The 57671-nt window shown below is 51.6% G+C and carries 46 protein-coding genes, 1 rRNA gene, 1 other RNA gene and 2 riboswitches (1 of these 50 running past the window's edge); of the genes, 13 read left to right on the plus strand and 35 right to left on the minus strand.

Translation table 11 applies throughout. The features are described 5' to 3' along the window. From ACETK5_RS31780 to rpoE, 15 genes are all read right to left on the minus strand, one after another. Positions 1 to 401 (minus strand): 16S ribosomal RNA (locus ACETK5_RS31780); the annotation flags it as partial. A 331-nt stretch (positions 402 to 732) separates the two neighbouring features. After that, on the minus strand, positions 733 to 1002 hold the full coding sequence (locus ACETK5_RS31785; protein ID WP_100541579.1) for a pro-sigmaK processing inhibitor BofA family protein: 270 nt from the start codon (positions 1000 to 1002) through the stop codon (positions 733 to 735). Between the two features lie 39 nt (positions 1003 to 1041). Then, a complete protein-coding gene (locus tag ACETK5_RS31790) occupies positions 1042 to 1332 on the minus strand; it encodes a hypothetical protein (protein ID WP_100541580.1) in 291 nt (96 codons plus the stop codon). 230 nt (positions 1333 to 1562) lie between these two features. After that, positions 1563 to 2162 carry a recombination mediator RecR gene (gene recR, locus ACETK5_RS31795; protein ID WP_071222338.1) on the minus strand — a complete coding sequence of 200 codons (600 nt, stop codon included), beginning with the start codon at positions 2160 to 2162 and terminating at the stop codon, positions 1563 to 1565. Between the two features lie 25 nt (positions 2163 to 2187). Next, complete coding sequence (locus ACETK5_RS31800; protein WP_009595540.1) at positions 2188 to 2499, minus strand: YbaB/EbfC family nucleoid-associated protein; 312 nt, start codon at positions 2497 to 2499, stop codon at positions 2188 to 2190. Between the two features lie 41 nt (positions 2500 to 2540). Next, positions 2541 to 4256 (minus strand): DNA polymerase III subunit gamma/tau, encoded by a 1716-nt coding sequence (gene dnaX, locus ACETK5_RS31805; protein WP_394059666.1) that lies wholly within the window; start codon positions 4254 to 4256, stop codon positions 2541 to 2543. Positions 4257 to 4548: 292 nt separating this feature from the next. Next, positions 4549 to 4815: signal recognition particle sRNA large type (gene ffs, locus ACETK5_RS31810), an RNA gene on the minus strand. Between the two features lie 117 nt (positions 4816 to 4932). Then, positions 4933 to 5130, minus strand: coding sequence for a 50S ribosomal protein L31 (gene rpmE / locus ACETK5_RS31815; protein ID WP_006207505.1), 198 nt, complete (start codon positions 5128 to 5130; stop codon positions 4933 to 4935). Between the two features lie 177 nt (positions 5131 to 5307). Then, positions 5308 to 6585, minus strand: coding sequence for a radical SAM family protein (locus ACETK5_RS31820; RefSeq protein WP_100541582.1), 1278 nt, complete (start codon positions 6583 to 6585; stop codon positions 5308 to 5310). Positions 6586 to 6617: 32 nt separating this feature from the next. Continuing rightward, positions 6618 to 7946, minus strand: coding sequence for a transcription termination factor Rho (rho, locus tag ACETK5_RS31825; protein ID WP_100541583.1), 1329 nt, complete (start codon positions 7944 to 7946; stop codon positions 6618 to 6620). Between the two features lie 154 nt (positions 7947 to 8100). Beyond that, entirely contained in the window at positions 8101 to 9360 is a 1260-nt protein-coding gene (locus ACETK5_RS31830; RefSeq protein WP_071222334.1) for a UDP-N-acetylglucosamine 1-carboxyvinyltransferase, read from the minus strand. Positions 9361 to 9676: 316 nt separating this feature from the next. Then, entirely contained in the window at positions 9677 to 10531 is an 855-nt protein-coding gene (gene fba, locus ACETK5_RS31835; RefSeq protein ID WP_076326392.1) for a class II fructose-1,6-bisphosphate aldolase, read from the minus strand. Positions 10532 to 10705: 174 nt separating this feature from the next. After that, positions 10706 to 11098, minus strand: a complete 393-nt coding sequence (locus ACETK5_RS31840) for a response regulator (protein WP_076326391.1) — start codon at positions 11096 to 11098, stop codon at positions 10706 to 10708. A 274-nt stretch (positions 11099 to 11372) separates the two neighbouring features. Beyond that, positions 11373 to 12974: a CTP synthase gene (locus tag ACETK5_RS31845; protein ID WP_071221150.1), complete on the minus strand. Its 1602-nt coding sequence runs from the start codon at positions 12972 to 12974 to the stop codon at positions 11373 to 11375. A 695-nt stretch (positions 12975 to 13669) separates the two neighbouring features. Then, positions 13670 to 14236, minus strand: a complete 567-nt coding sequence (gene rpoE, locus ACETK5_RS31850) for a DNA-directed RNA polymerase subunit delta (RefSeq protein WP_100541585.1) — start codon at positions 14234 to 14236, stop codon at positions 13670 to 13672. Positions 14237 to 14603: 367 nt separating this feature from the next. Between rpoE and ACETK5_RS31855 the strand changes: the two genes are divergently transcribed. Beyond that, positions 14604 to 15752, plus strand: coding sequence for a S8 family peptidase (locus tag ACETK5_RS31855; RefSeq protein WP_326115670.1), 1149 nt, complete (start codon positions 14604 to 14606; stop codon positions 15750 to 15752). A 103-nt stretch (positions 15753 to 15855) separates the two neighbouring features. Here the strand turns inward: ACETK5_RS31855 and argS are convergent, their stop codons facing one another. The 5 genes from argS to ACETK5_RS31880 form a co-directional block, all read right to left on the minus strand. Beyond that, entirely contained in the window at positions 15856 to 17535 is a 1680-nt protein-coding gene (argS, locus tag ACETK5_RS31860; RefSeq protein WP_100541587.1) for an arginine--tRNA ligase, read from the minus strand. Continuing rightward, the gene (locus tag ACETK5_RS31865) at positions 17532 to 17957 is read right to left on the minus strand and encodes a YwiB family protein (protein WP_071221146.1); all 426 of its coding nucleotides are present in this window, start codon (positions 17955 to 17957) and stop codon (positions 17532 to 17534) included. The genes argS and ACETK5_RS31865 overlap by 4 nt, the downstream gene beginning before the upstream one ends. Before the next feature lie 353 nt (positions 17958 to 18310). Continuing rightward, positions 18311 to 18982 (minus strand): GNAT family N-acetyltransferase, encoded by a 672-nt coding sequence (locus ACETK5_RS31870; protein ID WP_326115668.1) that lies wholly within the window; start codon positions 18980 to 18982, stop codon positions 18311 to 18313. Between the two features lie 83 nt (positions 18983 to 19065). Beyond that, positions 19066 to 19737: a GNAT family N-acetyltransferase gene (locus tag ACETK5_RS31875; RefSeq protein WP_394059667.1), complete on the minus strand. Its 672-nt coding sequence runs from the start codon at positions 19735 to 19737 to the stop codon at positions 19066 to 19068. A gap of 49 nt (positions 19738 to 19786) precedes the next feature. Further along, positions 19787 to 20644: a carbon-nitrogen hydrolase family protein gene (locus ACETK5_RS31880; protein ID WP_326118197.1), complete on the minus strand. Its 858-nt coding sequence runs from the start codon at positions 20642 to 20644 to the stop codon at positions 19787 to 19789. A gap of 343 nt (positions 20645 to 20987) precedes the next feature. Here ACETK5_RS31880 and ACETK5_RS31885 point away from each other — a divergent pair, with 343 nt between their 5' ends. After that, positions 20988 to 21512, plus strand: coding sequence for a phosphatase PAP2 family protein (locus ACETK5_RS31885; protein ID WP_326115665.1), 525 nt, complete (start codon positions 20988 to 20990; stop codon positions 21510 to 21512). Between the two features lie 236 nt (positions 21513 to 21748). Next, positions 21749 to 23821, plus strand: a complete 2073-nt coding sequence (locus ACETK5_RS31890) for a serine hydrolase domain-containing protein (protein ID WP_394059668.1) — start codon at positions 21749 to 21751, stop codon at positions 23819 to 23821. A gap of 125 nt (positions 23822 to 23946) precedes the next feature. On the opposite strand, the gene ACETK5_RS31895 is transcribed toward ACETK5_RS31890, so the two are convergent. The 12 genes from ACETK5_RS31895 to speE form a co-directional block, all read right to left on the minus strand. Further along, positions 23947 to 26454, minus strand: coding sequence for a glycosyl hydrolase family 95 catalytic domain-containing protein (locus ACETK5_RS31895; RefSeq protein WP_394059669.1), 2508 nt, complete (start codon positions 26452 to 26454; stop codon positions 23947 to 23949). Then, positions 26451 to 27596: a glycoside hydrolase family 88/105 protein gene (locus tag ACETK5_RS31900; RefSeq protein ID WP_394059670.1), complete on the minus strand. Its 1146-nt coding sequence runs from the start codon at positions 27594 to 27596 to the stop codon at positions 26451 to 26453. Before ACETK5_RS31900 ends, ACETK5_RS31895 begins: the two co-directional genes overlap by 4 nt. Positions 27597 to 27622: 26 nt before the next feature. Further along, complete coding sequence (locus tag ACETK5_RS31905; protein WP_326115659.1) at positions 27623 to 28768, minus strand: oligogalacturonate lyase family protein; 1146 nt, start codon at positions 28766 to 28768, stop codon at positions 27623 to 27625. A 43-nt stretch (positions 28769 to 28811) separates the two neighbouring features. Then, positions 28812 to 30890, minus strand: a complete 2079-nt coding sequence (locus ACETK5_RS31910) for a glycoside hydrolase family 65 (RefSeq protein ID WP_394059671.1) — start codon at positions 30888 to 30890, stop codon at positions 28812 to 28814. A gap of 22 nt (positions 30891 to 30912) precedes the next feature. After that, positions 30913 to 33186: a helix-turn-helix domain-containing protein gene (locus ACETK5_RS31915; RefSeq protein WP_394059672.1), complete on the minus strand. Its 2274-nt coding sequence runs from the start codon at positions 33184 to 33186 to the stop codon at positions 30913 to 30915. Between the two features lie 69 nt (positions 33187 to 33255). Then, positions 33256 to 35451, minus strand: coding sequence for a glycoside hydrolase family 88/105 protein (locus ACETK5_RS31920; protein WP_394059673.1), 2196 nt, complete (start codon positions 35449 to 35451; stop codon positions 33256 to 33258). Beyond that, positions 35432 to 36733 (minus strand): Gfo/Idh/MocA family protein, encoded by a 1302-nt coding sequence (locus ACETK5_RS31925; protein ID WP_394059674.1) that lies wholly within the window; start codon positions 36731 to 36733, stop codon positions 35432 to 35434. Before ACETK5_RS31925 ends, ACETK5_RS31920 begins: the two co-directional genes overlap by 20 nt. 7 nt (positions 36734 to 36740) lie before the next feature. Continuing rightward, a complete protein-coding gene (locus ACETK5_RS31930; protein ID WP_394059675.1) occupies positions 36741 to 38282 on the minus strand; it encodes an extracellular solute-binding protein in 1542 nt (513 codons plus the stop codon). 84 nt (positions 38283 to 38366) lie between these two features. Then, complete coding sequence (locus ACETK5_RS31935; RefSeq protein WP_009595532.1) at positions 38367 to 39236, minus strand: carbohydrate ABC transporter permease; 870 nt, start codon at positions 39234 to 39236, stop codon at positions 38367 to 38369. After that, the gene (locus ACETK5_RS31940) at positions 39236 to 40201 is read right to left on the minus strand and encodes an ABC transporter permease (protein ID WP_394059676.1); all 966 of its coding nucleotides are present in this window, start codon (positions 40199 to 40201) and stop codon (positions 39236 to 39238) included. Before ACETK5_RS31940 ends, ACETK5_RS31935 begins: the two co-directional genes overlap by 1 nt. A gap of 1127 nt (positions 40202 to 41328) precedes the next feature. Beyond that, a complete protein-coding gene (speB, locus tag ACETK5_RS31945) occupies positions 41329 to 42198 on the minus strand; it encodes an agmatinase (protein WP_100541604.1) in 870 nt (289 codons plus the stop codon). Positions 42199 to 42216: 18 nt separating this feature from the next. Next, positions 42217 to 43044: a polyamine aminopropyltransferase gene (gene speE / locus ACETK5_RS31950; RefSeq protein WP_012818360.1), complete on the minus strand. Its 828-nt coding sequence runs from the start codon at positions 43042 to 43044 to the stop codon at positions 42217 to 42219. 332 nt (positions 43045 to 43376) lie between these two features. On the opposite strand from speE, the gene ACETK5_RS31955 reads away from it, so the two are divergent. Continuing rightward, positions 43377 to 45437: a transglycosylase domain-containing protein gene (locus ACETK5_RS31955; protein WP_394059677.1), complete on the plus strand. Its 2061-nt coding sequence runs from the start codon at positions 43377 to 43379 to the stop codon at positions 45435 to 45437. 112 nt (positions 45438 to 45549) lie between these two features. Here the strand turns inward: ACETK5_RS31955 and ACETK5_RS31960 are convergent, their stop codons facing one another. Then, on the minus strand, positions 45550 to 46428 hold the full coding sequence (locus ACETK5_RS31960) for a hypothetical protein (RefSeq protein WP_100541606.1): 879 nt from the start codon (positions 46426 to 46428) through the stop codon (positions 45550 to 45552). Between the two features lie 411 nt (positions 46429 to 46839). Between ACETK5_RS31960 and ACETK5_RS31965 the strand changes: the two genes are divergently transcribed. The 3 genes from ACETK5_RS31965 (at position 46840) to ACETK5_RS31975 (ending at position 50837) form a co-directional block, all read left to right on the plus strand. Continuing rightward, positions 46840 to 47223 carry an ArsR/SmtB family transcription factor gene (locus ACETK5_RS31965; RefSeq protein WP_100541607.1) on the plus strand — a complete coding sequence of 128 codons (384 nt, stop codon included), beginning with the start codon at positions 46840 to 46842 and terminating at the stop codon, positions 47221 to 47223. Beyond that, complete coding sequence (locus tag ACETK5_RS31970) at positions 47224 to 49485, plus strand: heavy metal translocating P-type ATPase (protein ID WP_394059678.1); 2262 nt, start codon at positions 47224 to 47226, stop codon at positions 49483 to 49485. A 182-nt stretch (positions 49486 to 49667) separates the two neighbouring features. Beyond that, positions 49668 to 50837: a copper amine oxidase N-terminal domain-containing protein gene (locus ACETK5_RS31975; protein WP_394059679.1), complete on the plus strand. Its 1170-nt coding sequence runs from the start codon at positions 49668 to 49670 to the stop codon at positions 50835 to 50837. 94 nt (positions 50838 to 50931) lie between these two features. On the opposite strand, the gene ACETK5_RS31980 is transcribed toward ACETK5_RS31975, so the two are convergent. Next, complete coding sequence (locus ACETK5_RS31980) at positions 50932 to 51450, minus strand: YwhD family protein (protein ID WP_100541610.1); 519 nt, start codon at positions 51448 to 51450, stop codon at positions 50932 to 50934. A gap of 148 nt (positions 51451 to 51598) precedes the next feature. Between ACETK5_RS31980 and ACETK5_RS31985 the strand changes: the two genes are divergently transcribed. The 6 genes from ACETK5_RS31985 (at position 51599) to ACETK5_RS32010 (ending at position 57561) form a co-directional block, all read left to right on the plus strand. Next, positions 51599 to 53590 carry a M1 family metallopeptidase gene (locus tag ACETK5_RS31985; protein ID WP_100541611.1) on the plus strand — a complete coding sequence of 664 codons (1992 nt, stop codon included), beginning with the start codon at positions 51599 to 51601 and terminating at the stop codon, positions 53588 to 53590. 11 nt (positions 53591 to 53601) lie between these two features. Continuing rightward, positions 53602 to 54429, plus strand: a complete 828-nt coding sequence (locus ACETK5_RS31990) for a hypothetical protein (protein ID WP_394059680.1) — start codon at positions 53602 to 53604, stop codon at positions 54427 to 54429. Positions 54430 to 54777: 348 nt separating this feature from the next. After that, positions 54778 to 54917, plus strand: a riboswitch (cyclic di-AMP (ydaO/yuaA leader). A gap of 3 nt (positions 54918 to 54920) precedes the next feature. Continuing rightward, on the plus strand, positions 54921 to 55394 hold the full coding sequence (locus ACETK5_RS31995; protein ID WP_100541613.1) for a C40 family peptidase: 474 nt from the start codon (positions 54921 to 54923) through the stop codon (positions 55392 to 55394). Positions 55395 to 55786: 392 nt separating this feature from the next. Then, a riboswitch (cyclic di-AMP (ydaO/yuaA leader) is annotated at positions 55787 to 55926 on the plus strand. A gap of 5 nt (positions 55927 to 55931) precedes the next feature. Next, complete coding sequence (locus ACETK5_RS32000; RefSeq protein WP_100541625.1) at positions 55932 to 56405, plus strand: C40 family peptidase; 474 nt, start codon at positions 55932 to 55934, stop codon at positions 56403 to 56405. A 137-nt stretch (positions 56406 to 56542) separates the two neighbouring features. Continuing rightward, on the plus strand, positions 56543 to 57043 hold the full coding sequence (locus ACETK5_RS32005) for a GNAT family N-acetyltransferase (protein ID WP_100541614.1): 501 nt from the start codon (positions 56543 to 56545) through the stop codon (positions 57041 to 57043). 161 nt (positions 57044 to 57204) lie between these two features. Next, complete coding sequence (locus ACETK5_RS32010; RefSeq protein WP_006207476.1) at positions 57205 to 57561, plus strand: c-type cytochrome; 357 nt, start codon at positions 57205 to 57207, stop codon at positions 57559 to 57561. 101 nt (positions 57562 to 57662) lie between these two features. Here ACETK5_RS32010 and ACETK5_RS32015 read toward each other — a convergent pair whose 3' ends face one another. Next, positions 57663 to 57671, minus strand: the final stretch of a protein-coding gene (locus ACETK5_RS32015; protein WP_009595556.1) for a 4a-hydroxytetrahydrobiopterin dehydratase. 306 nt of this gene lie beyond the right edge of the window; the window shows 9 of its 315 coding nt (coding positions 307-315); the start codon falls outside the window, past its right edge; the stop codon is at positions 57663 to 57665.

The raw sequence follows: 57671 nt of genomic DNA on the forward strand, positions 1-57671 counted from the left end.
CGTCAGGCTTTCGCCCATTGCGGAAGATTCCCTACTGCTGCCTCCCGTAGGAGTCTGGGCCGTGTCTCAGTCCCAGTGTGGCCGTTCACCCTCTCAGGTCGGCTACGCATCGTCGCCTTGGTGAGCCATTACCCCACCAACTAGCTAATGCGCCGCAGGCCCATCCCCAAGTGACAGATTGCTCCGTCTTTCATTATTCCACAATGCTGTGAAATAAATTATCCGGTATTAGCTACCGTTTCCGGTAGTTATCCCAGTCTTGAGGGCAGGTTGCCTACGTGTTACTCACCCGTCCGCCGCTAACCTTCAGGAGTGCAAGCACTCCATCAAGTCCGCTCGACTTGCATGTATTAGGCACGCCGCCAGCGTTCGTCCTGAGCCAGGATCAAACTCTCCAATAAAGTTTGACTTGCTCATTTCTTAACTGACGAGAATTTGTTCAATTCTCTTTATGATCCACCATCCAACAAACCAAGGCTTGTACATGATGGTTTCACAATGGATTTCACTAGTGAAATCCTCACTCACTCGTTGTTCAGTTTTCAAAGATCAATCATTTTCGTTTGTCATCCGCATCTCAGCGGCGACTTTTATAATATATCATACTAGCTTGCTGTTGGTCAAGAGGTTTTTTTGATTATTTTTTCAACCATTTTTCCACCTGACCAGTGAATCTCTATCACCCAGAATCAAACGGGCGAACATTAATGTATCATAGAATATAAGCTTGCGTCAACTACCTAATATCGTTATTTTCAGACCAACTAGTAGAGCCACGCCCGGCAAGCCCAGAACCATAACGGTTCCTATGGTCATCGGATTCAGAGGAATATACGTTTCAGCTGCTAAGCCCGTGAAATTCACAACATAGATAGCTACAGCCGAGAGGGCCAAATGCGCACCGAATACGGTTAACCATCCCAGCCCGAGCTTCTTTCTAAACACAACATAGATAAGCAGCAAAAGCGATATGCATAACACGCCCAGAACAATCATTTTCATAGATACTCCTCCTTCATTAGGAATCCTTGCAGCTCTCGTTTAACCGTTCTCCCTTTTTTGCTCGATATATTGCATCCTTGCTCCATCCAGGTTGAGCTGCTTGGCCTGTTTGAGGTTCATTTGGTATTTGCGCTCCGCTGCCTCCAGCATGTAGATCGCATAATCGATCTGATCCTGTCCCGTCGCCTCTTGAAACAGCAAATGCGCTCGCTCCCACTCCATTTGGGATCTCTGAACGTCCAGGAAGACATGCCACATCCGTTCCTGGTCCTCTGCCGTGATATACGTTTCCTCTTCTTTTTTCCTCGACTGCTTCCACCATATCTTCATTCCGTTCACTCCCTATGAATATGAATGTTAAGACACTGCCCTTAAATAAGACTGTCTGTAACATTCATATCGAGAGAGGGACAAACTTAGAACCAAAAGAGCTCTTCCAGCCTCTACTTTCTGCGCGATGTAGTAAATAAAGAAAAAACGAGCCCTCAGAATTGCTTCCGATGCTCGTTCTCGTATATATGCTTTCAATCTCAAACCGATGTTGCAGGAATCACAAAATATCAGTTCAGTTCTCGTCGGCCCTCTAGCGCCTTGGATAAAGTCACTTCATCTGCATACTCCAAGTCACCGCCAACAGGCAGTCCATGGGCAATTCGGGTCACCTTAATGTCAAAAGGACGGACCAGACGCGATATGTACATCGCCGTTGCCTCTCCTTCTATATTGGCATTCGTGGCCAGAATCAGCTCTTTCACTCTCTCGTCGCTAAGACGCGTCAGCAGCTCCTTCAGACGGATTTCATCCGGTCCGATCCCCTCCATTGGAGAGATGGCTCCATGGAGGACATGATAGTAGCCATCGAATTCCTTCGTACGCTCCATCGCCACGAGATCCTTGGCATCCTGAACAACGCAGATGGTCGAAGCATCCCGGGTTTTGTCCTGACATACCCGGCATGGATCCGTATCGGTGATGTTGCAGCAGACGGAGCAGTAGTGCAGATTCCTTTTGACACTGACTAGCGCTTTGGCAAAATCAATAACGTCATCTTCCTTCATGTTCAGAACATGAAAAGCCAGGCGGGCAGCCGTCTTCGGCCCCACACCCGGCAGTCGCGTAAAGGCGTCGATGAGCTTCGCGATCGGTTCAGGATAGTACAAATGTAACTACTCCTTCTAGGTTAGATTAGAACAAGCCCGGAATTTTCATGCCGCCTGTGAATTTGCCCATATCAGCATTTGCGATTTCTTCAGCCTTGGCAAGTGCATCGTTAACCGCAGTCAATACCAAATCCTGCAGCATTTCCACATCATCCGGGTCAACCGCCTCAGGTTTGATGTTGATGGACAGAATTTGTTTATGACCATTCGCTTCCACGGTAACCACGCCACCGCCGGAAGTTCCTTCAACGGTTTTCGTAGCGAGCTCTTCCTGAGCCTTAAGCATTTGCTCCTGCATCTTTTTCACTTGCTTCATCATTTGGTTCATATTATTCATTGATTCATCTCTCCTTATAATAGGGTGCACGTAGGGACGTGCTAGTCTTTTATGACAACGAGGTCTTCTCCAAACAATTGGATCGCCTCATCAATCCATGGTTTTTCCCCACCGGCATCCGCTTCTTCATGCTCCAGCTTAAGCTCTTCTGCCTGAGGCTTGCCCACTCCTTCTACCGCGTCACTCCAGTCACGAAGCATCATGGTAACCAGATGATACGGTTTGCCAAGCGTAGACTCAAGAACCCCTTCAATCACCTGTTTGTTGGCAGGTTTCTCCGTGGTTTCCCGGTGGATGTTGTTTTTAAAAGCGACAAGAACCTTGTCTTCCCATACGGACACGGGTTCTCCATCCATCAGCCATGCATGGACCGTTACCTTCTCCTCTTTTACATTCTGCAGAATTTGGGCCCACTGCCGATGAACAGAGATATAATCCTCCCCGGATCGGCAAGATACATACTGATCCATATGCTGCGGGATCTTAGCTGATGAAGCTGCTTTCGGTGCCGGCGTACGGGTAGACTTGGCCGGTTCACGTTGACTCGATGCAGGAACACCGTTTTGTATCAGTCGCTCCAGCTTTTTCTCAAGTGAGGCTACATGCTGCTTCAGCTGAGCGAGTTCCCCCGCATCGGCCGTACTATGGGCAGCTGTGGCCCCACCCGCAGATTGGGTTATACCGGAAAGCTTGAGCAATGCTACCTCAAACAAGGTTTGCGGCTGCGAGGCATATTTCATCTCACTCTGATACCGATTCAGCGTATCAATCATTTGAAATAATTCATCTCGACTGAAGGCATTCGCCATCTCCTGAAACTCTGCCGGATTCAAAACCCGATCGGTCAGCTTGTCGGCGCCAGGAACCATCTTGATCATTAGCAAATCGCGGAAATAATACAGGAGATTCTCCATGCATTTATCAGCACTTTTCCCCTCCTGCATGAACTGCTCCACGATCTGCAGCACAAGTCCGGCATCCCCTTGTTTCACGGCACTGGCCAGACGGCCAAACTGCTCCGAGGCAATACCGCCCGTCATGTCCATGACCTGCTGGTAAGATACCGTGCCTCTAGTGAAGGAAGCAATCTGATCCAAAATGCTCAATGCATCCCGCATACCGCCATCGGATAGACGTGCGATATACTGCAGCGCTTCATGCTCTGCCGTAATGCCTTCTTCTCCGCAAATCTGCTCCAGACGCCCGGTTTGTTCGTCCAAGGAAACCCTTCGGAAGTCAAACCGTTGACAGCGTGAGATGATTGTTGCCGGAAGCCTGTGCGGCTCTGTTGTCGCTAGTATAAACATCACGTGTGCCGGCGGTTCCTCCAGCGTTTTCAATAAGGCATTGAACGCTTCCGTCGTCAGCATGTGTACTTCATCGATAATATAAACCTTACGCCGCACCTCGGTCGGTGCGTATTTGACTTTCTCCCGCAAATCACGGATTTCTTCGACACCGCGGTTGGATGCAGCATCAATCTCCTGAACATCCATGACGGCGCCGGACGTAATACGCCGGCAGGCCTCGCATTCATTGCAGGGTTCCTCAGCCGGACCATGCTCGCAGTTCACGGCTTTGGCCAAAATTTTAGCGGCACTGGTCTTACCCGTACCCCGTGGACCGCTGAACAGGTAGGCATGGGAAACCCGCTGCTCGCGAATGGCATTCTGCAGGGTCTGGATAATATGCTGCTGGCCCACCATGTCGCCGAACGACTGTGGTCGCCAAGCACGATATAACGCGATATGTTCCACTGTGCTTTACCCTCTTTCAACTTCCACTTCACGAGATCGAGAAAACCAAAAGTTTATACTATGCCCGATTCTCGCGTGCTTTACTGTGCATTCATGGTCAACCCAGCCGAAAAGGCATGAGTTTAACGGTTATATTATACTACATTCTATACTACTTTCCCCTGCCTTAGCAAAACGTTTACTTGGAAAACTTTATCCAAAGTACACATGAAGGATTAGCTTGAATATATAGCCATCTCGACAAAAAACACCCTTGCCAATATGGCAAAGGTGTTATGTGCAGATATGTATACCGTGCACCTGTTATTGATAATTGCGATCCGAGCGGCAATCCTGAGCAACAACTCGGGCTAGGCACCCCTCCGGCACAAAAGCGATCTTGCTTATGGCTGCTTCCTTCCGGACCTGACCAGGTTCACAAGTGCTCATTGCGGAGGACCCAACCGTCAACGTTGAGCGCAGGGACCAGCCTCACATCGACAATACCTCTAACAGGAATTCAACCTCGCTACAGCGGATTGCGAGTTACAGGGCACCGCTACCTCCCCGTCTAGCACGGCGAACTTTAGTATATCGCATGGCTATCAAAAAAGCAACCGACGGAAGAAGTTGCATACTCCGCCAGCCTTATAAACAGACAAAAACCCTTCGACCACAAAGGGGAAGGGTTTGTTTATTAGATACCGTATTTCTTCTTGAATCTATCAACACGACCGCCAGCATCCAGGAATTTCTGTTTACCTGTGAAGAACGGATGACAGTTCGAGCAAATCTCTACACGAAGATCTGGTTTTACAGAACCTGTTTCAAACGTATTACCGCAAGCACAAGTAACTGTAGTAACGTGATATTTCGGTTGAATATCTTGTTTCATTGTAGCTTTCACCTCTTTCCGCCCTGAGCCTCATGCGGACCCAGAGTTATATGGACACATAAATGGAGTATATCACGAGCATATTGAATGCGCAATAGCCCATACACAAATCATCAGGCAAGACCACAATTGGAATTTCAACCTGTTTTTAACACATGCGATATCAGTACGGTTCTGTTAGATAATCGAAGGTCTCTTCTTCGGTCTTGCCTGTCCTGCAGGCGGCACATGCGTGTAGGAGCCAATCACCACATCCGGCAGCTCCTCCTGCATAATCTCAATAGCCTGCTTCATCCCCAGAATCTCGCCTTGCGCAGGCGGAATAAGCTCAAGATAGCTCTCAGGGTCAATATTGAGATTACGCAGCTGGATTAACTTAAGACCCGTGCGGCGGGCAAACTCAATCATGGCTTCCAGCTCTTCCTCGCGATCGGTCACGCCTGGGAAGATCAGATAATTGATGGATGTATACACCCCTTGATCGGTTGCATAACGAAGAGATTTCTCCACATTGGCCAGCGTATAGCCCCTTGGCTTGTAGTATGCGTTATAATGATCATCCAATGCACTGATGGTACTGACTCTCATCAGATCAAGACCCGCATCGACGATGCCGCGGATAAAATCGGTCAGTCCCGCATTGGTATTAATATTAATGTATCCCATATCGGTCTGTGCCCGGACTTCTCTCATGGCTTCTATAATGATCTTCGCCTGCGTGGAGGGTTCTCCCTCACAGCCTTGGCCAAAGCTGATGATCGACTCCGGTGTCTTCAGATGCTCCAGCATGACCTGCACCAGCTCATCCACTCTCGGACGGAAGTTCATGCGGGTCTGAGGCGAGACAAAGCCGCTGTCATCCGGCTGTTCCGAAATACAACCGAAGCATCCGGCATTGCAGGAGTAAGACACGGGAACGGCGCCCTCCCAGCGATTCAGGAAGGTGTTGGATGCCGTCAGGCATTCATATCCTAATGCACAGTTAGACAGATGTTCATAGAGCCGATTCTCCGGATACTTCTCCTTCAGCGTCTTGACTCCAAGCTCAAGATCGTTCAGATCGCAGTTCACAGGGTTCCACTTCTCAGGGTCATCGGATAAACGCGCCGTCGTATAGAAAGCGCCATCCTTCCATACGACCGCCGAGTAACCAAATAGCGGCAGCTTATATTCCTTGTCCGACTTCACGTACCCCGGCAAGCAGAGCCGGGTGTAGCCTTGCGGCAGAAGCGCTCCGACAGCGGTATACCCGTCTTCAAGCGGCATCATTTCACCGGTCTCCGGATCCATTCCGATCGCTCGGGTGCTTGGCAGTCCGACTAGTGTAGCTCCTTCCGGCAAAGGTATCAATTCATCATCCAATATCTCAACGATCATATCTCCGCTGCGGGCCAGCCCAAACAGTTCGGAATGATCGTATACGTTCCCTTGTTCATCTGCATAAACCAAATACATGTTGATCTCCTATTCTCCGGTTGATTCAGGGCTTAGCTCTGAGGGGCCGTCGCCGCAGATGCACGCGATGGACGTCTGGCTGTCTGGCCCTGAGCCCCGGTTCCGCTACCGTTATTGGCATTAACATCAAATGATGCCAAGAACTCCGCGTTATTCTTGCTGTCACGCATTTTTTTGAGGAAGCCTTCCACAAAGTCAGCAGAGTCATTCATATTTTTACGGATCGCCCAAATGGTATCCAATTCATCCTTATTCAGCAGCACCTCTTCACGCCGGGTGCCGGAGCGGCGAATGTCGATCGCCGGAAAAATACGGCGTTCCGCGAAGCGGCGGTCCAGATGCAGCTCCATGTTGCCCGTACCTTTAAATTCCTCATAAATAATATCATCCATCCGCGACCCGGTTTCAACCAAGGCCGTAGCCAGAATCGTCAAGCTTCCGCCTTCCTCCACGTTGCGCGCCGATCCAAAGAAACGCTTCGGACGATGGAATGCCGCAGGATCAATACCGCCGCTCAGCGTTCTCCCGGACGGAGGGATGACCAGGTTATACGCGCGGGCAAGACGGGTGATGCTGTCCAGCAATATAACAACGTCCTTCTTATGCTCCACCAGCCGCAAGGCACGGGACAATACCAGTTCCGCCACTTTAATATGGTTCTCCGGAAGCTCGTCAAAAGTAGAAGCAACCACCTCGCCCTTAACGGAACGCTGCATATCCGTCACTTCTTCAGGCCGTTCATCGATGAGTAAAACAAACAGTTCAATCTCTGGATTGTTGGTTGAGATGCTGTTGGCGATTTCTTTTAAGAGGAGCGTTTTCCCTGCTTTTGGCGGCGCTACGATCAAACCGCGTTGTCCTAAACCTACAGGTGCAAGCAGATCCATGATTCGGGTTGACAACTGATTAGGGGATGTTTCAAGAACAAGCTTTTCTTGCGGATAAAGAGGAGTCAAGGCTGGGAAGTGCAATCGTTCCGCTGCGACGGCAGGATTCTCACCATTCACGGCGTTAACCTGCAGCAGCCCGAAGTAACGTTCGTTCTCTTTAGGTGTCCGGCATTTGCCCGAAACCAAATCTCCGGTTCTTAAATCAAATTTGCGAATCTGGGAGGCCGAAATGTAGATGTCCTCCGTGCTCGGCAAATAGTTGATCGGCCTAAGAAAACCGTAACCCTCCGGCAAAATCTCGAGTACACCCTCCATGAACATCAAGCCGCTCTGTTCAGCCTGCGCCCGGAGAATGGCAAATATCAATTCTTTTTTCTTCAACTGGCCATAATAAGGAATCTGATACTTTTTGGCCAGCTTATACAGATCCGTCAGCTTCATGCCTTCCAAATCGGCTATTTGTAAATCCATTCAATAACCACCTATTCAATTATTTGTTTCTGTCACAGCAGATCCCTGCTGTCATGTAGTCTATTATTCTATGAGAGCTTTACTAGGAGCATTACCCAAATCAGAGGGAGATATGCAGTTTTAACTGCATATTTCCCTCATTTTGGTAAAAAAATCACTCTTCCTCCGTCTCACGCCATACGTCTGCACCCAGCATACGCAGATTGGATACCAGATGGTCATAGCCGCGATCAATGAATTCTACGCCGCTTACCTCTGTTACCCCTTCGGGTACGGTTAGTCCCGCAATGACAAGAGCCGCGCCTGCGCGCAGGTCAGTCGCTTTGACTTTAGCTGCGTTCAGCGGACCGCCTTCTATAATGGCAGAGCGTCCCTCCACGCGGATTTTGGCCCCCATGCGAACGAGCTCCGGGACATGTTTAAATCGGTTGCTATATACAAAATCACTAAGGACACTGACGCCTTCCGCTTGCGTAAGCAGGCTGGTCATCGGTGATTGCAAATCCGTTGCAAATCCAGGATATATAAGCGCCTTCACATCCACATGCTGGTACCGGTCCTTACCGATCACGCGAATGCTTTCGTCCAGCTCCTCAATACCAACACCCATCTCGATCAGCTTGGCCGTAAGGGCTTCAAGATGTTTCGGGATGACGTTGTCAATCAGAACATCGCCGCGTGTAGCTGCGGCAGCAATCATATATGTACCGGCCTGAATCCGGTCTGGAATAATGGAATGTCGGCAGCCATGCATCTCGGTTACGCCTTCAATCCGGATCGTTTCCGTTCCGGCGCCCTTAATGACAGCTCCCATGGAATTCAAAAGTGTTGCAACATCTATAATTTCAGGCTCTTTCGCCGCATTTTCAATAATTGTGGAGCCTTTGGCCTTAGCAGCCGCCAGCATAATATTAATCGTTGCACCCACACTGCTCACATCCAGATAGATCTTCGCGCCTCGCAGCTCTTTGGCATGCAGATGAATCGAACCGTGTTCATTGGTGACGGTTGCGCCGAGCGCTTCAAAACCCTTGATGTGCTGGTCGATGGGACGAGGTTCAAAATTACAGCCGCCCGGCAGGCCGATCACGGCTTCTTTAAATCTTCCAAGCATGGCGCCCATCATATAGTAGGACGCGCGCAGTTTCTTGACGGGTCCGTTAGGCATCGGAATAGATTTGATATCAGAAGGGTCAATTCTCATCTGATTGCCTTCCCATGAAACTTGCCCGCCCAATTCTTCCAAGATCTCAGCATAAACAGCCACATCGCTGAGAAGCGGCAAATTATCAAGTACGACTTCCGATTCCGCCAGGATTGCGGCGGGAATTAACGCAATGGCACTGTTCTTGGCACCACTGATGGTTACAGTGCCTCGCAGTGGGCGTCCACCGCTGATCATCAATTTTTCCATAAGCTTTCGGGTCCCCCTACATCACTTCGCAGCCGGAAATGGTTCTGATGGCCGTCATACAAGAAAAACGTCTTAGCGACGTTCCTTAGGATGACAGACCGCATTTAGCGTTCTTTTTTTGTTCTCGATTATCCGGTTGTGAAGCTCACAACCCGCTTGTTCTTTGATATCTTAATAAATGAAATGGAAAAACACCGGCTATGCGGTGTGCTTTCCATTTCATTGTATGCAGCATAAGACAGCCTAAAATCTTAGGTGATTCCAATCGTCATGTTGTGGCCACTAGGACTACGAGCGATTTAATTACAAGTAATGATTACGCTTGATTGTTGGAACCGAACTCACGGATTTTGCCAACAACCGTTTCCTTAATCGCCTCACGGCCCGGTTTCAGGAATGTGCGCGGATCGTAAGCTTCTGGTTTAGCAGCAAGCACTTCACGAACAACTTTGGAGAACGAGATTTGGTTCTCGGTGTTCACGTTGATTTTGGACGTACCCAAAGAGATTGCTTTCTTGATGTCATGCGTCGGGATGCCTGTACCACCATGAAGCACCAACGGAAGTTTCACAGCATTGCGAATCTCTTCCATCTCTTTGAAACCAAGATTTGGTTCGCCTTTGTAAGGACCATGAACAGAACCAAGCGCAGGTGCCAATGTGTCGATGCCTGTTTCGTTCACGATGCGAACGCAATCGTCAAGCTTCGCGTACATTACGTCACCGATGACGTCATCTTCTTGTCCGCCGACCATGCCGACTTCAGCTTCAACGGAAACGCCTTTGGCATGAGCATACTCAACGACTTGTTTCGTTGTTGCAATATTCGTCTCAATCGGGCTGTGGGAATCATCGATCATAACCGAAGTGAATCCAGCGTCGATTGCCTCTTTACATTTCTCAACACTTGAACCGTGGTCAAGGTGAATGGCAACAGGAACTGTAACTTTCAGGTCCTCCATCAAACCTTTTACCATGTGTACGACGGTGCTGAATCCACCCATATAACGAGCTGCGCCTTCGGAAACTCCGAGAATTACCGGGGATTTCTCTTGCTCAGCCGCTTCAAGAATCGCATATGTCCACTCCAGGTTGTTGATGTTGTATTGACCAACAGCATATTTACCTTCGAGTGCTTTGTTCAGCATGTCTGTCATTGATACTAATGGCATGGTTTCATCCTCCTATAGATGCTTAGTTTGTCTATGGTTTTTAGCCGATATAACATACGGACTTATTATACCACATCGCGTCATAAATACTAAACAAGCATTTCCTAAAATGCTGCGAAGGACCTCACATTCTGGCAAAAAAAAGAATTCCGCCCTTTGAGCAGAATTCATCATTCAACCGATATTATTGGCGGTCCCTTTCAGCTGCATATTGACGGCTTGCCGCATCTCATCAATATCAAAGGGTTTGGTAAAATGCATCAACGCACCAAGATCGGTTGCTTCCTTGATCATGTCAAGCTCTCCATAGGCTGTCATCATGATCACCTTAATGTCCGGATTCATCTGTTTAATATGCTTCAAAATCTCAAGCCCGTCCATTCCAGGAATTTTCATATCCAGCAGCACCAAATCCGGGGCATGCATCTTCACAATTTCAAGCGCTACCTTGCCGTTCGCCGCTTGAAACGTCTCATATCCTTCACTGCTGAACACTTCCACAAGCAGGATGCGGATACCATTCTGGTCATCCACAATCAGCACTTTGTGTTTGCTTTCTTTGCTCATCCTTCCAACCTCCCCGATACTTAAATCGTACAATGAGTATATGCAAACTCGAAAGTTCCTAACTTTCCCATAAACCGACCATTATTTGTATTCGCCTGTAGATGTCGAATTCCTTCCTATCCTAAAAAAAGTAAGAAAAAAAGATGTACAAATTTGTTGTATACGAAATCGACAGCTCCGGACATCCGATTTGAACGTTTAGCTTGTTCCCGTCCGTAGTGAGGACGACGGATTTGTACACAAAAAAGAGCCTCTTCAAAAGAGGCTCTTCTCATTATGCCTGATGCTGGATCGAGGCTTTTACAAATTCACGGAACAGCGGCTGCGGACGGTTCGGACGGGAAGTGAATTCCGGATGGAATTGCACGGCGAGGAACCAAGGGTGTCCTGGCAGCTCTACAATTTCAACCAGACGTCCATCCGGAGAAGTACCGGATATACGCAGGCCTGCTTTTTCAATATCTTCGCGGTATTGGTTGTTAAACTCATACCGGTGGCGATGTCTTTCATATACCAGCTCGTCCTGGTAGCAGGACTCGGCAAGCGATCCTGGAACCAGCTTGCATGGATACAGACCCAGGCGCATGGTTCCGCCAAGATCCTCAATATCCTTTTGCTCCGGCAGCAGATCGATGACTGGATATTCGGTAGCCGGATCGATCTCCGAGCTGTTCGCGCCGTTCAGACCGACAATCGAACGGGCATATTCAATAACGGACACTTGCATCCCAAGGCAAATGCCGAAGAACGGAATGTTGCGTTCGCGAGCATAGCGGATCGCGCTGATCTTGCCTTCGATACCCCGATCACCAAATCCACCCGGTACAAGAATACCGCCAATGCCACTCAACGCCTCTTCCACATTGTCTGCCGTAATTTCTTCGGCATTCACCCAGCGGATCTTCACGTCGGCATTAGCATCAAAGCCTGCATGAGACAAGGATTCAACAACACTGAGGTAGGCATCGTGCAGTGCGACATACTTACCGACGATCGCAATCTCAACGGTCTTCTCCAGCTTGGATACACGCTCCACCAGATCTTCCCACTCGCTCATATCAGGCGCAGGTGTGGTCAATTTCAAATGATTGACAACAATTTCATCAAGGCCTTCTTCACGCAGATTCAGCGGTACCTCATACAGCGAGGAGGCATCGCGACATTCTACAACCGCATTCGGGTCGATGTCGCAGAAGAGCGCGATTTTTGCTTTCATCTCGGTTGAAAGCTCATGCTCCGTACGGCACACGATAACATTCGGCTGAATGCCAATACTGCGGAGTTCTTTTACACTGTGCTGGGTCGGCTTTGTTTTCACTTCACCGGCTGCCTTAATATATGGAATGAGGGTTACATGAATATACATCACGTTCTCACGGCCAACGTCGCTCTTAATCTGACGGATCGCCTCAAGGAAAGGAAGACTTTCGATATCGCCAACCGTACCGCCGATTTCGGTAATGACCACATCCGATCCCGCTTCACGGCCTGCACGGAACACGCGCTCCTTGATTTCGTTCGTAATATGAGGGATCACCTGCACGGTACCGCCTAAATATTCGCCCCGACGTTCCTTGCTGATAACAGAAGAGTATACTTTCCCTGTTGTCACATTGCTGTTCTTCGACAGGTTAATATCGATGAAGCGCTCATAGTGTCCCAGGTCCAGGTCGGTTTCCGCACCGTCATCCGTAACGAATACTTCGCCATGCTGGTAAGGACTCATGGTGCCCGGATCTATATTAATGTACGGATCGAATTTCTGAATCGTTACCTTGAGCCCTCTGTTCTTAAGCAATCTACCGAGCGAAGCGGCGGTAATTCCCTTACCAAGAGATGACACGACCCCGCCTGTTACAAAAATATACTTTGTCACTGTTAAAAACCCTCCTATATAATCTCCATAACTTCAGGCGACATATGATGTTTATCCTAACCCGTTTTCCCCTGATTCATCAGAGGGACCAACAAAAAGCATCGCTCGCTTCCAAAAATGGTGAGCGAGCTGACCTCCGACCTATTACAAACCGCATATATTGACGCTTAAATGATCCTCATACCGAGCTGCTAAACACGGCATACGTTATGAGGCATCCAAACGAGCGGTTCCCATACCTCATCTTAAACAACTGCAAACCTAAGTCTTAGTCGACATAAGGTTTAAACAGAAGATCTCCCCCACCGGCGGAATAATCACTGCAAGAGACCATGGAAGTCCAGTCCCTACAGGAAGGATGCCTCCACAGCCCAAAGAAAAAATGTCTATCGACAAACTTCCAGAAGCAGACCGCTTTTGATAAGGTAGTTTCTCTTGCATTATTAGGTCCAGAAGCTAGCGTCGTTTACACTTTCTGAGCCTTATAAACAAAAAAAGTGACCCCGAATAAATAACGGGGCACTTTTATATTAAACATATTTAATCCACAATCATAAGCCCAAGCAATAGTTTACTCTGTGCCTTGTCTGCTTGTCAAGAGAAGAAGCAACCTCAAAATTCCCCAATGGCCTGACACTGTAAAACACAGTCATAATCAGCGTAGACAAGTCCTAAAGCCCCTGCTGCCTGACGGATTAATCCTTATCGTCTTCCTCAAATGCTTCATCTTCCAGATCGTCTTCCTCTTCGGATTCCGAATCCTCGTCATCCAATTCGTCATCATCCAGAACAACCTCTTCATCTACATCATCGTCGGCATCATCATCATCCGGGAAGAGATCGTCGTGATCATCATCTTCCTCATCGATGCTGTCGAAATCCTCCTCGGCATCGTCACCGCTATAAGTATCCTCTTCATCGGTGAAATCATCGTCATCATCATCTTCATCGTTGATGATCCGCGGACGCTTGGCGTTCGCAATCGGATCCTCGGACTTCTCCAGCGGATACCAGCGCTTCAGTCCCCACAGATTCGTTCCTACACATGCGAAACGTCCGTCTATATTGATCTCGGTATATAACTGGGCAATCGTTTCGTTAATTTCCTGTTCCGTAAAGCCGCGAAGCTTGGCCACCTCATTCATAAGGTCACGGTAATAATACGGCGTATTCGCCGCTTTCAGAACCATAAAAGCCAGGTCAACCATGGGGATTTCCTGAATCTTCTCCGGATCGATCTTTAAATTGAGCGGATTACTCACTAACGCACACTTCCTCTCACACAATCTTCACGTTATACCCTCAACATATCCATTATCAAAACTAAGTAAAACCTATTTGGAAATAAAAATCAAGTTTTTATGCACCATTACCCATCAGATACCAAAAGGAAAAAGACGGAGAGGATTCCTCTCCGTCTTCTGACTGTATCCGCCCCAAGGATCGACTCCTTACGGGATTAGATAAGAGAACCTTGATGTTCTCTCCATGTATCTTATGTTAGCCCTGCTGCTTTGACACGGTAAACAGGGCCTATTTCCCGGAAAAAGGGCAACATCCCATTCGGGCACTCTCCCCGGTTCATACAATACTGAAGCAACGGTTCATCGGGAAGGGAGATTGCCACACATGGATTACACCCGGATCATGCAATCACTACTTACAGAGACGAACCCTATGCGGAACGTCCGGGAAATGAACCGGCGGCTCCTTACGTTTCATGACCCTCAGCTGTACCAGGAATGTATCCGCGAATGGAATCGACTTGTCGGGAAAAGGCGTTTTCCGAGTTCGGTCAGCTATTCGCCGCTTACCCGCACCATCATCGCTCCAGCTCCCCAAACCGCGAAGTTTGAGTCGGAGTTTCGGAATGAACTGATGGTTGAAGAGGATGAACAGGTTCATATCCATGCCATACAGGGGACAATTGGAACGTTAACCGGGATCCCATGGGGTATCAAGCAAATCAAAGCCCCTCAAGCCTGGTCGGTCTCGACAGGACACCGCATGAAGATTGCCGTTATCGACACGGGGGTGGATTTCGCTCACCCCGATCTGAAGTATTCGCTGACTCGAGGTGTTAACCTTGTCCACCGGAACATCCCGCCATATGATGACAACGGACACGGAACACATATTTCGGGTACCATCGCTGCTGCCAACAGCACGCAGGGAATGATTGGCGTTGCTCCAAGATCTGTGGTGTATCCAGTCAAAGCCTTTGATCACAACGGATCCGCCTTTGTGTCGGATATCATTCTAGCCATCGACTGGTGCGTGCGGTCCGAGATCGATATCATCAATATGAGTTTCGGTATGCAAACCCGAAGTCGCACGCTGCTGGATATAGTAGGCAAGGCCAACCAAGCAGGTGTCATTATTGTTGCCTCCTCCGGTAACGACGGCAAACGCCGTACCGCGGACTATCCTGCCCGTTATCCTCAAACCATATCCGTCGGAGCTACCGACCGCAACCGGAAAATCCCTGCCTTTAGCAATCGCGGGCAATTTGTCGATATTTATGCACCTGGAGATAAAATCGTGTCCGCGTGGCTGCAAGGAAAATACCACGAGATGAGCGGCACCTCCATGGCGACTTCACACGTTAGCGGAGCGATTGCCCTACTGCTTGCACAAAAGCCTGACCTAAAAAAAACGGCTACCATTAAGGCCCTGCTGCGACGCACCTCCTCTCCCCTTAAGCTCAAAAAAGGATACAGCGTCTCCGATGGAGAGGTAAATGCCTTGAAATTTTTGCGCGAGGGCATGAAATTATAAACTGATTCTTCATCAACAATAAAAGAAAGTCCGTTTATCAATTAAAAACAGCCGCCTTTCCACGGAAAGACGGCTGTTGTCACATAGTAAAAGGCAAAATCCCTTACATCCGTTCCGGAGCCGATACGCCCATCAGGCGAAGCACGTTAGCGATGACCGTGCGAACTGCTCGAAGCAAAGCAAGGCGAGCCTGCGTTTGATCCGCATCCTCGGTGATCACGCGTTCGGCTCGATAGTAGCTGTGGAACAAGGAAGCCAGCTCATATACATACCGGATGAGTCGGTGCGGAGCATAGTTCTCTGCGGCAAGCGACACTTCCTGCGGAAGCTCTCCTATTTTGCGCAAAATGTCGTATTCATGCTCGGTTGTAAGAACGCTCAGGTTCACTTCGGAAAGCGGCAGGAGGTTAACACCCTGCTCCTCAGCTTGGCGGAATACGCTGCATATACGTGCGTGAGCATACTGCACATAGAAGACAGGATTCTCATTGGACGTAGACACCGCCAGATCCATATCGAAATCCAGATGCGAATCCATACTGCGCATGGTGAAGAAATAGCGAATCGCGTCCACGCCGACTTCATCCATCAGATCTTCCATCGTGACCGCTTTACCGGTACGCTTGGACATCTTCACTTTCTCGCCATCCTGGAACAAGCTGACCATCTGGGCGATCAATACAATCAGTTTGTCCGGATCATTGCCGAGCGCCTCCATGGCAGCCCTCATCCGCGGAATATAGCCATGGTGATCGGCTCCCCAAATATTAAGGATCTTGTCATAGCCGCGCTCGTATTTATTACGGTGGTACGCAATATCCGGCGTCAGGTAAGTATAGGTTCCGTCATTCTTCACGAGGACGCGGTCTTTGTCATCCCCATAGTCGGTTGTGCGAAGCCAGGTTGCCCCATCCTTCTCATAAGCTTCGCCCTTCGATTTCAGCTCTTCCAGGGATTTCTCCACGAGTCCGTTCTCATACAGGGATGTCTCACTAAACCATTCGTCAAAATGAACGCGGAATCGATTCAAATCGCGTTTGATTTTATCCAGTTCCTTCTCAAGTCCGAACTGACGAAGGAATGCCGTTCTCTCGCCTGGATCCATGGATAGCAAAGAGTCGCCCTTCTCGGCTACAAGCTCTTTGGCAAACCCTTTGATATCTTCGCCATGGTATCCATCTTCCGGCATTTCGGCATCCTGTCCGAGCTCCTGCAAGTAACGGGCTTCGAGGGATTTAATCAGGTTGACCACTTGGTTGCCCGCATCATTGATGTAGTATTCGCGCGTAACTTCGTAGCCTGCAAAATCAAGCACATTGCAGAGGGCATCGCCTACCGCCGCTCCGCGGGCATGTCCCAGATGCAGACTTCCGGTGGGGTTAGCGCTGACAAACTCCATCTGAACCTTTTGCCCCTTACCCGCAGCAATCCGCCCGTAGTTGTCGCCCTGTTCTTCTACCAATGCAACGATCGGATAGAGATACCCCTTGTCCAAGGTAAAGTTAATGAATCCAGGCCCGGCTATTTCCGCCTTTTCAATGGAAGCTTTCGCCATGTCCAAATGCTCCAAGATAGCCTCCGCAATTTGCCGCGGGTTCTTCTTGGCGATTCGTGTCAACTGCATCGCTACGTTCGTAGCCAAGTCGCCATGCGACTTATCCTTGGGAACTTCCAGCGTAATGCCCGGCAGTTCCTCACGGGAAACCAGCCCTGCAGCTACGGCAGCGTCCGCCACCGCTTCAGCAACCAGCCCGTTAATGTGATCTAATGGATTCATTGTCATGATTCATGTGCCTCCTGAATAGTCAAACTGATCGAAAAGTGTCCCGAAAACTCGTCAAACACATATAAATCATACGCCCAAGCCGCTCGTCCGGACACGCCTTCAAGCGCTAGCTCCAGACGCTGGGTGTGCGTAGACAGATTAAATGAAGTGAACGGGGAGCGGTAATACCCCGGCAATCGCTGACCCAGCTTAAATGCCTGCTCGGACTCCACCTCGCCGTGACGGATCAGCTTCAGCTCGTCCTCCGTCAGCTTGAGCATCGCCCGGGTTTCCCCTTGATGCGGTCCAAGCGCTGGTTCTGTATAGCGAACATACAGGACATTCCCTTTGATAAACGCCTCTGCCGGAAGCTCCTGTATCGTATTCTCCCCTTCGTGAAGGCTTTGAAGACGGATGCTCACTTGTTTTCGGTCGTTCATGTACGTTCCTCTTTTCCTTACCTATTGTATTACTATATCCAGTATAGCCTTGCAATTCAAATGAGGATTTTAGCAAATGTGAAGAAAAAGTTGATCCACGTGCTTACACGAAAGACCAACCGCATCCTCAATCTCCGTATTTCACGGCCCATTAATTTGCCACTCACTATAACCTACACCTGTGATTTCCTTGCCAAAATGGGCTGCCGGATCATGGCTCTGCACGCTCCATCTCTGAATATAAGGGGGACCGTCATTCTACGAATAGAATACCAAATTAGCACATGCTATAGGCATAACCAGAAAAAAATATGCCTGATCCATAACGAATCAGGCATGATCCACACTATAGATTACAACGGCAGCAGAGATACCTTCTCCCGCGCTTCCAGCTTGGCGACCATGTCGTTCCAGGCCTGCGGCTTCTCAGGCAGTACCGAATAGTATCGTTTCAGGAAGCTCACGATCAGCTCTGCAGGCAATTCATTGACAGCATCATCGCCCGGCATGAAGCAGAAGTCGAGCCCGCTCACGGCTTCGCCATCATTATTCCAGGATGGATGCACGTAGGCGATATCCGTGCGTTTGTAGCCAAGATGCGACAGCACCTCGCGGCGAACGAACGGATCCATCGGCTTTACCCCGCCGAACGCATAGTCCTGTACCCGATATGGATCGTAGATCTCGGCGAACATGCCGAACAGCTCCTTGCCGTTCGCTGCCGCCAGTTGATTCAGATCCTTCAAGCGATGCTGTGCCAGAAATCGGCCGATGCCAAGCCCTTCGCGGCCAATAATGGTGAAATCGGTCATCGCGACGTTCCAATCCTCGTAATAGCGGTATTCCGTCGTACCCACCACTTCATCCTCATGCAGGGCAACAAACACCCGAATACCCGGATCCTCCAATGGTTCTTTCCATAGACTGAATTCCAGCACCTCTTCCGGAGGGAACACTTCCTTCATCAGATTGTGCATTTTGCGGAACAAGGGATCGTCGATGCTGGTAATACGGATATATTCCATTAAATAAAAGCCTCCTTATATATGTAATCAAAAAATCCACTTTATATATGAAGCCAATTCATTATCATTCACGCAAAACTACTTCACCCACTGAACGGATTCTTCCATTCCATTAGAGCCCCATAATTGCAGGAATCCTCATCCTCCAAATACTCCGCTGCCACCCCAACGGGCGTCCGGCCGCAACGCAGCAGGAAAGTAATCACCGGATCCTTGAGGTCACCCCGGATCACAGCGTCCAGATATTCCGCAGCCGACATTTCATGGGCATGCCGATGATAGCCGGGCATCCGTCCGCCGCCAAGCAGTCGGTCCAGTCCCCGATTCACCGTCACATGGTACAGCGACTGGATCAGCCATTTGCCGAGTCCGAGCTTACGAAAGCGCGGCCTGACGCAAATGTCGGCAATGTATAGCGTATTCCCGTCCGGCTTGTGCGTCCGGATATACCCGTTATCCGTGGTACCCGCCCAGGAGTGGGCAGGCTCTCGCGGATCGTAATCCACAATGAGCGAGGTGATCGACCCGGCGAGCATCCCGCTCACTTCAACGCACAGAGCACCCTCAGGGAACAAGGTGACATGCTGCTTCAGCTGCTCCTTGTTCCACAATTGCTCCGGCGGATACGGGGGAGGGAACGTCTCGGATTGAATGACGATCAGCTCGTCAAAATCCGCTTCCGTGTAGCTTCGTATGACAACCGGCACCGGCCGGGTGTCGTCAAATACATAAAACTGTTGATGAAACCGGGCCATTTCCTCTGCACCGCCTTTGTCCTATTTTCCTCAAGTGATGATAAACGGCTTATTTCCAATCCGGATACAAATCCGTGCGGCGATCGCGCCATGTCGTGACGGATCCTTTCTCCCGCACTTGGTACAATAAATCCAGATTGAGATCGGCTGTAATGATCATGTCGTTGTTGAGCTCTCCCTCGGCCAGCAGGCCCTGCGGAGGAAACGGGATATCGTTCGGGGTAATGATGGCCGCCTGTCCGAAGTTGGCACGCATCAGATCCACGGTTGGCAGCGAGCCAACGGTACCTGTCAGCACCACATAGATTTGATTCTCAATGGCGCGGGCATGGCTGGTGTAACGAACGCGGTGGAATCCGTGACGATCATCCGTACAGGATGGACAGAAAATGACGTCGGCCCCTTTAGCCTTGGCCATGCGCACGATCTCAGGGAATTCAATGTCATAACAGGTCAGCATCGCAATGGTGCCTTTTTCCGTCTCGAACACTTCGAGCCCTTCGCCTGCTCCCATATTCCATCCGCTAATCTCCGAAGGCGTGATATGAATCTTGGCCTGCTCCGCAATGCGGCCGTCCGGATAGAACAGATGCGCGACATTGTACAGCTTCCCTTCCCGGCGAATGACGTGCGTACCGCCAATGATATGCATGTTATATTGCTTCGCAAAGCCTTGAAACAGCTCGCGGTAACGGTCTGTGAAATCCGGAAGATCATTGATCGTCAACGCCTTGCCCTGATCATCCCCGATGGACATCAGCTGGGTCGTGAAAAATTCCGGAAACAGCACAAAATCGGCTTCAAATTCCTCCGCCGCCCGGATATAATGCTCCGACTGACGGGCAAAATCGTCAAAGGATTGAATGGTGTGCAGATGATATTGCACGGCAGAAACGCGAAATTTCATGCTTCTCCTCCTTAGGCATAGTTAGATGCTTTCATTATATCGGATTCCGGGCTCCGAGAACATGGGAACATGAAGTCATCATCCCTTGGAAACCATAATCTTGTGAGGCGTGCTTCCAACACGCTCAAACGGTTAGCCCTCAACTCATGTGTGAGAAAGAAAGATCAAATTATGAAAAAATACATGTCATTCATACCCACGCTTAACAATTCTCCTGTATACTGTCGTATGTAAGCCTCTTGTCTACACTTTGAATCTCGGCCCTTACAAGCATATATCCTCAGCCTGATTGAACTTTGGGCTGACAGCTTACAAAATTATAATGTGAGGTGTTCTGTTCACAATGATTACTCGTTCGATGGATTGGCTTCAGCAACATGACCACCTTATCTTCCGCTGGTTAAACCGCAAGATCAGCAACAAAACGGTGGATTCGATGCTCGCGCTGGTCACCCATATGGGGGGTGCTATCTTTACCATTGTGCTGACACTTTCGATAGCGTTTTTTGCACCTGAGCCGTGGGATGCGATGGGGTGGCAGAGCTTTTTGGCGCTTTCCCTCAGCTTCCTGATTACGGCCCTCATCAAAAGGAAGATGCGGCGCATCAGGCCCTATCTGGCACTGGAAAAGGTACGGTTCGAACAAAAACCGATGAAGGACCATTCGTTTCCTTCCGGTCACTCGACGGCCATCTTTTCCATTATCACGCCGTTTCTGTTCATAACGCCTTGGCTGTCGTTGCTCTTGATCCTGCTGGCCCTTACGGTCAGCCTGTCACGCATCTATCTGGGCTTTCACTATCCTTCGGATTGTTTGGCCGGCTGTTTCGTCGGAACCACCTCGGCGCTGCTTATCGTACTTAGTTAAAAAAACAGGCATTCCCCTAATGGCTTCACGGCTATGAATGGGATGCCTGTTTTTTTCACTTTTCGCTTTCCCTCACTTGTTATTTCCCTGCCCCTCGATCCCCGCTGCGACAAGGAATTATCGCTATCTTCCCATACGTATCCATCATCATTTCACAGAAATATGAAAAAAGATTGAACCATTCCAGCTGGTAAATCGTACTAATAGTACATTCATAATAAGGAGGTATTTATTCATTGAAGAAAAGACTATCACGTATGCTCGTAACCCTTCTCGCAGTCACACTGGTTCTTCCAGCTGGGGTAATGGCAGCAGATAACAGCCAAGCTGCCGCTGGAGGAAGCCTTGAGAAAACCGCTGCAGAGAAAGCCAAGCTGCTCACCGGGACGTATGGAACGACAAGCGTCCAATATGCCCTGATCGACAACGGCAAGATTACCGTGTCCGGGCAAGCGGGCGTCAATGATGCCGAAGGAAAGATCCCGCTGACCGAAGATACGATGTATGGCATCGGCTCCACGAGTAAAGTGTTCACCGCCGCTGCGGTAATGAAAATGGTGGATGAGGGGAAAATCAATCTGGATACGCCTCTGGTTCAGTACATACCCGAATTCACGATGAAAGACGAACGTTACAAAAAAATCACGCCGCGCATGCTGCTCAACCATTCCTCCGGACTGCAAGGCTCAAGCCTGAACAATGCATTTTTGTTCGAGGATAATGACCCTCATGCACATGACACGCTGCTGAAGCAGCTGTCCACCCAGAATCTGAAGGCAGACCCGGGTGCATTCTCCGTTTATTGTAATGATGGGTTCACGCTAGCTGAAATACTGGTAGAGAAAGTGAGCGGCAAGGATTTTACCGCATTCATTCATCAATATTTTACCGAGCCGTTAGATTTGGACCACACGAAGACATCCCAAGATACGTTGGAATTAAGCCAAATGGCAGGTCTGTACTATCCTACTCACCAAGGACAGCTTCCTAACGAGACGATCAATGTAATCGGAACCGGCGGCATCTATTCTACGGCTGAAGACCTGGTGCAGTTCGCGCAGATCTTCACCGGGGAAGCCGAAGGCATTCTTTCCGACAAATCCGTTAAAGCCATGGAGCAGGAAGAATATAAAAAAGGTCTGTGGCCCGAAGACGCCGATAACTCGTTCGATTACGGACTCGGCTGGGACAGCGTGAGACTGTTCCCGTTCAACCAATATGACATGAAGGCCGTAACTAAAGGCGGAGACACGATCCTGTATCACGCTTCGCTCGTAGTTCTTCCTGAGCAGAATATGGCTGCCGCTGTATTATCTTCCGGAGGTTCCAGCTCAACCAACCAATTGTTGGCCAACGACATTCTGCTGCAAGCGCTCAAGGAGAAAGGCACCATCAAGGAATTCAAGCCGGAAAAATCATTCGGCAAACCGGTGAAGGCTGATATGCCAAGCGACATCACGAAATTTGCCGGTTACTATGGCGTGACGAATCAACAGATGAAAGTCGACATCAAGGACGGCGAACTGTCCATTACCGTACCCATGATTCCGGAGTATCCTGCGGAGAAATATGTATACACCGCGGATGGAACATTTGTCAGCGCGGATGGCAGTACGAAGGTCAGCTTTGTCAAAGAAAAGAATGACCGTATCTACTTATGGGTAAGACAATATGTTTCGATTCCTGGACTGGGACAGATGGCTTTATCGCAATATTCGGCCGAAAAAATGGAAGCGAACCCGCTGTCCAAGGAGACCGCTGCCGCATGGGCCAAGCGGGAAGGCGAAACGTTCTATCCATTGAACGAGAAATTCACATCGCTGATGTACTTCATCACGAAACCGACGGTCGAGATTAACAGCAAGAGCGGTCTGGAAGGATATCTGATCGACAAGAAGATCATCGACCCGGATACCGCAGTAAGCCAGCATCAGGTTCCCGCGATCGGCAGCCGGGATACGTCCGAATTCCGTTTCTATAAGGAAAAGGGCGTAGAGTATCTGGAAGGGGCAGGATCCCTGTTTGTGAGCGGTAAGGACGTTAAGCCGCTTTATAAAGGAAAAAAATCAACCGTCACCCTGCAAGCCGATGGCTATGCCAAATGGTACACCGTCCCTAAACAAGCTGCAGGCAAAACGATGACCGTCTCCCTGCCGGCACAAGGCGCATTCGCCGTGTATGACGAAAAAGGTGCCGTTGTGAACTACAGCATCGTCAGCGGCAGTAATGAAGTGAAGCTCCCTGCCAATGGGGCTGTCGTATTTGCCGGTGCCCCAGGCTCGGCATTCGGTATCACCCTGCAGCCGTAATGAAGGTGGGCAGCGGGGGTACATGATCCCTTGTCAAGCCCAGATATAAAACAGAAGCACCTCAACCAACGGCTCATGCCCATGGTTGAGGTGTTTTTTTGCAATGAAATGGTCTTCGGCCAATTTCAGTTTCGAGGTCCGCTTACGTCTGCTTCGACTTGCGGGCTGCAATCGATCAGCAGCTGTGACCCCGGGCGCAGACGGACCGCATGAAAAAGGGGCCCTAGCGTTGATGGCTGGACGGAGGCTCCCTGGCCGGACATGGAACATTCCCCTGCCCAAGGCGGCAGGGAAACGAGGATGTCCGTCTCCCGTTCAGCCTCAAGCTTGGCGTGGAACATACCGGCATCCCGGTCCCATTCCACGGTGATCCGACCGGTATGGTATCTCCAGCCTGAGAGTCGGCCACTACGCCAGCGCTCCGGCAACCCTGGCAGGAGTTTCACCATATCCGGCGACACCTGCAGCAGCATCTCCTGTACGGCATTCACCCATCCCATGTTTGCATCGAGCTGTATCGGCGCTGCCGGCATATCCATGCATATCCCCATCCCCCTCCAATCATTATGGAGGGTAAACAGATTCGGCAGCAGACATGATTGCGCCAATGTATCAAGACACTCCAGCGCACGATCGCCTGCCCCCAGCCGCGCGTATATGGAAGCCATATGGGCAAGTGACCAACCGCTTTGGGCTCCGAGTCGGCGCAGACGCACCGCCTTCTCAAAAGCGACGTACAACTCTGGTGCTGATTCCCGAGTCACTTCATCACCCGGGAACAAGGGATAGATATGGGAGAGATGACGGTGATCGTATCGGTCCTCAAACGCGGGATCCAGCCATTCCGCAACGGCTCCGTCCCTATTCGTCCGGTAAGGCGGAATGCGTTCCAGCATTCGCTTCCACCGTTCTTCCTCCGAACCTGGGCCTCCGACTAGCCGATTCGCTTGGATCAGATGGGCAAGCAGTTCTTTCATAATTGCAATATCCATCGTGGCATTGACGGTTGTCGGCATCGGGTGAGCCAGCTGCCTTCCGTCCTCCGGCATGAAATTGAGCGGCGTGTTCTCCGGCGAAACCGAAGGATACAGACGGTAGGTGCCGTCCTCACCAACGACTGCGAAGTCCTCGTAGAATTGAAGAGCTTCACGCATGAACGGCAGCGCCTCCTCCCGTAAAAACCGGATATCGCCCGTATACAAAAAATGCTCATAATAATGCCGGGCCAGCCACCCGGCCGCTCCCGTCCAGTTTAGAATGACGGGTACGATTTGATTCGGCGTTCCGATCCCTGGCGTAGTGCCAGCCGGGATGTAGATTCCGCGACAACCATACAAGTTGCGGGCATTGCCGCGGAAATCGTCCATTAGGCTCCCGTAGTAGCGGAACAAAGGGGGTACTAGTTCTCCCAAGCCTCCAACATGCGCGTGCCAATACATCATTTGAATATTCTCATTCGCCATATGGTGGCACCAGACAAGCCGGTAGTCTCCGCCCCACAGGCCATATAGTCCGAACGGCCCCGATTCGGCCGCCGTCCCGCTAATAAACAAATACCTTCCATAAGCCCACATTTTACGAACAAGCGAATCGGGCGCCTCGCCCTCGTAGGCCTCCAGCAGCAGTTCCTCGTTCGAACGCACGTCCCCGCTGGTCACGTTCAGCTCCAGGGATGCGGAATGGAACAATGGACCATGAAGCTCGGCGTGGCGCTTGAGAAGCAGGTCATATTCGCAATTTTCAGGGAAATCACTGAGCTCACGCTCAAGCTGCTCCCATTCCTGTTCACGCTTGCCACGGATAAATACTTTCACCAGTGCCAGCGCCCGTCGGGCCTTAACAAAACTTAACATCGTTCCTTCCTTGGTTGACTGTAAACTTCCGCCTTCACAAATAAGCCGCAGCACGGCCCCGAAATCTGTACCGTCATCATTGCGGCCGGCGTACCGGATAAATGTCCCTTTCGCCGAAGTGACCACGGATTCGGCCAGTTCCTTGAATTCCGGCGTATCCCCCAATCGGTCGCTCGGGTAGAGCGCCAGTCCAATCTCTCCCGAAATACAGTGACTCGTCCCGGCTTGAACCTCGATATGCTTACCGATCCCTTTCCTGCCTTCTGGTTTTATTTCTTGGTTAGCACATCCCTCGGAGCCAATCTCGTAAACGATGGCCCTATCTGCACGGGAGACGAACAACCGCCTTACGTATCGGATCGAACCGTCCGTCCAGCCAACCGAAACCTCACCGGTCTCCATATTGAGGGTTCTTCGGTAATGGCGGAACGCCCGTGTACAGGGCATGAACAGCTTAATCGCCGCGAGCGGGAAGCGGGAGGCCAGCCTCGTCCCGTATCCCCGCTCCCGTAAAGCGTTCGCCAAGTTCCAGCTGCCCTCCGCATAGTGTCCTTCATCCATCAGCCTGCGCGTTTCGGCAAGCGTCATGCTCACGTCCGGCAGCGGATCCTTCCGACCCCAATGCCACAACCCCTCATGATTCAGCAGCACCGTCTCTTCCTGCACGCCCCCGAATACCGAGGCCCCGACCATTCCATTGCCTGAGGGTAACCCCTCACGCCACATATTACGCCACCAAGATGCGGGATACCTCATGGTCAACAAGTTCTCTTGACTCATCCTCGATGCCCGCCCCCGTCTCCCGCCTGCAGCCTCTCCATTTCGATGCTGGCCAGCAGGAGCGGTGCGACGCCCATGAGCGAGTCACTGACTACCTTTTCACTCAAATAATACTCGTACGATCCGTCACGGTATTTCCGCCCGCCCAATCCGGCGCCGTGGCATATGCCGTGAAGGTGCAGTCCTTCGGCATCGACGGTGAGAAAACGTTTCTTGATGCCGTCATAGGCACGTTCGACCACCCCGATGTCGATCTCGGCCAAATAATGAAGCCGAATGCCTTTGGCCAAGGCATAGGTCAACATGCAGGAGCCCGAAGCCTCCAAATAATTGCCCTGCCGTCCGTTGCAGTCCATCACCTGATACCACAGCCCGCTGTCTTGATCCTGGACGCGTACGAGCGCATTGGCCGTTCGTTCGAAAATGCCCATCAGCTGGCCTCGCTGCGGATGCCTTACGGGGAAATGCTCCAGTGAGTCCACTAGGGCCATCGCATACCAGCCCATAGCCCGCCCCCATACATGGCGCGAGCGGCCCGTTTCCTTGTCACACCAGCGCTGATCCCGGCTCTCATCATAAGCATGATGCAGCAGGCCCGTCTGCGGATTCCGCGTGCGCCGCTCGATGAGCAGCAGCTGACGGGCCGCTTCGTCGAACCATTCCGGCGCATCAAACGTTTCTGCGTACTCCGCCATAAACGGTGACGACATATAGAGGCCGTCCAGCCACATCTGAAACGGATAGATTTTCTTATGCCAAAATCCGCCTTCGTCTGTCCGCGGCTGTCCAACCAGCTGAGATGCCAGCAGCTCGGCAGCCCTGCGGTATTTCTCTTCTCCCGTCGTGCGCCACAAGGGCAGCAGATTCTTGCCTTTATTGATGTGATCGAGGTTATAGTCCTCCAGTGTATAGCCTGCTATCGTCCCGTCTTCTTGTATGAAGACGTCCATATGGCGCTTGACTGCTTCATTGAAGCGCTTCTCGCCCGTCCATTCGGCCAGGCGGCCCAGTGCACTCAAAGCCATGCCGGCCACGTAGCCCCATTTGTTGGCTATATTCGGATGGTATCCGTCCACGCAAGCGGACAAGATCGTTTCTGCCACCCGGACCGGTATTCGTTCCAGGACCGTTGCTTCAGCCACGGTTGACCCCTCCCCTCTCCTTCGCTTTAGACCGATTGCAGCGGCAGCGAATCGAAATCTTCCGGCATGTCGACCAGATACAGATTGCCATAACCATTTTTATCGCTTGTAAACAAGAGTCGTTTACCGTCCGGATCAAAACGCGGATGCGCATGCACCTTCTGGGAATGAAAACTGCATCGGAGCTCGCACAGCATCCTCGGCCCTTGATAGACTCCTTTGGCGTCTTTACGCCATACGGAGAGCGTTTTGACCGACCCTTTGCCGTCGACAACGGCCTGACCGAGGCCATCCGCATACGCATGCCACGTATCAAACCCGAAATCCGTCTCTTCCATGGCCGTATTGTCATACCGGATATTTCCGAAGAAATTGGTTCCATCCGTACGGAAGCCATGGTAACCGATGGTAACGCCGTCAGGATAAAAAAATTCATGGCCGACCTTTTCTCCGGGTTCAAGGCGCTGGCGAATTCTCCAGGCCTCTCCGTTCCGAAGATCCAGTCCCCATATCCGGTGATCGACCAAATGCCACGGCCCTTCGTGGCAAAAGGTGATCAACCATGGTTCGACGGGTGATGCATTTATATGGGTTATAAAGCGATGGGCTTCATACAGGGTTTCCGGCTGCGTCTGCCCTTCCGAATCGATCCGCACGATCCGGCTGTGAGGAGCAGCCTCCATCAACTCCCTATGGCCGACATAGCCATTGCCGAGGTCTAGCTGCATGCGATGGGACAGATCCTCCTGTATGCAGGTGACGACCGAACGACCATCGGCAGGACAGCTCAGGTTGCCGATGTTGTACCCCTCCGGGGCTTCGTAGACAAGCTCTTCCTCCAATGTTGCCAGATCGAGGCGGCGTACGCTCCGACCCGTTTTGACGAAGGCGGCCCGGCCATCCGGTAACAGACAGGCATCCACATCATCATTGTCCGGGTAATCCGTCAGCTGGAGCATTTCACCGCTGTTGACATCCATGCTGTACAAGTTCGAACTGTTTTGCCTATCCGATACGAACAACAGCCGCTTGCCGCCGTCATACCATCCGGTCTCCGTAAAATATAGATGATGACTATGAGCCTTATAGTCGGTCAGCTGCACCACTTCGACTCCGGTCAATCGGTCGCGATACTGCTTACGTTCCGGCTTCCACACCGTTCCCTTGGCCATATTCAGCCCTCCTGTCCGCTAGTTGTACAAGCCGAATCCGAATCTAAAGCCACGGCTTCAGCCCCTCCCACTGCACCATCCAGCCGCTTGCCGGAAATCCCGGACAGCACACATCCTCTTCTCCTTCCCAGCCGCAGGCCATCATGGCCACCGCCGTCAGCAGTCCGCCGTTACCCGGCAAATAAGCGGTCAGACCTGGTCGCTGATAGTTATGCCCGTTCGGCAAATACGTGTTTTTCATTTCATCCATTAACAGAAAATCGACAGCCAGATCTTGCTCGCCGAGCCGAGCAGCGGTCATGGCGCATACGGGAAAATCCCATCCCCAGGCCGATTCCCATTTCCAATCGTCCTTGACCTTCCACAATGTACGCCGCATGGTTTCCCGGTCGACAAGCTTGCCGGGAAGCACGCCTAATGCGCAGAGCATGGACGGATGGTCATGGTTCTTCTCCGTAAACGTATCCGGCGCCAACTCATGCGCCAGGTAAACGCCGTCCAGCCGGGGCGGCGTTGCCAGATGACTCGCCACCTCAACCCAGCGCGGATTCGGCTGGACACCCAATCGATCAGCCCACTTTATAGCGATATCCAGGCCATATTTCCAATACTCCAGCTCGTAAGGCGGGTTCGCGCTAGCGTTCATCGGATGGCATTCTTGCGCCGGAATGAGCGGCGGTCCGAGATCGAAGGCATCTTTAGACTCATTCCAGTGGGCATAGGAAACCATAAAGTCAGCCGATTCAAAGACGATGTCACGGAACCGGCGCAGCGTTTCTTGTGCCGGGTCGGCCTTGTAGCACAGCTCCGCCATGGCGATCGGGTGCGGCTGCTGCCAGATCAAGCCCGGAGCGACCGGCGAGGGGCACGGAATGCCGTCGAAACCGACCATTTTCGGCCAGCGCGCTCCCTCGTATCCCTGCGATAGCGCCAGTTCGCGGGCGACCGGCAGTATACCGTTATACCAGTCCATGCTTCTCCGCAATATGGGGGCCCGGCCCCACAGCGCGAAATGGGCGGCATGCCACCAATGCATCTCCAAATGCGATTTGCCAAACCAGCTGTTGTACATAAGACCGGTCTCCTGGGGGGGCATCGAGCCCCCGCTGTGAATGGCGCATAACCATTGCGACAAGACGACGCGGCGCTCCAGCTCAAAAGCTCGCGGATCGGAGCTGCCTGCGAAGCTGACTGCACCGCCGCTCTGCCAAAACGATTCCCAATGCCGGGCGCTGGCCGAAACGATAGCTTCAAAGTCAGCCACACCGGGCGACCCGGCCGCAAAGCCGACGGAAAACGTCAGCTCCTCCCGTGATTCATTCGGGGGTTCATCCGAAGACTCGCCGGGATACAGCGTAAATTCGTGTGTTTCCGTTTGTTCCAACCGGCCAATATTCCAATGCCAGCGAACCGCATAACGCTCCTCATCCAGCGTCCGCTCCATCAAGGCCGTTCCTTTCTCCTGCCGAACGAGAACGGTATCATGTCGATGATCGCTTTCCCAATCGGGAAACACCGATTTTGCCCAAGCCGAATGAGTCATATCCGGTGCGGGGAAGCGGATGAATACCTGAAGCCTCCCTTCCCGGATAAGGGGCGAGATCACCCGCACGCCCAAAATATCGGCTTCGGGGTGGCATGCCGTCATCACTTCAATCGGCACGCCCCGAATTTCGAACTTGCTCGATAGAATGCCCGTCCACAGATCGAGCTTTTGACGGAATTGGCCTGCATCGCTGTAACCGAGCTCTTCTCCCGCTTCGTCCAGAAATCGGAACGACAGCCGGCCTAGCTGAAGACGGTGGGGATTTTGCCGCAGCCATTGGTAAGCTTCCGGCTTATCCCCCGGCTTCATCGGATAGCCGACCTGCCGGCCGTGGGTCTCGAACATCTGCAACGCTGCATCCTTTGCGGAGAACCTTCCGCGCCCCCCTGTAAAATGCCAGCCCCAGTTCGACTGGGTGCCAAGCGGCACCTCATATTGTTCAGGAAATGTCTGCAGCCCGGTAATATCGGCGGTAAACGCGAATTCCCCGTTGCCTACCGACAGTGGCGAAAGTGGATCCAGCCTGTCGAATTCAGGATTATGCCGCCAAACAATCTGCTTTCTCTCCATCTCCATAGCTCCTCCCTTCCCGGCCCCTTCATTCAAACAAGGCGTCTATCCGGGTTCTCATCATATCCCGGTATTTGCCCGGGGTGATATCCTTGAATTTGCGGAAGCTGCGAATGAAGCTGTTTTCATGCTGGTAGCCCACCATTTGAGCGATATCGGATATTTTGCGGTCGGTTTTGACCAGCAGCTCGCTAGCCCGCTCCATCCGCAGCCGGGTTAAGTAGTTATAGATCGTTTCGTTTGTCTCCTGCTTGAACAGCTGGCTGGCCAAGCTGCTGCTGATGCCGGTCGATTCTGCAATTTCCGGAATGCCGATCGGATCGCCGAGGTGCTGCTCCATGAATTCGATCATCCGCTGGCACATCAAGAAATCCTTGCTGCCGATTAAACGGCGGTAGCGGTCGGCCAAGACCGAAATCAGGCCGGAAAGCTCCGCCTCGATATCTTCAATGTACAGCGTCCCCAGCCGACCGGCCGGGTCCCCCTCGGGACCTTCGCCCTCTGGGCATATCCCTTTAAGACGTTCCAGCAGCGCCTGAAGCAAGGCAAGCCCCTCCGAAGGATACCAGTAACGGCTGCGGATATCGCCAATAATACGCCCAAGCAGCTCTATAGCCCGCTCCCCTTCACCGGTCTCCACAGCAGTCATCAACTCTCGTACGCCATCTTCCTGCGGCTGCATATCCGTCACTTCGTGACTGGATACATCCTGAAACGGCACGAGCTGACCGTACCCTTTATATAAACGGTAGGTTAACGCGTTCTCCGCTTCCAGCATGGACTGCTTTAACCGGCAAACCTCACTCTGCGGCATGCTCACGCCGGCGGACACACTGAATTTCAGCAAACGGGACACCGTTTCGATCGCCTCGGCCAGCGGAGGCCGAGTTTCGCCGCTCCGCGGTTGAAACAGGATAGCCATCCGGTCCGCTCCGAAATCGGCACAGGCCACCCTCCATTCGGGCTCATGCAGCTCTGCCATGATATTGGCCAGGGCAAACTTCAGCAGCGAGTGGTCACTGGCCGGAAACCTGCGCGACCACGAATCATAGCGGTCGATCGACAGCACCGCTACCGTGACGGGCGCATCCGTCCATTCCGCAAAATACCGTCTCCACTTCTCGCGGATTTCACGTCTGCCGCTCATATGACCCGAGTGAATGTCATACAGAAACTTGGAAGCCGCATCGGATATCGTCTCGCGGATCAGCTGAGATAGATGCGCATGATTGCTGAGCAGTTCGCCGGCCAGCTTTTCCAGATCGATGCGATCCGGGCTGGTCGCCTTTCCGTCGTAGGCGCTGAACAGCTGCTTAAGCCTGCGCACCGGCCGGAAGGCCGCGGAGTTTACATACAGAATGGTCAGCACGCCGAGCGCAAGGGCCGCCACCGATACATACAGCACCGTGTCTCGCACCTTTTTGGACTGTGCAAGCAAACTGTCTTGGGAGACGATGGATACGTATTTCCATCCGGTCAGCGGCGATTCGATCTGATTGACCAGCAGCTTCCGTCCCTCATGGAAAAAATCGCCGAAGTGGTCTTCCTTCAGCTCGTGCAGCGCCTGCCTCACCGCTTCCGGTTGGAATTCCGAATTCGAAACCGAATAAAGAATGTTATTATGCTGGTCCACGATGTACCGCATGCTGTCCAACTGGGACAGCGCCGGCGGATTCAATTTTGCGAACAGTTCAGCATCCAGCAAATTGACCGCCACGACGCCTCTTAATCGGCCCTGGATCATGATTTTGCGGAACAGCGTCAGCTCCGATCCTTTATTGCCCGCCCCCTCGGGGACATGCCTTTTGCGGATCATCATCATGTCGTCTCCGAATTCATCAGCGATACCGGTCCACTCGGAATCCACAAATGTGAGCTTGCTCGAGCTGTATCCCTGCGGAAGCGAAATAAAGCTTCCCCGCTCGACATCGTATACGTATATGCTGTTAATGTATTTTGAATTGCCGATCCAGGTTGAGAGCAGTCGGTACAATGTCGATATATTGGACACCGAGTTCTGATTCTCGCTCGTCAGAAAATCGTAGATATAGTCATTCACCGCGACTTGGACCGCAATCTTGTCGCTCTCCCGGATCAAATCGTCGATATATTTCATACTGATCTGCAGCATTTGGTGCTGCGGCTCGCTGAGCTCTTCCTGAAGCACCGATTTGGAGGTGTAATATGATGTCAGGCTGACGGCCAAAATGATCATAAAAACGGAAACGGTCAAAATGAGCACCAGCCGCGCTTGCGTATGGGCCAGCGTGTATTTCAGCCACTTGCCGATCGATAGGAACATATCAACCCCCGCTTTACTACCAGAATGGTTCCATTATAGCTCACGTTCCGCTCCTGCCGTCACGCAAGTTTAAGCGTTTACAATCGGGCTGGCCCGCATCAGTCCGAGCAGCTCGACTCCGGCCAACAGCACGATGCCGATTCCGTGCGTATCATTCAAGTTCCACGATAAATCGTGCTTGTAGTAAGCATGCGAGGTCGACCAGCTGCTGCCCTTGCACACGCCATACACATTTCCCCGGCGGTCGATGGCCCTGCTGGTTAAACCTTCCCACCCCGCAGCGGCGGATTGCAAGTACGGATCCGGGTCCTCCAGCCAGCCGTGGCGAATCCCCCGCGCCATACCGAAAATAAACATTGCGGTACACGAGGCTTCTTCATAGGACTCAGGGTCTGTCAGCACTTGGTGCCATAACCCGTTTACTCCCTGCACACGAAGGTCCCCTTCCGCCAGCGCGCGATAAAAAAGCAGCAGTTCCTCATAGTCGGGATGGCCAAACGGAAGCACGGCAAGCAGCTCTGACAGCGAGAAAAACACCCATCCGTTGCCTCGTCCCCAAACCGTCCGGGAAGGCTGACCATGACGTACATCGTATACATGCGACATCAGCTGCAGGTCGGGCAGGTATAGGTAGGACTTATACAGCAGAAGCTGGCGTGCTGCCTCGTCCAGATAGCGGGAATCGCCGGACAGCTCGGCGTATCGGCACAGGAACGGTACGCTCATGTACATATCGTCGCACCACATCGTAAGGTGCATGCTCGGGGAAACGCCGACTTCGCGATAAAGCGCCCCATCCTCAAGACGTGATTGCTTATCCATGATGTACCGGGCGATGTCGTCCGCTGCCTTGCGCACCCCTTTCAAGGATCGAATTCGGTCTGCAAGAATGGCTAGCGCCCCGAAGGATCCGCAATCGTCGAGACTGTCGATGTCGGACAGCTGATTGTTCAGCCCTGCTGCACCGAATTCCTCCCGGTCCCATAAGGAATATTCGTAATGCCCCGCTGCATACTCGACATGGCGGAGCACATATTCCTGGATGTCCGGGCGATTCAGCAGCCTACCCGACTCCAGCAAGCCGTACAGCGTGACACCAAGCGGATAATTCCAGCGGCCGAAAAGCTCATTCTCCAAAAACGGCCTCACACAGGCTCCCGGTTCGCTTCCTGTCCAGAACAGCGTCTGTCCGCCGTCAACAGCAACCGTATCCAGTCCGAAATAGTCGGACAGCTCAAGTTCTGCTTCCGCACGGATCGGACCCAGATAAAGCCACTCGCCGGTCAGGCCGTGCACCCTGCGCGGTGCGGTCAGCATCCCTTCAGGCGAGGCTTCGCTGACCTCGAATCCCCAGCCCTCTTGAATGCATTCGCTGCGTGCGGTAAGCTCCCCGCGGCCCGGAGGCACATCGATGGCAATACGGAATGTGCCTGCCTCCCGACTTGTGTAAACCTCCCTGCCGTTCCATTCAAACCGAACCGGACCATAAGAGGTTCCCGACAAGGTCACCTTCTTGGCCGTTAAGGTCCGGTTGACCACGGCAGTCCAGGCGTAAGCGGCATACCCCGGCTTCCGCCCGTACATTCTCAACATCGGGCCACCCTCTGCTTCCCCACCGTGCTTTGCTGGCACGGGCAGCCACTGTGCACCCGTCCATGATTCACTTTCTATTGAATCGGGGATGCGGGCAAGCGCCCCGTCCAGCGGCACCGTCACAATCCATCCTTCCTCGCCCTCCCGCTCCATGGATGGAGCCAGAAAGTGAAACGGCTTGTTCTTGCGGTTGCTTGTGCCAAATACCGCTCCGCAGCCGTTTGGGCTCCGGCGGAATTCCAGGACGAAGTGATTCCATCCCTTGGTAAGCTGAATCCCAAGCTTCAGAGGCAATTCGCCTGCTGTCGCTTCTTCCCCTGGCGCCGAACCGAACCGCTTCCGGCCGTTATGGTAAAGCCGAACGTGCCCCGTCCACTCCATCAGAAAGGGGAAGCTCTGCGGGTCGGCAGCCCACAGCTTCGTCCAGGCGTAAACCACCTGGCTCCCCGTCATTTCGGGGAACATATCCGCGATGGGGAGTTGATAGCAGTGGTCGGCCCGCTTGCGGATCGGACTCTTGCGCGTCACCCGGTAAACCGGGGCATGAGGCGGATTTTCACCGATATAACGCTGGGCAATGACCGTTAGCGCATGCTCGATGTTACTGCCCTCTGTTTGGGAAGCCAGGCTTTCCGCCGGGTCAAAGTATCCTTTATCGTTCAATAGGCTCACTCTCCTTCCACCCGCCCAGAACATCCGCTATCGCCACCGGACGGTGTTCCTTCACGGAACGCCACACGGCTTCCCCCGTTGCCACGGAATAGGCGCCATCCACAGCCCCGGACAAAATCGGGAACGGCCTTTCCCGGTTCTCACCGAGAAACAGGTCGTTCAGCAGAAGCGGGTCGCCTCCTCCATGGCCGCCTTCCCGATGGACGACATGGATGGTTTCCTTGGAGCCGAACAACGGGAAGTAGTCGATCGTCTGGATCGGTGTTGGAAAAGGGGTTCGGGATGGTGCATGATATTCGATCGTCTCCAGCCGGCCTTTCGTACCGTTGATCGCCAAGCGATACCCTTCATATGGCAGCGAAAAGTTGACGGAATAACTGAGCAGTGCGCCTCCGCTGTATTTGACGGTGGCCGCATACGTATCCTCAATATCGATCTCATCATCAAAAATACACCGGTCCGGGCGGTAGCCTGTATAAGGAAATTGCTGTCCCCCGCTATCCAGCTGGCCAAGATGATCGTCCTGCACATGACGTGCGTTCCAGCGAGAATGATAGGCGCAGCGGCTGGCTGAGAGGCAGGTTCCGCAATGGCGACCGTCTTCTTTGCCCGGATTCAGCTCCCCTTGGGCACCGTAATAATGGAGCGCCCCGTAGGCGAAGGCTTCGACCGGCTTTTGCCCGATCCACCAGTTCACGAGGTCGAAATGATGCGTGCTCTTATGGATGGAGAGACCTCCTGACATCTCGCGCCGGCGGTTCCACCGTTTGAAGTAGCTGGAGCCGTGATACGTGTCCAAATACCAGTTGAGATCGACGGATGTAATCCGGCCGAGCTTGCCCTCCCACACCATTTCCTTGATTTTGGCGTGAATCGGGGCATAGCGGTAATTAAACGTGACCGTCACCGAGCCTTTGCTCACCCGCTCCGCATCCAACACGCGCCGAGCGTCCTTACCCGTCGTGACCATCGGCTTTTCCGTGATGACATCCAGATCCCGTTCAAGCGCGGCAACAATATAACGCGCATGCGTATCGTCGCGCCCCGCCACGATGACCACATCCGGCCGAGTCTCGTCAATCATCTTCCCGAATTCCTCTTCACCGTACGTTCCGACGGCCGTATGCTCCGGGAAGCGGGAGCGGTACAGCTCGAAGCGGGCCGGATCGCAGTCCAGTATGGCAACCAGGTCGCAGCGCCGTGCATGCGTCGTCAGAATCGGTTTGGCGAACATGCCGAGCGCACGACCGCTCACACCGCATATGGCATATTTCTTTTTCACTGTATGATCACATCCTTGAGTACCATTCCTCCACCCTCTTCGTTACTTCGTCTCCCCCTGCCTTATGCCAGCGGTCAACGAATTCATCGAACTTCTCCAGCGGCCATTCGCCGATAACAATCTTGGTTACATATTCCTGAAACAGCTTATGCGACTGAATATCCGGGAAGCCTTCATACACGGTACTCGGAAGTCCATCCCCGGCGATCCGCTTCGCGTCCGCGGTACTCACCTCAAATATATCCTTCACCATCTGCTGCATGTCTTCCGGGATCGTCTCCTGAATCCGGATGTCCATATCCTCCTTTGTCGTCAGGTTGCGCATGCCGAGCGCCAACGGACGGCTGTCCTCGGCCGGAAGCAGCACTTTTTTGCCATCAACAACTTCATGCTGCAATCCTTCGATGCCAAAGCGGGTAAATTCATCATTCGACCGATCATAGAAGAAATCGAGCAGCTTCAAGGCGGCCGGGGCTTTATCCTGGGCCTTTGCCGGAATGATCCACTCCGGTTCGCCCATGCTCTTCTGCGTGACAAAGCCCTCAAACCCATCGGCCTTTGGAAGCGGCATGCCAACGATATAAGCATCCGGTGCTTTTTGCTGCATGGCCGTGAACCGATCGCGCAGGTTGGCGGGAAGGTGGTACCAGCTGCCGACCAGATTGTTATTGATTTTAGCTGTCCATACATCGCCTTTGTTCAGAAACGTCTCGTTGTCCAGCAGCTTCTCGTCATATAACTCACGGGCAAACGCAATGGCAGCCTTCATATTGTCCGTTACGCCGGCATACTGGATTTTTCCGTCATAGACGTCCCATTCCGGATTCCCCTCCCACATCGCGACGCCGAACATGGCGAACAAATGGTCCATCCATTTGCCGAATTCGCGGCCCGTTGTAGGCAGTTCGTCCTTCAGACCGTTCCCGTTCGGGTCTTCGTTGAGGAAGGCGCGCAGCACCTCCTTGTATTCCTCCGTTGTCTTCGGCATGGACATCCCCACCTTGTCAAGCCAATCCTGGCGGATCAGCGGCGCTCTTTCCGGCACCAGGAACACTTTAGGCACATAATAGATTTTGCCGTCCGGCGAAGCGGATCGAACGACATCCCATGCCTCCTGCGGGATATTGTTCCAGACGTTCGGGGCATACTGGGGCAGCAAATCATCCAGTGCCAGCGCTCCTCCCTGGCGAATAAGGGTCTGCTCGATCCCGCCGATGGGCCGAAGAATATCGGGCAAGTCGTCGGATGCAATCATCAGATTGAGATATTCGGTCGGCTCCGATCCCGGCGGGGTCGTCACCAGCTGATATTCCACACCGGTCCGCTCCGCCACATACTGGACATGCGGATTATCCACGCCCGGAATCGTGCCGACGCCCATGTGGCTTTTGAACACCTTTACTTGTGTAAGTTCTTCATTTCCCTCCCCGCCCTGGCCCGCTTGCGATTCGTTGTCGCCCTTGCCGCCGCAGCCAAACAGCATGACTGCCGCAAGTGTCGCCGTGAGCGCCGGTTTCCATGCCCCTTTTTGGAAAAACCATTTCGACATAAGTAAATCCTCCCCTTTTTTCGGATGGGTTGTTATATCAAACCGGCTGCAAGGCCGATTTCATATCGCCTGCCTCTCTTTGCCTTATTCCTTTAACGAACCCAGCATGGATCCTTTGACAAAATATTTTTGCAGATACGGGTACACCAGAATGATCGGGATGGTGGCAAACAGGATGGTTGCCGCTTTCAAGGTTGTCGTGTTGAAATCGTAATCCCCAAGAAACAGATTGACCGCAGCCAGCTCCTCAGGAGACTGCAGGTACGCTCTCAGCTTCATTTGAAGCGGCCATTTCTCCGGATCCCTTATAAACAGCACGGCACGGGAGAAGGTGTTCCAGTATCCGACCGCGTAAAACAGACTGACCGTCGCCATCACCGGTTTGGATAAAGGCAAATACATGCGGAACAATATGCCGAACTCGCTGCATCCGTCGATTCGCGCTGAATCGTCCAGTTCACTGGGAATGCCCATGAAAAAGGTCCGGATAATGATCATGTTGAATGTGCCAACGAGACCGGGAATGATGAGCGCCCACAAGGAGTTCATCATGCCAAGCTCGCGAACAGTCAAAAAAAACGGGATCATCGGCGCGTTGAAAATCATCGTGAGCACAATGCCGAACATGACTTGTTTGCGAATCAGAAATTCCCGTCGTGAAAGCGGGTATGCCGTCATGACCGAAAACAGCATGCTGAGCAGCGTCCCGGCGATCGTAATATATACGGTAATCCCGAATGATGTCCACAGGCCTTTATTTTTTAATACGTGCTCCCAAGAAGCGGTCGTAAACTCCACGGGCAGCAGGAATACTTCCTTCGAATCGGCAGCTACCGGGGAGCTGAGCGATACGGCAAGCAGCTGAAGAAGCGGGAACAGCATCGTCACCGCAGCAGCGAACAGAAACACATAATTCAGCGTCTGAAACATTTTTTCTCCGAATGTCGCTTTCATCACCACAACCCCTGATCCGTTTTTCTGGCCAACCGGTTAAAAATCCACAGCAGTATAAACCCAATGACGGACTGGAACAGCCCGATGGCTGTTGTCATGCTGTATTGTCCCTGAAGCACACCCGCACGATAGACGTACGTCTCGATGATATCCCCTACCGAATACGTCATCGGCGTCAGCAAATTGTAAATCTGATCAAAGCCGAGCTCCAGGAAATTACCGATCTGCAGCAGGAACAGCACCAGAATCGTCGGAAACATCGTGGGCAGCGTAATATAAATCGTTTGTTTCCACCGGCTCGCTCCATCCATGACGGCTGCTTCATATAAATTCGGATTGATGCCGGCGATGGCAGCCAAATAAATAATCGTTCCCCAGCCGACTTCCTTCCAGATCGAGGACAGCACGACAATCCCTCGGAAATACCGCTCCTCCTGCATGAACAGAATCGGTTCGTAGCCGAACCAGTCTCGAACCGCATTCACAACCCCTTGGTTGGACAACAGCTCGAAGACGATCCCGCCGACAACAACCCACGATAAAAAGTGCGGAAGATAGAACATGCTTTGCACGACCCGTTTTGCCAGCATGATGCGAATCTCATTGAATAGGAGAGCCAGCACGATCGGGGCCGGAAAACCAAAAACAAGCTGATAGAAAGCGATGACCGCCGTATTGCGCAGCACGTTGTAGAAATCCTGGTAGGAAAAAATAAATCCGAAATTGTCCAGGCCCACCCATGGGCTGCCAAGGGTGCCTTTGAAAATCTGATAGTCCTGAAATGCGATGACACTGCCCGCCAGCGGCACATATTTGAACACAATATAGTAGAGAATTCCGGGAATAATCATGACATACAGCATCCAATGCTTGCGGATATTGGTTATGTACCGGTTGCAAGATGTCCCTGGTTGCCTGGCGGTTATCAAATCCTCGCGTTTTATATTGGGTGACTGGGCTGCCATCGTATGTGTACCTCCTTCCGTCGATATGGTCGATGTAACGCCAATATTAACGGCTTCCGGTTATCGGCACAATCAATCAATCCGACACACAATGAGCAGATCGCCGATTCTCCCCAAACTACGCGTACCTTGAACCAATGCGTGGACTTGAAATAGAACTTAAGATTAGAAGAGTGGACAAGCAAATTGAGGAGTGGCATAAAGGATTTGTTGATGGGCTGGAGGATGGGTTGGGTTTCATAATTGTTAAGTTGGCTGATTATCCGGTAAACATATCCGGTTTCCCCCCTTTTCCGTAGCATCTACGCCCACCATTTACGTCAGTAAAAAAAGGAAGCTTTCCCCGATAGCCGCAGGCTTAGGCAAGGGAAGCTTCCTTTTTTCTTGGCAGCTGAGACGCGAAAAAGCAAGCCGACACCGTTAGCCGAAGGCTTAGGTGGGGGAGGCTTGCTTTTTCTTCATAAGGCCGAGGTGAAACCTCGGCTTACACGCACTTAAGCGCCGGCCCACAAGCAAACCCGCCAGGGGAGCTGACCGAGGGGGCCGCGCTCACGCGAAAAAGCAAGCCGACACCGTTAGCCAAAGGCTTAGGTGGGGGAGGCTTGCTTTTTCTTTATAAGGCCGAGAGGTGAAACCTCGGCTGATACGCACTTGAGCCGGCCCGCGAGTAACCCGTCAGGGGAGCTGACCGAGGGGGCCGCGCTCACGCGAAAAAGCAAGCCGACACCGTTAGCCAAGGGCTTAGGTGGGGGAGGCTTGCTTTTTCTTCATAAGGCCGAGGTGAAACCTCGGCTGATACGCACTTGAGCCGGCCCGCGAGCAACCCGTCAGGGGAGCTGACCGAGGGGGCCGCGCTCACGCGAAAAAGCAAGCCGACACCGTTAGCCAAGGGCTTAGGTAGGGACGGCTTGCTTTTTCTTCATAAGGCCGAGAGGCAAATAGCCTCGGCTATATATGGGCGCACAAAAGGCCACGAGGACGTCCCCGCAGGGGAGACCGAGCGGTGGCCGGGCACAAGCACCAGCCCCGCTCATATCCTCATACCAACTCCGAACACCAAAGTTCCGGGTGTCCAGAGGGCAGCGCCCTTGGGGCCCTCCCTGGCAGGGAGGGTTTGGGTGGGTGGACTATTTTACGAATCCCAACAACATCTCACGAATCAGCTTCGCAGCTACGATCTGGGTCTGCTCGGTCGGATCATAGATCGGCGCCACTTCCACGAGATCGCAGCCGACCACATTCACGTCGGAGCCCGCAATGAGGTGCACGGCTTCCAGCAGCTCCTTCGATGTGATGCCGCCCGCTTCTGCAGTACCGGTGCCCGGTGCGGCAGACGGGTCAAGCACATCGATGTCGATGGTCACGTAGACCGGACGGTTGCCCATGGAAGGCAAGGCTTCCTTAAGAGGCGCCGCCACTTCGAACGGATAGAAATTAATGTTCTCGCGTCCATATTGGAACTCCTCGCGGGAGCCGGAACGGATACCGAACTGATAAATGTTCTTGCCGCCCATAATGCCCGCTGCTTTGCGGACCGGCGTGGAGTGGGACAGCGGCTCTCCCTCATAATGCTCGCGCAGGTCAGCATGGGCATCGATATGGATCAGAATGAGGTCCGGGTACTTTTCGTACACCTTCTGAATGATCGGCCAGGATACGAGGTGCTCGCCGCCAAGTCCGATCGGGAATTTCCCGTCATCCAGCAGTTTGCCAACATAATCGCCAATCACTTCAAGACTGCGGCCCGCATTGCCGAAAGGCAGCATCAGGTCACCTGCATCGAAATACGTCATGTCTTCAATGCTTTTATCCAAGTACGGGCTGTACTCCTCCAAGCCAACGGACGCCTGGCGAATACGAGCCGGACCGAAACGGGAGCCGGGACGGTAGCTAACCGTGAAATCCATCGGCATACCGTAAATGACAGCCTTGGACCCTTCATAATCCTCGGAGCTCAAAATAAACACGTTGCCGGAATAACCTTGATCCAGTTTCATCAGTTTATACGCTCCTCCTTATTTCACCAGGTCTTCAACAAATTTAGGCAGCACGAATGCGGCTTTGTGCAGGCGAGGCGAATAGTATTTCGTATCCATCTCATCAATCGTGGACTCGTCCACTTCAAGCGGATCATACGTTTTGCTGCCCATCGTAAAGGTCCACAGACCGCTTGGGTAGGTTGGAATGTTCGCTCCATACACACGGACAATCGGGAAGATTTCCTTCACGTCTTTGTTGACCTGCTGAATCAGGTCTGCTTTAAACCACGGGTTGTCCGTTTGCGCCACGAAAATACCGTCTTCCTTCAGCGCTTCGTAGATCCCTTGGTAGAATCCGCGCTCAAACAACGGAGCAGCCGGGCCCACAGGCTCTGTGGAGTCTACCATAATGACGTCGTATTCGTTCTTATGCTCAATGATGTGCATATATCCATCGTTAACCAGCACTTCGACCTTCGGATCATCCAGCTTGCCGGCGATCTCAGGCAAATACTGCTTCGAATATTCAATGACTTTCCCATCAATTTCAACGAGTACGGCTTTCTCTACGCCCGGATGCTTGATCACTTCGCGAATGACGCCACCGTCTCCTCCGCCGACAACAAGTACCTTCTTCGGATTTGGATGCGTGTTCAGCGCGGGGTGAGCGACCATCTCATGATAGACGAATTCATCCTTAATCGTAGTCATAACCATACCGTCCAGAACGAGCATGCGCCCGAATTCCTCAGTATCGATCATATCCAGTTGTTGAAACTCCGTCTTCTCATGTACAAAAGTCTCCCGGATTTTAGCCGTAATGCCAAAAGTCGGGGTTTGCTTCTCTGTGTACCATAATTCCATCGTCACTACCTTCTTTCCGCTAGAATAATGTTCAGCCGTCCAGATCCAAGCCGTAAAACTTTATTCGGGGCAGATGCCTTTAGCTTACAGTTTCACACTTTTCCTATTGTACCAAACAAATTAGATTATATTAAATCAAGCCCAAATTGCAACCAAAACTTCCGGTACAGACGAATGGAAGCAAAAACATCATCGTTTCCGATGAATATCCTGCCTTCTGCAGCCCCATACTATATAGAAAAAGAAGGCAGCCAAGGGGAATTTGAGCATATCTCCGTTTTGGCAGCGTGAAAGACTCGATTCTACAAAGAGGACTGGAAGGAGAACCACTGATGCCGGGACAAAAAAAATCACCTAAGCGCAAACGTCGTTTCGTCCGGCTTGCTACATTTCTGTTCGTACTCTTATGCATTTCCATCATCGCCGGCGGCATTCTGCTCGCCTATTTATTTATAACGCCACTGCCCGTCGCGGAAACATCCCGCTACTCCCGTCTGCTCGACAGCCAAGGCGATTTAATCGCCACCTTCTCCACCACGGGACATACATCTGAGCAAGTGAGCTTGACCGACATATCTCCCCTCCTGATCCAGGCCACCTTGGCGGTGGAGGACCGGAAATTCTATGATCATCCGGGGTTTGATATGAAGGGCATGGCCCGAGCCGTATTGGTCAACCTGCAGCATATGGATCGCAAACAAGGCGCAAGCACATTAACCCAGCAGCTTGCTCGAAACTTATACCTATCTCATGAAAAAACATGGACACGCAAACTCAAGGAGGCCAAATTCACCGCCCAGCTTGAGATGAAATATACGAAAGATCAAATACTTGAAATGTACCTGAACGAAATTTATTACGGCCATGGAGCTTACGGTATCGAATCGGCGTCCCTGCTCTACTTCGGAAAGTCTTCAAAAAACCTGACTTTGGCCGAAAGCGCGATGCTGGCCGGCATTCCAAAGGGCCCGACGTATTATTCGCCCTACAATCATATGGACAATGCGCTTAAAAGACAGCAGATTGTCCTGAATGCCATGGCGGAGACCGGGTTCATTACCGAGGCCGAGGCCGATAAAGCCGCCTCGGCCAAGCTCGCCCTGCTTCCTCAGGACCGGCAGGAGAATAAGGTGATTGCCTCCTATTTCCGGGACTATGTCCGGAGCCTCGTTACTAAACAGCTGAACATTTCGGATCAGCAGCTCGAACAGGGTGGCTTAAACATCTATACGACACTGGACCCTCGGGCCCAGAAAGCAGCCGAAGAGGCTGTATCCGAGGGCATGGACAGCAAGAGCGAGCTGGAGACGGCGCTTGTATCCATCGACCCGCGTAACGGGCACATCAAAGCCATGGTTGGCGGAAAGAACTACCGTGAGAATCAATACAACCACGCGTTAGCCAAAACAAGGCAGCCCGGGTCCTCGTTTAAGCCGATTATGTACCTTACGGCTATAGCATCCAAGGAAATGACGAGCACCAGCGTGTTCAACAGCCAGCCCACCCTGTTTCATTACGATAACAACCGCAAAACGTATCAGCCCAGCAACTTCGGCGATAAATATTTAGGGGAAATTCCCATGCGGGAAGCCATCGCCGCTTCGGATAATATTTATGCCGTGAATACCATCATGAAGATCGGCGCGGATAAAGTAGCCGACATGGCGAAAAAGATGGGCATCACAAGCCCGCTGGAGCCTGTCCCCTCGCTGGCGCTGGGAACCTCCCCCGTCAGTCCGCTGGAGATGGCCTCCGCTTACGCCGTTATGGCGAATAACGGTAAACGGGTCTTGCCTGTCGCCGTACTGAGTATCACCGATGCCGCCGGTCGCAGCTTGTATACAGCGCCGGAAGACGCAGGGGAACAAGTAGTCGAGCCTGCTGCCGCTTACGTGATGACACGTATGATGGAGGGGGTATTCGAGACAGGCGGCACGGGCAACCGGGTCTCTACCCTGATGAAACGACCGGTTGCCGGGAAGACAGGTACCACCGACTCCGACGCTTGGCTCGTGGGCTATACACCGGAGCTGTCGACGGCGGTCTGGGTTGGATATGATAAAGGGCGGGAAATCAGCAAAGTCGACGGGCGGCGGGCAGCGCCGATTTTCGCGCAGTACACGGAGAAAGCGCTGGAGAATGTACCGCCCAAGATTTTTCCGATCCCGGATGAAGTCGTCAGTGCTTATGTGGATCCCAAGACCGGAAAGCTTGCGGGAGCCGACTGTCCTGGCAAAGTTCTGGAGGTCTTCGTCAAGGGTACGGAGCCTACGGAATATTGTGACGAACACGGAAACGGCGAGCCCGTGAAGAAGGCTGACCCTGCAGATGCGGCCGAGAAACAGGAAGAGCGTTCCTGGTGGAAGGATTTCAAACGATGGTGGGTCGAGTAACTCGGATCGAACCCGTCACATCAAAAAAACAGCAAGCTCCTTTAACGGGATTTCCCCGCAAGAGGGCCTGCTGTTTTTCTTTTTTTCACGATATGTTATGTAGATGGCTTCATTATAAAACGGTTATATATTCAATCATGGAACTACCAAGAGTCACGATCACGAGCATCAGTGCAACGTAAACCAGCAGGATCGCATACAGCGGATCCAGGCCACCAACCATTCTTCTCTTGTAGCTGGTCATGACGAATAACGGCACGGTCATCACGGTGCTGATGAACGACAAAAGGATGATAACCTTCGATATATCCCCATTCAGGAACAGGAACACAAAACTGACGATATACAACACGAGGAATAAAGGCAGCAAAGCGCCGAATCTTGCCATCACTTCTTTTAGCTTCGCAGCCGGGTTGAAGGACAGCTTGACCGCAGCGAAAGTAAAGACGTTCAGCAAGAATAAGAAAATCGCAGTCCAAACGATTGGCTTTAGGACAAGATCTGCAAACGCCCCCTCGGGCAGCCCTTGCAGTTCATGATGAAGCGCTGCGTACAGCGCGAGTGGAAAAAGAACAACATAGAGCACCATGGACACGATCGCGTTGAAGAACTGGCTGCTCTCAGTTCCGGCAGCTGCGCCAAAGGGATGTCTTAGTCCCTTCAGAAAATAATCCCCGTAGAGCTGTCCGTACAATTTTAAGCTGGTCCAATAAGGATTGGGTTCCTCATCTTCATCGGAATGCTGCCGGCCTGCCGTTGAGAAGGGAATATCCGGCGGGGTATACACCGGCAAAGCAGGTTCAATCTGGCGTGCATGAGGTATCTCCCCTCTACTGCTGGCACTTCGTCTAGTGACACTGTATACCTCCGACGTTGCTGCTTGCTCTTTCATGGCGGCAAATACGGGTGAGTCCTCGATAATCAGCCTTGCCCCGCATTTCTTGCAATACTTCCCATCTCCCGTTTCATATCGACATATTGGACAAGTCATACTCTCGCCTCCCCTGTTCATACACATCCGTAAATCGAAGGATAGGTATTAGATAATGTACACATTCGAGTCGAAACGTTTGGCCCGTGCAAGGGTGTTATGTAGTGCATGAGGCGCCTTGGGCCCAATATTCTTCCTATGCGAATTTTATATCTTTTTGCTAATAGTATAAGTTGGCGTGATATGAAATGGAAGGATTTTCTGAGGGGCGACACTGCGCCTAACCATTGGAATTGGTTAATACTATATGACTTATCGATTCATCCTTGGACTGTGAAATGCTTGTGAACAATCAAATATCCGTTTGAATATTGTGTGTAAATCGGGTATATTATGACTAACAATCAAATCAACGTTTGAATATATAGAATAAAGAGCGCTTATTGCTCCTAATCCAAGGAGGTTGTTCTTATGAATGCCCGGACGATGAACGAAGAAGTCTCCCTTGAGCTGTGCGAAACGGAATGTCCTTCAACCGAAGGGATTGCTTTGTTAAAAGAAACGATCTCCGATGATGATATGATCGGCATGGCGGAAATCTTCAAGGCATTGGCCGACCCGACGCGGGTCAAGGTAGCTTATATGCTGGACCGTGGCGGCGAGCTGTGTGTTTGCGATGTAGCTGAAGTACTCGGAAGCTCAACGGCAACGGCCTCCCATCATCTGCGTACGCTGAAGAACAAAGATATCGCCAAATCGCGCAAGGCCGGAAAGAATGTATACTACTCCCTCAAAGATGACCATATCCGAACATTGCTTCACATGACGCTGGAGCACCAGAAGGAGAAGATGTAGATGAGTACGGATAACCATCAACGTTCCAAATCATCTCCGGAGGCAGGCGGCGAACTTATTGAATACCGGGTACAGGGGCTCTCCTGCCCGAACTGTACACGTGAAATGCAGGAAGAGATCCAGAAGCTGGAGCATGGGAACAATGCCCGACTGAGTTACAACAGCGGGAAGCTTACCCTCTCTCCTCATGTGAATCTAAGCCGGGTAGAAACCATTCTGAAAAGTGACGGTGCGCGCATCGTTCATGCTCCGCAGACAGCGTTATCGGCCGCCGGTGCTGCTCTACATGCCCCTTCATCGCATTCTCATGGATCGGCACAAGGACGGGACGAAGAACATGACCATGATCACGGTCAGGCTCATGAGCACCGTAACGGCAGCGAAGGAAAAATGAAGTGGCTGTTGTCCATCTCGGCTGTTTTCTATGTGCTAACCTTTCTATTAGAAGGAAAAGTCGCCGGACCGGTTGTGATCGCATTATATGCAGGTGCTATGATTCTGAGCGGGTACACCACATTCTTGCGCGGACTGCGTAACCTGACCCGCTTCAAATTCAATATGGATACCCTGATGACCGTTGCGCTCGTGGGCGCCGTCATTATCGGGGAATGGCGGGAAGCCACGCTGGTTGCCATTCTGTTTGGTCTTAACGAGCTGCTGGAAGGCTACGGCATGAATCGAGCCCGGCAATCGATGGAAGCGCTGCTGGCCGCAGCACCGAAGGAAGCGGAGCTATGGAAAGACGGTCAAACCCAGCGCGTGCCGATCGAGAGCCTCTCTCCCGGAGACGTTGTCCGGGTAAGACCGGGCGAGAAGATTCCTTCGGACGGAGCGATAACCCAAGGAACTGGCTCGGTGAACGAAGCTGCCATAACCGGGGAATCGGTGCCTGTTACGAAACGGGAGGGCGACACCGTATTTGGCGGCAGCGTAAGCACCGACGGCGTGCTTTATATCGCCATCTCGAAGGTTTATGAGGATTCCTCCCTGGCCAAGATCATGCATCTTGTACAGGAGGCACAGGACAGCAAGACGCCGACAGAGCTCTTTATCGATAAATTCGCGAAATACTATACTCCCGCTATTATGATCATCGCGCTGGCAGTTACGCTGATTCCTCCGCTGCTGCTCCATCAGCCCTGGATGACCTGGATCTATCAGGGGCTGTCCATACTCATTGTCGGGTGCCCTTGCTCGCTCGTGCTTTCTTCTCCGATTGCACTGGTCAGCGGGATGACCCGCGCGGCACGCAACGGCATTCTGATCAAAGGCGGGGTCCACCTGGAGCAGCTTGGCCGACTGGAAGCCATCGCTTTTGACAAGACGGGAACCTTGACCAAAGGTGAGCCTGCCGTCTATGCGGAGACGGTATATGATGAAACAACATTTTATGCCGTTGTAGGCGCACTGGAGCAATCCTCTCTCCATCCGTTGGCTAAAGCGGTCATGAAGCATCTGGAGATCAAGAATCCGCAGTGCATGTTTAATGAACCTCAACAGATAACGGTACTGCCCGGCGAAGGCATTCGGGCTGAGATCGGAGGGAAGCTGTTCTGGGTCGGAAGCGAGGAAGTGCTGCAGCATGTGAACGGCCCGCAAGACCATATCAGCTCCGTGGAGGAAGACATCCGGAGAATGAAGGCCCAGGGTTATACGATCGTTGCTGCCGTAAGCGAGGATCGCGTATTAGGCCAATTCGGTCTTGCCGATGAGATCAGACCGGAGACGGCAACCGTCGTCAGCAAGCTTCATGAGGCCGGTATCACGGATACGGTCATGCTGACAGGCGACCACGAGCAGTCCGCACAGGCGATAGCGAAGCAATCCGGTGTATCTCGGGTATTCGCAAGTCTCCTGCCTGAACAGAAGGTTGCCAAGATCAAGGAGCTTTCTTCCCGCAAAAAAACCGGCATGGTTGGTGATGGCATTAACGATGCCCCTGCATTGGCCGCTGCCGATCTGGGCATCGCGATGGGGAAAGGGACGGATAGTGCCATTGAAACGGCCGACGTTGTATTGATGCAGGATCACCTTGGCAAGCTGCCAGGGGCCATCCAAACGGCAAGACGGGTCAATCAGATTATCAAGTGGAATATCGGGCTCTCCTTGTCGCTGAAAGCCATTGCTTTACTGCTTACGATCCCGGGATGGCTGACCCTGTGGATTGCAATCATATCGGACATGGGCGCAACCATTATCGTGACCTTGCTTGGTCTCACCATTCTGCTTGGCAAGGATCAGGAGCTAAAATCAGGATATTGATATAACCGGAGCTTCGCCCTTTCAGGGCAGCTCCGGTTTTTTTAGTTCGTCCTTTGGCGCGCCAGCTCCAATCTCGCCATCGCATATCTCATTTTTTACATGATTTCGTGATTTAGGTGAAACATTTCCCATTATTTAGTCGTTTATATAGGCGGGAGTGAAAACCAGAAGGAGGAAATGATATGAAGTCCGTACAAATTATCAAATTAGCAGGTACCGCATCCATAGCCATGTCTTTATTGCTTACGTCCTCATCGCTCACAACGATTCCTGCCCATGCGGCAGCAGCCTCCACATCACAGAGCAAGGCAACATGGAGCACTCTGGATGTGAAACATAAACCTTATACGAATAAAGGCGTTGTATTCATTCCATTGAAGGAAGTTTCCGAACAGCTGCAGCTGCAGTTGACGATCCCCGGAAAAAAAGAGCTGTACATTAACAGCCCGACACAGTCTGTCCGCATTATCATCGGACAGTCGCGTGCAGTCAATGCCAAGGGGACCGCTCTAAAGCTCGAGGCGGCTCCGGTCGTGAAGAAAGGCGTGACTTATGTTCCCGCCAGTCTGATTACCAAAGCCTTCGGCATCCCTCTGAAGTATGACAGCAAATCCGGACTTAGAACGACCTTTGATTCTTGGTCAAAATACGCCTATGCTTCCACGGCCAATATGCTCTTCTGGGTAAATCGCGAGAATGGTATGCTGTCCATGGGTAAAGCCGGATCCACCCCAGCCCAAGTCGGCATGATCCCGGTGGAGGAAATCGATCAAGTCGGCTTAAGCGCACATCGCATCAACAGCAATACCTATGTCGTCGACTTGTCCAATTATTACGGCGAACCTCATATTCATGAGGGAAGATACCGGCTGCTCATTCAGGACAAGAAAATCCTGAAGCTATCCAAAACCAAACATTCCAATTTTGCCGGAATTAACTACAAACCGGACCAACTCAGCTACAAAGGCAATATTGCCATGATGAACGGCAGCACGCTGGAGCTGGTTCATCCGACGGGCAAAACGGTCAAAACTTATGACCTGGCCGCGCTCACGGGAGTAAAGGATCATTTTGTTGTAGAAGCGATCGAACAGGACTTCCTGCTCGTCCGACCATACACGAAGGCGACCCTGTATATCGTTCATCCGACAGGCAAGACAGCCGAGCTTATCTATCCTGAACTTCTGGACGAGGAAACCATCAAGGTCATTGAGGAAATGCCGCCGAACGAGGTGGGCTTCATTGGTGACGGTCTTACGTATATCGGATATGCCGGCGGCAAGCTGACGCTCCAATACAAAAATCCGTTTCTCGATCAAAAAGAAAAACTGACCTACGCTCTTCCATTCTAACCATACGCAATTACAAAAAGACCGGCAGGATTCGATCACGAATCCAACCGGTCTTTTCACTTGCGCATCTAGAACAATGCTTTCATTTATTGTATTATTCCTCGGTTCGAAGGGCTTCCTTAATTTCCTCTGGGGATGCATTCCACCATTCCTCGTTACGCGAAATCAGCAGCTCACGCAGCGCTCTCTTCTCCACGTCGCCAAGCCCATCCAGAATAATCTTGCGCTTCATCGCCGCATCCATTTTATTCACATGATCGGCGAGGATCTTCCAGCCGCGGCGGGCCTCGTGGTCAATCCACATTTCACAGGCGGTCATGCCTGCATAATGCTGTCCCTCCGCGGTACGATCTACAGCTACCCACACGATCCACACCTGGCGTCCGTTGGGTACTTCATCCCGGTTCATGCTGAAACGGATGCCCTTCTCCACCTTACTCTTGGCGTGCATGGCTCCAATGTCCACTCGGGCTTCGCCATTGTCGATAATGACGGGCGACAAACTGTTCAGATCGATGGAGCCTGATCCAAACCCCTTATGTTTACTCTTGCTATTAATAATATTCAAAGCAATCGGTTTCTTCGCACCCTGCTTCTGCTCTTCATTCTCCACTGCTGCCGACCTCCTATATCAGAGCCGATTCATACGTATCAGCTGCTAAATTGATAACCCATGTCCCAATAATTTTATTTTAACTAATAATCCCCCAAAAGCAAACATATACATGCACTAGATGCTTGTCAACGGGAGGTTGTTCGATATGGTCCCACCACGTGCCAAAGTCTTTCTATCATCCCTGCTTGCCATAGGTTTGCTTGCAGGATCGATGCCGATATTTCTGAATCCAGGGTCCTCAGCGTCTGCTCTTGCCCCAAATGCGGGCAAGCCCTCCGCCTCTGCCGTGGAGAAGGCCCCGCTCTCACCGCCTAAGGTGCAGCCTAATATTCCCGCTCCGGCCTTAAGCGACCGGCTGGTGGAATATCATATGGATGTTCGGTACGAGCCTGAGGAGAACAAGCTTAAGGGCAAACAGACACTCACTTGGACTCATCCAGGCAAAAAAAGCGTAAACGAGCTGTACTTTCATCTGTATCCCAATGCATTTGCTTCCAATGACACGACCTTTATGAAGGAATCGGGCGGCAGGCTTCGTTCCGATCCCATGCCAGACGACGGATACGGCTCCATGGCCATTACCAGCGTGAAAACAACCGAAGGACTGGCCCTGACCCATCGCCTTCAATTTGTTCAACCGGATGACGGCAACATCAAGGATCACAGCCTTGCCAAGCTCCGGCTGCCTAAACCCATCAAGAGCGGGGAGAGTGTTACCATTCACTTGGAGTTCGAGGTCGAACTTCCCAAAATATTTGCTCGCATGGGAACCACCGAGAATTTTATTATGGCCGGCCAATGGTTTCCTAAACTTTCGGTCTATGAACCCGCTGGTCTTCGCGGAAGAACAGAGGAAGGCTGGAATCTTCATCAATACCATGGCAACTCCGAATTCTATTCGAACTTCGGCATCTACAGCGTTCGCATCCGAGTGCCCGAAAATTACATTGTCGCGGCGACCGGATTCCCTACCAAGCCTGCCCAAAAATCAAACGGGGAAAAAATTTATCAATTCTATGCGGATGATGTGCATGATTTTGCCTGGTCGGCATCGCCAAACTTTGTCACGGCAGAAGAAGCATTCTCCGCACCAGGCGTACCGGGGGTCCGCATCAAGCTGTATCTCGATCCGGCCCATAAAGACTTAAAGGAGCGTTACTTTGATGCCGCCAAGTCGGCACTCGCTTCGTTTGGAAAATGGTACGGAACCTATCCGTATTCCACGTTGTCCATCGTCGTTCCGCCGGAATCGGGCAACGGGGCAGGCGGCATGGAATACCCGACGCTGGTCACGGCCTTCGGTGCCAAAAACGATTCGCCGGGATATGAGCTGGAGCGGACCGTCATTCATGAGATCGCCCATCAATATTTTTACGGAATGATCGCAAGTAATGAATTTGAGGAAGCGTGGCTGGACGAGGCCTTTGCAACCTATGCTGAAGAACGAGTGATGGAAAAAGAATACGGTATTACCTCCAATACGGCAGCTCAGGGAGCATCCATTACTTCCCCTGCACCGCTGAAGATGGAATCCTGGAAATACAGCTCCCACGAAAACTACGCACTGAATGTTTACACGAGGGGCAAGCTGGTGCTGCAAGGCATCGAACGGCAGGTCGGTCCGCAGATGATGGAGAAGATTCTTCATACGTATGCCCAGAAATACCGGTTCAAGCATCCGACCACGTCCGACTTCCAGAAAGTTGTAGAGCAAGTAAGCAAAACGTCCTGGCAGCCGTATTTTGACCAATATGTATATGGAAGCCAGATGGCGGATGTCGCCATCGACGTGATCAAAACCAAAAATAAAGGCACGGCGGAACATCCTCGTTATGAGTCTACGGTCAAGATTACGAGCAAGGACGGGGATATAACCAATGTGCCGATCGTGTTCGCCTTTGAGGATGGCAAAACGGTGGAGCGGACCTGGAGCGGCAAGGACGGCAAAGTTACTTACACCCTGGAGTACAGCACTCCGCTCGCCTGGGCCATGGTTGATCCCAAATACTCCATCGTCCTGGAGAACAAACACATCAATAACTATATGAAGGCAGGAATGGATCCGAAGGTGGTTACACGCTGGAATCTCAGTATTACCAAGCTTGTGGAGACGCTGTTCGGCAGCCTGTCATGGTGAGGGGGGAGCACATGAAAAGTTACGCAGGCCAAGGGTGGACCAGTGTTAAAGACCAGCTATACGTCTCGATTCTGCTCTTCTTATACCGTTTGCTGTGGGGATACTGCCTGTACCGACTCGTAAAATCGGCAGTCGTTCCCCTTCTGATGCGATATCCGGATTCTGCCCCTAACGAGCTCAGCCGTCTGTTATTCTTCTATGAGGGCGAGATGAGCCTAACCCTGAGCAGCACGGTCCACACCTACGGATGGCTTCTGGCCGGTTTGCTCCTGATCCGGATGGTTCTCACCCCGCTCATTCGGGCCGGCATCTTCTACAACCTTCACCAGGAAGCCAAGGGCGAGCGTGGTTTATTCTTCTTCACTGGCATGCGCAAACTGTGGAAACCTGTAACGCTATTCTATCTGATTGAGCTTATTCTCACCTTTGTGCCCGGTTACTGGCTTCTGCCCAAAATTCTTCCGATTCTGCTAAATGGGATTCAGGAGCCTGTTCTGCCCCTTCATGCACTGCCGTATGCCGTTGGCTGGTTCTTGTACGCCTATCTAATCCGCCTGTTATTGCTCTATATGCAGTTCGGGCGCACGGGAGACTTTGGTATGATCAGCTCTCTCCATGCGCTCTTCCGCCGCTTGGGCACGGCAGTGCTGTTATCCATCACCATCGGCGGATCCGCCTGTGTCATTCTGTTGCTCCTGAGCTCGGCTTCGCTCTTCTGGGCCGGGTTGATCGGCTTAATTATTCAGCAGGCCTCTTATTTTCTGAATGGACTTTTCCAAATTTGGGTAATTTCCGCTCAATATCATTTGTGGAGAGATTCCTCCTCATCGCATCCTTAATCGTTACAATTCGTTACCCTGAAATGATGAAACATGCTCGCGAATAAGCTGTAATCCGAAGTGACACGTTTCTATCCGGGTCTTGATTTTACAAAGAATAAGAGTTCATTTATCCTCTATATTACAAATTTCTGAGCGCCAAATTACAAAAAAACCTGTTTCCCCAAGATGGGGACAGGTTTTTTTGTTTAAAAATGATCTTTCCTCGTTTGCCAAATTGTTAATACTCTGCTAAAATAACGAATATGTTAGTAACAACTTTGTCATCTTTACTGTAACTTTTTGTTGGAACGATGTAAATTCGTTATCTATGTTGGAACGTCAGACGTCAATGAATGGGTTCATCAACATTTTAAGGAGCCGAATTCCCATAACGATATGGGAAGCGGGGGATCCGTTTTGGGTGAATTGATCTCGCAAGAGAGGGATCATAGGGGACCTTCAACCGAACCCTTAAGCTAACCTCGCAGGCAATGGAAGGAGCTTTTGTTTTGAAAAAGAAGTTAACGGCTGTTTCTCTAGGCCTCGCACTCGCACTCACATTAGGGACCGGAAGCGCTTTCGCCGATTCCAAATTAAATACTGCAATCAAACCAGCCATTGGTGTCTCTTATAAAACAGGCGGAACCACAACGAATGGTTTTGACTGCTCCGGATTCACCAGCTATGTTTACAAGAAGCTTGGCCTTAGCCTGCCGCGTACATCTGCAGCTCAATACAAAGTAGGTACGGCAGTATCCAAGAGCAACCTGAAAGCTGGCGATCTCGTGTTCTTCAACACATCCGGTAGAGGTGTATCTCATGTGGGTATATATGTTGGGAGCGGCAAATTCGCTCATTCCTCATCTTCGCGTGGTGTCATTATCAGTCCGCTAAGCCAGAGCTATTATGCCAACCGATATGTAGGCGCTAAGAGAATTATGAGTCAAAATACGTACAAATCTGTAGCTGTGAACTACAATTAATGTTGGAACTTTATTGATTTACTCTTACAAGAAAGCCCTGGGCTTATGAGATTGTGCCGATCTCATCCAGCGGCTTTTTTCTTTTGTTTATTCTGTCTATACCTTTATAACGTTCAGGACAACGGAAAAGTTCCCGCTTTTCGAAAAAAAATGAAATTTATTCTACAAGTTCACTTCACTTCGCCATGTCTTCACATCTTCTACCCTTTATATACCCTTCTCTCCCTTCATTAAACACCCATTTTGGAAAAATATTGATTTTATCCGATGCTTCGACGGCTAATGCTATTGAAAAATAGCGAAATTCACCAAGAAATAATTGCCAATCTCGCTTGCTGTCTGATAGAATGGACGCAGTAACAACTTTGTCATTAATGTAAGTGCTTTAATCATAGATTGCTATGCCGAATTCCCGGCCGAACGGGAAGCGGGGGAACCAACCCACGGGTGAATTGATCTTGCCGTCAAGAGATCATAGGGAACCTTCAACCGAACCCTCAAGCTAACCTCGCAGGCAACGAAAAGGAGCTTTCCATGCTGAAGAAAACATTATCGACAGCAGCCCTGAGTATCACGCTGTTGTTCACTTTGGGCGTTGGCAGCGTGTTTGCGGATCGTGCGCTGGATCACGAAATCGATAAGGTGCTAGGTACAAAATACAGCTACGGCGGCACGACCACGAGCGGATTTGACTGTTCCGGCTTCACCATGTATGTATATGCTAAACTCGGTCTGAAGCTACCGCATCAATCCGGCTCTCAATTCGACATGGGGACAAGTGTATCCCGTAAGGAGCTGCGCGCTGGCGATTTAGTGTTTTTCAACACATCGGGCCAGGGCATCTCCCACGTCGGCATTTATGTCGGCGATGACAAATTTGCCCATGCCTCCTCCAACCGCGGCGTGGTAATTAACCGCCTTTCAGAGGAGTACTATGATCAGCGATACGTGGGTGCGAAGCGTATTATGAGCAATGATAAGTATGAAGAGTCAACCGGTGAAACATCCTAAGTTATAGAGGCTAATCATCCTATACATACTGCTTGCCCGTTAAAGGAGCCCTTACCTCTCTTTGACGGGCTTTTTGATGTGACTTGAATATTCGTAAAATGGTTATTATTCATGCATACGATAGGAGGATTTCGCAAATGGATGCAACACCGATTTCATTTCACACTGTAATCATGCGTGAAGAGCACGCGGAAGAAATATGCGCCTGGACCTATCCTCCTCCCTATAATATCTATGGCTTTCTTCCCTGGGAGCAGATGAAAGGGCTTGAGGTGGAGTTTGGCGATCCGGACATTCGCCAGAGGCAGTACATCTCGATTCTGGATGAATGGGAGGCCCTTTGGGGGTTTGCCCAACTGTTTCCGATGCATGAGGTTACACGAATCGGACTTGGCATGCGGCCTGATTGGTGCGGGCGTGGAATGGGTAAACGGTTTATGCAGACGATTGTCCGGGAAGCCAGGCGGAGGCGCCCTGCCGACGAAATTGACCTGGAGGTGTTGACCTGGAATGAGCGTGCGATTCGCGCTTATCAAAGGGCGGGCTTTCACATCACCGATACGTACGAGCGGCTTACGCCAACGGGTAACGCCCTTTTCCATTGTATGGTGTATGAGCCCCCGGCAAATGAGGAATAGTAATCTTTGTCTATATGAAAAAGCACAATTTTGTGTACTTTTTATGAAGCCACGCCGTATAGTTGCTTTTTTTGTCACAACTGGCTATGCTGTCTATGGATGTTGGTTTATAATGGAGACAAGTGCAAAAGTGCAGTATACATAGAAGGGACGATATGACGATGCAAAAATGGATCATGAGCGGATTGTTCTTCGTCGCATGTGCGTTGGCTATTGCGCTGATGTTTACGCTCCCAGGTAAGGAACAGGTAGCTCAGGAAGAGAAGCCGACCATGCCGGAAGTGACTCTCGATGCTGCCGCAGCGGAAGCTACACTGAAAGCAAGCTGCATTAGCTGTCACGGCGACCAACTTCAAGGCGGCGCTGGACCGGCTTTGAATCAAGTGGGCGGACACATGGATGCGGACGCGATCTTCAACGTTGTAACCAAAGGTCGTAAGGGAATGCCTTCCTTTAAAGATCAACTTAAGCCTGAAGAAATCGCAAACATCGCGCTGTACCTTGCTGAGAAAAAATAAATCAGCTTATACGCAAAACACGCCTGCACCTGGAGTTCTTCCTGGGGCAAGCGTGTTTTTACATATTCGGGACCTCCAAGGGGACTTACCGTCTTCCCCTTCTATTGTCC

Origin of the sequence: Paenibacillus ilasis, assembly GCF_043195395.1 — a bacterium.
GTDB classification, from domain to species: domain Bacteria; phylum Bacillota; class Bacilli; order Paenibacillales; family Paenibacillaceae; genus Paenibacillus_AQ; species Paenibacillus_AQ lautus.

Coding starts and splice junctions, on each gene's coding strand:
- ACETK5_RS31785 (WP_100541579.1), bottom strand. CDS start 1,002: ATGAAAATGATTGTTCTGGGCGTGTTATGCATATCGCTTTTGCTGCTT.
- rpmE (WP_006207505.1), bottom strand. CDS start 5,130: ATGAAACAAGATATTCAACCGAAATATCACGTTACTACAGTTACTTGT.
- ACETK5_RS31985 (WP_100541611.1), top strand. CDS start 51,599: ATGGTCCCACCACGTGCCAAAGTCTTTCTATCATCCCTGCTTGCCATA.
- fba (WP_076326392.1), bottom strand. CDS start 10,531: ATGCCATTAGTATCAATGACAGACATGCTGAACAAAGCACTCGAAGGT.
- ACETK5_RS31800 (WP_009595540.1), bottom strand. CDS start 2,499: ATGAATAATATGAACCAAATGATGAAGCAAGTGAAAAAGATGCAGGAG.
- ACETK5_RS31905 (WP_326115659.1), bottom strand. CDS start 28,768: ATGGCCAAGGGAACGGTGTGGAAGCCGGAACGTAAGCAGTATCGCGAC.
- ACETK5_RS31970 (WP_394059678.1), top strand. CDS start 47,224: ATGAGTACGGATAACCATCAACGTTCCAAATCATCTCCGGAGGCAGGC.
- ACETK5_RS31990 (WP_394059680.1), top strand. CDS start 53,602: ATGAAAAGTTACGCAGGCCAAGGGTGGACCAGTGTTAAAGACCAGCTA.
- ACETK5_RS31870 (WP_326115668.1), bottom strand. CDS start 18,982: ATGGAATATATCCGTATTACCAGCATCGACGATCCCTTGTTCCGCAAA.
- ACETK5_RS31910 (WP_394059671.1), bottom strand. CDS start 30,890: ATGGAGATGGAGAGAAAGCAGATTGTTTGGCGGCATAATCCTGAATTC.
- ACETK5_RS31790 (WP_100541580.1), bottom strand. CDS start 1,332: ATGAAGATATGGTGGAAGCAGTCGAGGAAAAAAGAAGAGGAAACGTAT.
- rho (WP_100541583.1), bottom strand. CDS start 7,946: ATGGATTTACAAATAGCCGATTTGGAAGGCATGAAGCTGACGGATCTG.
- ACETK5_RS31940 (WP_394059676.1), bottom strand. CDS start 40,201: ATGGCAGCCCAGTCACCCAATATAAAACGCGAGGATTTGATAACCGCC.
- ACETK5_RS31975 (WP_394059679.1), top strand. CDS start 49,668: ATGAAGTCCGTACAAATTATCAAATTAGCAGGTACCGCATCCATAGCC.
- ACETK5_RS31875 (WP_394059667.1), bottom strand. CDS start 19,737: ATGGCCCGGTTTCATCAACAGTTTTATGTATTTGACGACACCCGGCCG.
- ACETK5_RS31915 (WP_394059672.1), bottom strand. CDS start 33,186: ATGTTCCTATCGATCGGCAAGTGGCTGAAATACACGCTGGCCCATACG.
- ACETK5_RS31840 (WP_076326391.1), bottom strand. CDS start 11,098: ATGAGCAAAGAAAGCAAACACAAAGTGCTGATTGTGGATGACCAGAAT.
- ACETK5_RS31965 (WP_100541607.1), top strand. CDS start 46,840: ATGAATGCCCGGACGATGAACGAAGAAGTCTCCCTTGAGCTGTGCGAA.
- ACETK5_RS31855 (WP_326115670.1), top strand. CDS start 14,604: ATGGATTACACCCGGATCATGCAATCACTACTTACAGAGACGAACCCT.
- speB (WP_100541604.1), bottom strand. CDS start 42,198: ATGAAACTGGATCAAGGTTATTCCGGCAACGTGTTTATTTTGAGCTCC.
- ACETK5_RS31885 (WP_326115665.1), top strand. CDS start 20,988: ATGATTACTCGTTCGATGGATTGGCTTCAGCAACATGACCACCTTATC.
- ACETK5_RS32010 (WP_006207476.1), top strand. CDS start 57,205: ATGCAAAAATGGATCATGAGCGGATTGTTCTTCGTCGCATGTGCGTTG.
- speE (WP_012818360.1), bottom strand. CDS start 43,044: ATGGAATTATGGTACACAGAGAAGCAAACCCCGACTTTTGGCATTACG.
- argS (WP_100541587.1), bottom strand. CDS start 17,535: ATGACAATGAATCCATTAGATCACATTAACGGGCTGGTTGCTGAAGCG.
- ACETK5_RS31955 (WP_394059677.1), top strand. CDS start 43,377: ATGCCGGGACAAAAAAAATCACCTAAGCGCAAACGTCGTTTCGTCCGG.
- ACETK5_RS31935 (WP_009595532.1), bottom strand. CDS start 39,236: ATGAAAGCGACATTCGGAGAAAAAATGTTTCAGACGCTGAATTATGTG.
- ACETK5_RS31960 (WP_100541606.1), bottom strand. CDS start 46,428: ATGACTTGTCCAATATGTCGATATGAAACGGGAGATGGGAAGTATTGC.
- ACETK5_RS31895 (WP_394059669.1), bottom strand. CDS start 26,454: ATGAGTCAAGAGAACTTGTTGACCATGAGGTATCCCGCATCTTGGTGG.
- ACETK5_RS31880 (WP_326118197.1), bottom strand. CDS start 20,644: ATGAAATTTCGCGTTTCTGCCGTGCAATATCATCTGCACACCATTCAA.
- ACETK5_RS31865 (WP_071221146.1), bottom strand. CDS start 17,957: ATGAACGACCGAAAACAAGTGAGCATCCGTCTTCAAAGCCTTCACGAA.
- ACETK5_RS31830 (WP_071222334.1), bottom strand. CDS start 9,360: ATGGAAAAATTGATGATCAGCGGTGGACGCCCACTGCGAGGCACTGTA.
- ACETK5_RS31820 (WP_100541582.1), bottom strand. CDS start 6,585: ATGTATTTGGTTTATGCAGATGAACAAGGGAACGTATACGATCATTCC.
- ACETK5_RS31930 (WP_394059675.1), bottom strand. CDS start 38,282: ATGTCGAAATGGTTTTTCCAAAAAGGGGCATGGAAACCGGCGCTCACG.
- ACETK5_RS32005 (WP_100541614.1), top strand. CDS start 56,543: ATGGATGCAACACCGATTTCATTTCACACTGTAATCATGCGTGAAGAG.